Source organism: Sinorhizobium sp. 22678, assembly GCF_052044265.1.
GTDB lineage: Bacteria > Pseudomonadota > Alphaproteobacteria > Rhizobiales > Rhizobiaceae > Sinorhizobium > Sinorhizobium meliloti_A.
Window position 1 is genome coordinate 1 of the sequence record NZ_JBQEMS010000022.1, and the last position, 57671, is coordinate 57671.

Sequence of the window (57671 nt, forward strand, 5' to 3'; positions counted from 1 at the left end):
TTGTACCTTATCTGAGAATGCAGCCCCTTCGGGCGCAGATCAGCAGCTAGTGCTGGTTACCCATCAGTTTCATCCTCTTTTCGGCCGGCAGCTGCCCTGCGTTGGGAAGCGAGGTAACTTGCAGGGCGACCGTCTGCTTTTGCAGACCGAGGATGGCGCCATATGGCCGCTTCCCCCTCAATGGACTGATCTTGTGAGCATTGATCCAGAAGTTGTCGCGAGCAATGGGCGCGCGCTCTTGCTGGTTTCGAACTTGATGGAACTAGCCAGCATGGTGGAACACCTCTGTGGCAGGTTGGCAGCGGAGTGTAAGGATAATTATGCCGCTAGTGTAAACCAGATTATGCCGCAAGAGGCCCCGCAATGAGCCGTAAATCCTATAATATCTGCCAATTTCTGGTGACACAATGTGGGATCGCTCTTGATTTAAACGAGAATGGCGGTATAAATAGATTTACATTAATACTCGATCTTGCACCCGGAACCTACAATGCCTGCGAAGTACGGCGGCAAGCGATCAAAGATGGATACCCTCCTCGACGAGGGCACCTTCAATCCAAATCCCGAGAAGGTGCGCGACCCGAAGTTCCAGGGAAGCGAGTTCTTCGATCCGCACGACGCCGTCCAGGTCAAATACGAGATGCTGCGGCGCGTCTCCATCGACAATGTCTCGGTAACGGACGCTTCCGACGAGTATGGTGTTTCCAGGCCAACCTACTACCAGGCCAAGGCAAACTTCGACACGAGTGGGATTGCCGGACTGGTACCGGCAAAGCCGGGACCCCGCGGTCCCCACAAGGTCGACGACGAAGTCCTGGCATTTCTCCAGGCGAGGTTGGTCCCGGGCGAGCCCGTTCGTGCGCGCGAACTCGCCAAGCTGGTCCGCAACGAACTCGATGTCGCACTTCATCCCAGGACGATCGAGCGGCTGTTAAAAAAAACGATCCGCTAGACGTTGCCACGGCATCGGCATGTTCATTGCCGGCCACCGCGGACCAGTACGAGGTGCTGCGCAGCGCAGCTCTCGGCGAAGTTCTGCCGCTCAAGGCCCGTAGCGGCCTCATGCTTTTTCTGCGCCGCGGCATGTGGGGATGGGCCCGCGCACTGCCTGCAGCGGCATGCCCTGATCAAGGCCAGTTTTACCTGTCATCGGCCATCCGACCGGCGCACGGCGACCTCAGCGCCGTCGTTCATGTCCTGGCGACCATCGCCATGAGCATCCACCAACGGAGAGCACCATGAATCTACACCTCAAAGTCCAGTCTCATCACCGTGAACGCAGCGCCTACCTCTACATCCGCCAATCTTCGATGCGGCAAGTCATCGACAATACCGAGAGCGCCATGCGCCAATATGCGCTTCGCGGCCGTGCTATCGCCCTTGGTTGGCGCGAGGAGCAGATTATCGTCATCGATAATGATCAAGGCGAATCCGGCGCATCGGCGGTCTGGCGTGAGGGATTTCAGCGGCTGGTCAGCGATGTCGGCATGGGGCATGCCGGGATCGTCATGGGCCTGGAGGTCTCTCGTCTGGCGCGCAACAATGCCGATTGGCAGCGGCTGCTCGAGATCTGTGCTCTCGCCGATACCCTGATCCTCGACGAGGACGGCGTCTATGACCCGGGTAGTTTCAACGACCGGCTCCTGCTCGGCCTCAAGGGAACAATGAGTGAGGCCGAACTGCATGTGATCAAGGCACGGCTGCGCGGCGGCATCCTCAATAAGGCCCGGCGTGGCGAGTTCCGTTGCCCCCTCCCGACCGGGCTGGTCTATGACCATTCCGGCAACGTGACGCTTGATCCGGACATGCAAGTCAGAGAGACAATCGCCCATTTCTTCGAGACATTCTCTCGCGTCGGATCCGCCTCCCAGACCGTCAAGGCCTTTCGTCAAGAGGGCATTCTCTTTCCCTCCCGTCTGCACGGCAGCCAGACGGTTTTCCGGCCACTGACGCCTTCGACGGCGATGCGCGTCCTGCACAATCCACGTTACGCCGGAGCCTATGCCTATGGACGCCGTCGCTATAGACGAACCATTGATGGCAAGAAGCTCGTGCGCAAACAAGGTAGTGACGATTGGACAGCATGTATTCCAGATGCCCATCCCGGCTACATCAGTTGGGAGCAGCATCAGGAGAACCTCAGGATTCTAACGTCGAACATCTGCCATAAATGGAACGCGGGGGTCGCATCACCTCCGCGCGAAGGCCCGGCGCTGCTGCAGGGGCGCGCCGTGTGTGGGCAATGCGGCAGGCATTTTCACATGCGCTATGCTGCCCGGCGCGGCCGGCAGGAAGCCTGGTACGTTTGTGATCGCGCCCGTACCAATCGCGGTGAACCCTTATGCCAGGCGATCGCCGCGCCTCCCATCGACGAAGCCATCGGCATGCTGATCGCAGAGCAGATGACGCCGGCCGCCGTCGAACTGGCGCTCGAAGTCCGCAAAGAGATCGAAGCGCGGCATGAAGAGGCGGACCGGCTGCGCTGTCGCGCAATCGAGCGCGCCCAAACGGAGGCCGATCTCGCCCAGCGCCGTTTCATGCTCGTCGATCCCAACAACCGCCTCGTCGCCGACACGCTCGAAGGCGAATGGAACGAGAAGCTCCGCATCTTAGCCAATGCCCGCGAAGAGCGCGAGCGCGGCCAGGAGCACGATCAATTCATCCTTGATAAGGCCGTCCACGAGCGCTTGGTCGCCATGACGGCGGACTTCAAAAAACTCTGGACCAATCCAGAGACCCCGAACCGCGAACGAAAGCGCTTGCTTGCCCACATCATTGAGGACGTTACCCTCCTCAAACTACCGAAGAGAGGCACGACCAAGGCTCATATTCGCTTCAAGGGCGGTAAAACCCAGACACTCGTCACCATCAGCCCAAAATCGCCCAGCCAGCAGGTCAAGACGAACCCCGACGTCATCCAACTGATCGATAAACTCCTCGACGATCATATTTTTTCCGAGATCGCAGAGATTCTCAACAATCAGGGATACCGTCCGGGCTCGGTGACGCGCCGTGACCAGCGCAACGCCCGCTTCACAACCAAACGCGTCACCTACCTCGTTCGCGAATACAAGCTGAGATCGCGCTATAACCGGCTCCGGGATCGTGGAATGTTGACAAAAAAGGAGGCGGCTGCGCACCTCAATATCCATGAACATACCCTCGCCAGATGGGCTGAACATGGCCTCGTCACCAGCCATGCTTACAACGGACACTACCACCTGTACGAGCTTCCGAAGACAGATTTACCGCAAAAGCAATGCAGTCGATGGAACCAGCTCGTCGATCGCGTCGCCGCCCATAAGGAAAATGCCAGACACGCCAAAACCTTCAACTGAACCCGAAAGAGAGATGCAGTATGAATGCAGATCGTTGTAGATCAGCACCATTCCGGTGCCATCCCATACCAGGATCTTCAGGCGATCCCCGCGCTTCGACCGGAAGATAACCGTCACCCCGGAATGCGGGTCGAGCTTCAATTCGGTCTGCACCATCAAAGCCAGCGCCTGATGCCCACAGCGGAAGTCCACCGGACGCGTTGCGATCAGGATTGGCAGTCGATGGCCAGCGACGATCATGTCGTCCCTCGTACTGCCTGCACCAGAGCCGCCACGCGCTCAACCGGCACATCGCCAGGAACCCGCATCACAACGTCCGGGCCGATCTCCAGCGTCAAGACCGGCAAAACCGCCGCCGGCAGCGGCGGCGCCAAAACATTCACAGTCTCGCTCGGCTCCACCGCAATCGCCAAAGGTACAAAGGCAGGCTCGCCATCCCCGATCTCCGACGGGCCCGACATAGCCTCAAAAGGCAGGGCCAGAATGCCCTCGCGCGCTTGCCGGCGCCAGAAGGAAAGCTGGTGTGGAACAACGTCGTGACGGCGCGCGACATCAGCAACACGAACACCAGGCTCAAAGCTTTCCGCGACAATCCGCGCCTTCATATCATCCGGCCAACGTCGGTTTCCACGACGCGGTTCGACAACCTCGTAGCGCCCAACAAATCCATCATCTGCCATGCCAATCTCCAGATAGTCCTGGAAACCTTTTCGCACACGCAGAAAGCCTCAAAATACAGCTAATCCAATGGGGTGGAGACGGCGCTTACTGAATATCCCCCTGGGCTAAGAACTTTGGAATCAAGCCTCCCGGTAAACGAGGAGATTTTGATGCCGGCAAACAGAAGATTGACCATTATAGGACAGATGTTCCGGCTTGACGGAGGCGGGGCCAGCAGTGGCGAGATCGAAATGATCCTCGAGATTGTCGGCGGCACCACGCAGGACAACCTCAAGCGGGGCGCGACGGTGTGGTTAAGTTGGTCCCTCTCGCATAACTTAACGGACGATGCCCTGAAGGGTCGGCTTTTCAATTGCCGGGTCAAGCAGGGCAGGCGGCGGCGGCCGGAGCCAAACTGGGCCTAGGTTTTCTATAGTTTTAAGAAGTTAGGCGTGACGCTGCTCACCCTTCAGGAAGAAAATCACAGCATTCATGCCGATGGCTACGACTATAGCCGTTTCTGCAAAACTGTTTTGCGAATTGTAACGCGTCGTTTACCGGCAATGCGGGAGGCGCATGCCGCCGGCGACAGGCTCTTCGTTGGGCAAGAAGCTGCCAGCCGTCGATAGCAAGACGGGCAAGATCCGCGAGGCGAGCTGTTCCGTCGCGAGCTCGGTGCGTTAACCTAAACCTTCGCCGAGGAGACCTAGACGAGACCCTGTCGCCTTTGAGGTCACACCACTTGATGGCCCTGCATCACACAAACTTATTTGCCGAACGGATAGAGGTGCTGCCATGATATCGAAAGCGAGGAGAAGGTTGCGCTTCAAAGACAGCCAATCTGTCCTTTTCGCGAGTTACGCAGTTTTCCAAACTACGAGATAACGTCACTCGACGCCTTCGCAAACGGTCCCAGAAGTCGCCAATATCCTCCGCAGTAAGCCTTTTGCGAACACAATATCCGCAATCAAAAGGGGAACATTATGGATATTACTAGACGAGTCTATCTTGCCGGCAGTCTTGCGCTCGGATTTACAGCCTATGCTGGACTCGGCCACGCGCAGGATCGTAGGGCGACATTGCGCCATGTGATGGGAGGCGGGGTGAATTCTCTCGATTCAAGCCTTCTAGGGGCTTCGCGCGAGAGCTATTGCGTGACCATGAGCGTATATGACAGGCTGATCAGCTTTGGCCGCAAGATGGTTGATGGTCAATGGACATTCGACCAGAGCGTTATCGTTCCTGAGCTCGCAGAACGCGTGGAGAAGAGCGCCGACGGGTTGAAGCTCACGTTCCATCTGAGGCCCGACGCGACTTGGCACGACGGTTCGCCTGTGACCGCCGAGGATGTCAAATGGTCACTTGATCGCATGGTTTCGGCCAAAACTAATGCGCCAGCCCAGCTCCAAAGCGGCAGTATGACGAAGACGGATCAGTTCGTCATTGCCGGACCTCACATAGTCGAAATCAATCTGCCTGACGCTAACCGTCTGGCGCTTCCGAACCTCGGTCTGCCGTTCTGCGCGATCTTCAATTCCAAGCTGGCGAAGCAGCATGCAACAGCGGAAGACCCGTGGGCGCTGGAATGGTTGAAAAACAACACCGCAGGATCGGGCGCTTATATGATAGAATCATATAAGCCGGGGGAGCAGGTTGTACTACGCCGGAACGACAACTGGAAGGGCGGTCGCGACGGGAATATCGCACATTTTGAGCGGATTGTCGTCCAGACCGTGCCAGAACCCGCGACGCGCGCTAATCTTGTGGAACGGGGCGACGCAGACCTCGCGTTGGATGTCCAGGCCAGTGACATCAACTCGCTCAAGGAGCGGGGCGTAGCCAAGGTGGTGCCAATCTCCCCGACCAATGGGTTCACCCACATTTCTTTCAACACCAAACTAGCGCCCTTCGACAACCCTAAGGTCCGTCAGGCTGTCGCAGCCGCCCTACCTTATGAGGAAATATTTCAAGCCGCCCTATTCGGGCGTGGGAAAAAGCTGTTCGGCGCCCAATGGACGGATGAACCGCCAACCCCTGATTTTCCACAGCCGCTTCCCAATCACACAGATCTCGACCGTGCGAAGGCGCTGATGATTGAGGCGGGTCATCCCGATGGCTTTGATACCACGTTTACATTCGCAATTGGTTATGCGGCCGTCGGCGAACCTATCGCAGCTCTCATCAAGGAGTCCCTCGCCAACATAGGCATTCGTGTTACTATCCAGAAAGTCCCGGACGCACAGCTCTTCACGATGCAGGCGGAAAAGAAAGGCCTGCCATTCTATATCGAAAGCGGTAGCGCTTGGCTGCCCGAAACATTCTACTTCTTCTGGGTATACTTCACGCGCGATCAACGCTGGAATTTAGCTAACTGGACAAATGAGAGGATTGTCGAGTTGGTAAACTTGGCGAGAACTGAAGCTGATCAAGCCAAGTACGACGCGTACTGCAAGGAGATGATTGCCATTCTGGCTGAAGAAAATCCGTCAGTCCTGGCCTATCAGGCAAACATCGATGTAGTCATGGCACCCTCGATTGAAGGTTATACCTATCACTACTATCGCCAGGCCGACTATCGGGATCTGGTTCGAGCATGAATATCTTGGTGTCAATCGGGCGCCGCTTTAGGCGGCGCATCGTGTCCTCGATTCCGGCTATTCTCGGCGTCGTTATCGTCACGTTCATCCTCATGCGCATCCTCCCTGGTGACCCTGCGGTCTTCTTCACATCTTCATCGGTCACAGCCGGTCAGGAAGAGATTACGGAAATGCGTGAGAAAATGGGGCTCGACAAGCCCTTTCCCGTTCAACTGGCAATCTATCTGCGAGATGTCGCGCGGGGAGATCTCGGAAACTCTTTGATGACTGGTCAACCAGTGCTAAAGGATATGCTGCAACGGCTTCCGGCTTCGCTTGAGCTGACATTAGTCGCATTGTTCATCGCGCTTGCCGTCTCGATTCCGCTGGGGGTGCTCTCGTCGCTTAAGCCTGGGTCGCTTATCGACCATGCAATCAGGTTATTCTGCACGGTTGGCGTCTGCATGCCCACCTTCGTATCAGGCTTGATGCTGATTTACCTCTTCTATTACCTGCTTGGCATCGCTCCCGATCCAACGGGGCGGATCGACATCTTCGTTGCAACGCCACCGGACATTACCGGATTTCTTCTCATTGACTTCGCGCTTGTCGGCGATTGGGCGGGATGGCGCTCGGCATTGGCCAACATCATCCTGCCGGCGTGCACCATGGCCCTATTTGTATTGGCGCCACTAGCCAGGATGACCCGGGCGTCGATGCTTGGAGTTCTAGGGAGCGAGTACATTCGAACCGCAAAGTCGGTCGGGTTACGCAATTCACGCGTTGTTGTAACTTATGCACTGCGTAACGCGCTTCTTCCGGTGCTCACCATCGCAGGGGTCGTCTTCTCTACGATGCTGGGGGCAAATGTTTTGGTCGAGAAGGTATTTTCCTGGCCAGGTGTCGCTTCTTACACACTCGATGCATTGGTGTCATCCGATTACGCCCCAGTTCAAGGCTTCGTCCTGCTGATGGCCGGCATCTTCGTGTTGGTGAATCTCGTAATCGACATTCTTTATGGCATTGCCGATCCAAGGGTCAGTATCGAATGAACAGCACATTCTCCCACGTCGTCTGGGTCATGCGCGGCAATCTCATCACATCCATCGCAATGGCTGGAATCGTTTGCCTAGTCGTGATTGCCATGCTCGCTCCGTGGATCACACCCTACGACGCCTTAGCGACGGACGTCGCAAACGCGTTGCAACCGCCCAGCGCGCAACATCTTTTTGGTACCGATCAGCTTGGTCGTGATATCCTTTCGCGGCTTATCGTTGCAACTCGGCTAGATCTCGCGATTGCAGCCTCGGCGGTGGTCGTTTCGTTTATAAGCGGCTCCCTGGTCGGGGCTTTTTGCGGATATATGGGCGGCTGGCTGGACCGTTGGGTTGGACGCCTTGTCGACGTGCTCATGGCGTTCCCGCTTTTCGTTCTGGCGATGGCGCTTGTGGCCGTGCTGGGCAATTCCGTCCAAAACATTATCATCGCTACGGCGGTGATTAATCTGCCCATATATATCCGTTTCGCGCGAGCCGAAGTGAATGTCCGGCGCAATGCGGGTTGGGTGGAGGCGGCCCGTGCCGGGGGCCACAATGATGTCTCGGTCGTGATTAAGTACCTGCTGCCTAACATCATGCCTGCCATGGCCGTGCAGATTTCTCTCAATCTCGGCTGGGCGATTATCAACGCCGCTGGTCTCTCCTTCTTGGGACTGGGCGTGGTCGCGCCGACACCGGAGTGGGGCATCATGGTCGCTGAAGGCGCCCGCTTTATCACCGCGGGACAATGGTGGCTGGTGGCCTTTCCCGGTCTTGCCCTGATGCTCACCGTTCTTTGCTTCAACCTCATGGGGGATGGCCTGCGCGACATTCTCGATCCCAGGATGCGTACATGACCCAGCTATTGAGTATAGAGGATCTACGTGTTGTCTTTTCTACACGCAACGGACCGGTAGAGGCGCTACGCGGCATATCCTTCGGATTGGAAGACGGCGAAACTCTTGGCGTGGTCGGCGAGTCCGGCTCAGGCAAGTCGGTGACAGCCTACGCGATTACCCGGCTGCTAGCAAAGTCGGCAAACATCGTTAATGGCCGCGTCCTTTACAAAGGGATTGACGTCACACGCTTGCCCGAGTCCGAATTACGGACCATGCGCGGCGCCGCAATGTCGATGATCTTTCAAAACCCTCGTTCGGCACTGAATCCAATACGGACTGTTGGGCTGCAGATCGCTGACGCACTGCGGGCACACAATAACATGACTGCCCGGGAGGCGCGCGCCGAGGCACTCGAACTCCTGAAGGCGGTGATGATACGGGATCCGGAACTGAGGCTCGAAGCCTATCCCCACGAGCTCTCCGGAGGCATGTGCCAGCGCGTCATGATTGCTATCGCGATCGCGTGCCGCCCCGATCTGCTCATCGCGGACGAACCCACAACCGGGCTCGACGTGACGACGCAAAAGACCGTCATGGACCTGCTCGCCAGCATCACAGCGGATCGCAACATGTCGACGATACTGATCACGCACGACCTTGGTCTTGCTGCACAGTATTGCGACAATATCGTCGTCATGGAGAGAGGGAACATCGTCGAACGAGGTCCGACGCAATCCATCTTCCTGACGCCGCAGCATCCCTACACGAAAAAACTGGTCAACGCATCGCCAACGCCGACTTCGACGATCGAGGATATGGCGCGCGTGTCGGAGTCTCATGAGCCGGCGGGCGCTGTTCTGCCACCCTCCGTCCCGGATTCTAGTGCGCCACCGCTTCTGCAAGTTCGCAATCTCCTCAAGCGGTTCGGCAATGTCACGGCTGTAGACAATGTCTCATTTGATATTCCCGCCGGCGGCAGCATGGGTTTGGTAGGCGAGTCAGGCAGTGGTAAAAGCACGATTTCTCGCATCATCTGCCGCCTCATCTCCCATTCGGAAGGCACGATCCTCTTCGATGGCAAAGACATTGGCGCGATTTCCACGCGCGTTTTTCACCGCGCACCACAGCGAAGGGACATCCAGATCGTCTTTCAAGACCCGGACGACAGTTTGAACCCGCGTTTTTCAGTGTTCGACAGCATCGCCGACCCCCTTTGCCGCCTTGAGGGATTGCGCAGCGGGCCGGAGCTTCGAGAGAGAGTCCGCGAGACTGCAGCCCGTGCTGGCCTTGCGGAGAACCTCCTTGGTCGCTTTCCGCACCAGCTGTCGGGCGGCCAGAAGGCACGCGTTGGCATAGCGCGCGCAATCGCTGTGAGACCACGCCTTTTAGTTCTCGATGAGCCTACGGCGGCGTTGGATGTTTCGGTGCAGGCAATCATCTTGAGCTTGCTCGACCGCCTGCGGCGCGAAGACGGTATGGCCTTCCTGTTCGTGAGCCACGACCTGAATGTGGTTCGCATGATGTGTGAAAATGTTGTCGTAATGCGGCTGGGCAAGGTCGAGGAGATCGGTGGGAGTTCGCTATTCACGGATCCTCGGTCGCAATATACGCGCGAGTTGCTTCACGCCATTCCCCATTTCAATCCAACAGAGCATGCGTCTCGAAATTGCGCGGTGCCCGAGACGGCTATTGCCTCAGGTGTGTCCAAATGAAGTCGATCATGAATTCCGATCAGATGTTCGAGCAGGAAAAAGGTCCGATGGACGGGTTGACGATTGTTGATCTGACCCAGATCTACAATGGTCCATATGCCACTTTTCTTGCTGCCATGGCTGGCGCACGTGTGATCAAAGTCGAACCGCGCGACGGCGAACACCTACGCAAGCGGAGCGCACAGAGCGGTGCAGCCCTGCCATTTGCCCTGCTTAATGCCAATAAGGATTCCATCACACTCGACTTGAAGACGCAAGACGGACACCGCATACTTCTGGAACTGATCGACCGGGCCGATGTGCTTGTCGAGAACTTTGCTCCCGGCGTCATGGACCGACTGCGTCTGGGCGTGGACACTGTGCGAAAGCGAAATCCGCGCATTATCTACGCCTCGGGCTCAGGTTATGGAAAATCTGGGCCGTACACTTCCTATCCGGCGATGGATTTGACCGTGCAGGCAATGTCCGGGGTTATGAGCATCACCGGTTATGCGGACGGCCCCCCAATGAAAGTCGGCCCCGCGATCTGCGACTTTTTCGGCGGCATCCACCTTTACGGCGCAATCGCAACGGCCCTTCTCGGGCGCGAGCGTACGGGCGTGGGCCGTGTAGTTGAGGTATCGATGCTCGAGGCTGTGTATCACTCCCTCAGTTCATCGCTGGGATTGTTATATGGCGGGGCGCGGCAAACACTACGCACCGGCAACCGGCACGGCGGAATGTCGCTAGCTCCCTATAATGTATACCCGACCTCGGACGGCCACATCGCGATCATTTGCAATAATGATGGTCACTGGATGGCGCTGGTTGAGACAATGGGCGCATCGGCGTTAGCTCAGGATGTGCGCTTTGCCACAATGCCCGACCGTGTGCGTAACATGGACGAGTTGGATGATTTGGTTGGCGCTTGGTCGTGCCAACATCCGAAGGCCGTGCTGTTCGACCGCCTAATTGCCGCCCGCGTGCCGTGTGCGCCAATCCGCACGCTTGACGAAGTTACGCATGATCCGCATCTCTTCGAGCGAGGCATGCTGACAGGTATGCAGCACCCGGAATTTGGCGCTATCACCATGGCACACAGTCCGCTGCGTTATCCCGATACGCCGATGACACCACTGCGGCCTAGCCCGCAGCTGGGCGCTCATACGGATTACATTCTTGGTGCCGACCTTGGCTATGACGAGCACGAGATCGAGGCCTTCCGAGCAAACGGGGTAACCTGAGGAAACTCTATGCGCAAACCTTTAGTCCAGGGCACATCGAAACACTATACCGCCGCGCATTGGGGCATCTACGAGGTCGAGACGGATGGAGACGGCACACCCGTTTTAAAATCTTGGCATAAGGACGATTGGCCACCGGAAATAGGCTTTAATCGCATCGATGCCGACCTCAATCGTATGCGGGTCGAACGACCGGCGGTTCGACGCGGATGGCTTGATAATGGGCCCGGCCCGGCTCTGGGCCATCGCGGATCGGATAGTTTCGTTGAGGTTGACTGGAATACTGCGCTGGATCTTGTCGCGCGAGAAGTGGAGCGTGTGCGCTCAAAACACGGTAATAATGCAATCTTCGGCGGTTCGTACGGGTGGGCTAGCGCTGGCCGGTTCCATCATTCGCAAAGCCAGGTTCACCGGTTTCTGAACCTGGCCGGTGGTTATGTGGCGCATTCCGACACCTACAGCCTTGGAGCGGGACGGGTTTTGATGCCACATGTTGTTGCTCCCATGGACGCGCTGATGGCCGAGCACACCTCGTGGCAGAACCTTACGGAGAACACAGAACTTTTCGTCGCATTCGGTGGCGTTCCTTCTAAAAACGCGCAGATCTCGTCGGGCGGAGCCAGCGAGCATCGGACCGATGCGGGACTGAGGGCTATGGGCGCTCTAGGAACTAGGTTTGTCAACATCGGGCCGGTGAATGACAATCTCGATGTCGGCGCTGAACATCGTTGGATAAAGCTACGTCCTAACACGGACACCGCGTTCATGCTCGCGCTTGCGCATGTGCTCTTTACTGAAGACCTCTGGAACGAAGACTTTGTCTTGCGCTACTGCACGGGGTTCGATCGGTTCGTTCCTTATCTTCTAGGCAAGACTGACGGCGCGCCAAAAACGCCGGACTGGGCCGCGCCAATCACCGGCGTCCCTCAAGATGAAATTGTCCGACTGGCACGTGACATGGCCACGCACCGTACGATGCTAAACGCCGCGTGGGCGCTGCAACGGGCCGCGCATGGCGAGCAGCCTTTCTGGATGTTGGTAACCTTGGCCGCGATGCTGGGCCAGATTGGTTTGCCTGGCGGTGGATTCGCTGTGGGTTATGGAACTACCAACGCCATCGGGAGCCCCCACCCACTTCTGCCTGGCCCGACCTTTCCCCAGGGTAGCAATCCGGTAGCGGAGTTTATACCCTGCGCTCGCATCACGGATATGCTGCTCAATCCGGGAGGCTCGTTTGTATACAATGGGCAGACGCACACTTATCCCGATATTCGTCTTATCTTGTGGGCAGGTGGTAACCCCTTCCATCACCATCAGGATCTGGCCCGGCTTTCATCGGCCTGGCAACTCCCGGACACGATTATTGCGAATGAACAGTTCTGGACCGCGAACGCGAAGATGGCGGACATAGTTCTGCCTGCGACCCTCTCTGTAGAGCGAAACGATATCGGTCACGCCAAACGCGAAGGCGTGCTGGTCGCAATGAAACAGATCACAACACCTTTTGGCGAGGCGCGCAGTGACTTTGACATTTTCCGCGGCATCGCACAGCGGCTCGGTCTCGAGCAAGTGTTTGCCGAAGGCCGCGATGAAATGGGCTGGCTGAAAAACATCTACGACGTATACCGCAGCCATCCGACCGTTGACTCCGCTCTGCCTACCTTCGAGGATTTCTGGGATAAGGGGTTGCTGGATTTCAGAGACACAGCGCAGCCTTCGGTGCTGTTGTCGCAGTTTAGGGCGGATCCAGACCGTCATCCGCTCGGCACGCCCTCAGGTCGCATCGAAATCTTTTCGGAAACGATTGACAGCTTCGGCTATTCTGATTGCCCGGGTCATCCAGTCTGGCTTGAACCGTTCGAATGGCTCGGGGGAGATATGGCGGCGAGGTGGCCCTTGCACCTGCTGTCGGATCAACCGAAATTTCGACTACATAGCCAATTGGACCATGGCACCAGCAGTCAGAAGGGCAAGCGCAACGGGCGCGAACAGGTGTATATGAGCGCCACCGATGCGGCACTACGGGGCATCCGCGACGGCGATCTGGTGGAAATCTACAACGATCGCGGACGCTGTCTTGCCACGGGAACTATCATCCCTGGCATCATGCCCGGCGTGATCCGTTTAGCAACTGGTGCATGGTATGATCCGGGCACAGATGCCGATGGCGCAATTGAACTCCACGGTAACCCAAACGCGCTGACACTCGACCGCGGTGCATCAAGCCTATCACAGGGCTGCTCCGCCCAGTCCTGTCTCGCCGACATTCGCCGATATTCAGGCAGTCCCCCGCCCATTACGGCCTTCGATCGGCCAATTCTAAAACGCGAGACCGACCTCTGAATCAATGGAACAGTTCGTGAGTCGGCTGACCGCTAGCGTGAGACTTAATGCTCTTTCTGCCGTAGAGAGACGCGGCTTCAATGCAACCCAGAAAATGCTTGGGGTCGAGTTGCTCCGCTTCGAGGTCTGCGGCGGATACCGTCATTCGCTCGCTGCGGGTAAGCCTTTCACGACAGGCGCATTTGTGTCGGGAACAGTGCAATACGCATTCGCCGTTAGAAGCTTGCGCACTACGTCGCCAAACAACGTCGCGGCCATGGACAACGGACGACCGCGAGACCATACGAGCCAGCGATCGCGTTCGATTGCAGGTTCGCATATCGGCGTCACCGCAAACTCGCCGTCCGGCATCCCACAGAAAGCACTGGCGGGAAGGATCGAAAACCAGCCCGGTTGGCGCAACATTCCAAAGATGCTGTTCGCCGCATCAACCTCGACCGCGGCCGTTAGTTCGATTCCGGCACGAGCGAAGTCATTCTCGAACCGCCGGCGCAGAACCGGACTCAGCACCATGCGATATTTGGCGATGGACGCAGCGGAAATGCTTTTCATCCGCTCCAGTCCACTTCCCGGCGCGCCCACGAACAAGAGCCGCTCTGACCCTAGATAATCATGTGGAAGCCGCTCATGCTTCTTGATCTCGCTTACGATGGCAATGTCCAATAGTCCCTGCGACACACGGTCGAGAAGCTCTTCGTTGAAGCTGTGGCGACTGGTAATCTTGCAGCCAGGAAATGCCTCCGCGACCGCGCTAAGTGCAACCGGAAGCAGGCTGTACTCCCCCGACGGTAACGACCCAACGGTAAGCGTAGTAGGGGTCTCGATGTCGCCGCACCGCAACACATCCGCTGCCGCAGCTACCTGATCCAAAATATGGACGCAGATCTCGTACAGTCCGCGTGCCTTTTGGCTAACGACAACACCACGCGCGGTCCGGTCGAATAGGACGACTCCGAATTCATCCTCGAACTTGCGCAGGGACATGCTGACGGCAGGCTGCACAACATTCAGGCGCCTTGCTGCGCCCGTCACGCTGCCTTCCTCAACGAGCGCCACGAAACATTTGATCTGTCTTAGGTCCAAGGGTGTTCCTTTCGTTCGTCGAAACGACATCGACACACCGCTACAGTGCATAGTCAACAGTAGCAGGATATCGGAACAATAACCAGAAACGTTACGACGTGCCCGGTGCACGTCTAGACTCAAGAACTTCGTTTGGAAGCTCCAACCGCACTACTCCAAGGGCTCCGGTAAAACTGTGCGGGAAGCCAGCGCTCCCTCGAAAAAACAGCTTAGGTGGAAAGCGGACTGCATTGCCGGCTTTTCGGTACCGCTCGCGTGCATTCTGAGGCGATAAACGAATTGCCCTTCCTCCGGCTCAATAGCCCCGCTCCACATCAACCTGAAAGTCTGGCTTGTCGCCATTGGCGTAGGCGGTGAGCCCCCGTAAGACGCGCGCCGTAAAGGCGGCATTTGAGTCTCCTCCGGTCCACGCATTGTGGGGAGTGATCAAGATATTCGGATGGTTAAGCATTGGATGCCCGATGGGCAGCGGTTCGGGATCGGTGACATCCAGCGTCGCACACCGAATACATCCGGCATCGACTGCGGCGATCAGACCCTCTTGATCCAGCAAATCACCGCGAGAGATATTGATCAAATGTAGCCCGGTCCGAGCCGAAAGAAGCCGTGACCGGTTCAGCAAGTTGCGGCTTTCGGACGTTGATGGCAGGGCAAGTACGAGATGATCGGCCCAGCCGATAAGCTCCTCGATATCGGAGCAATAACGCGCGCCTGCGGGTGCCTCGGCGGGCGGCTCGCGCCGTAAGATGGAGACATCCATCTCGAAGGCTCTGGCTCGTTGGAGAATTTCCACGCCAATGGCCCCAAAACCTGCAATACCAAGCCGCTGTCCTGCCACTGCCCCCAGAGGCGCGCTAGTCCATATATTTCCGCGCACGGCCGTTAGTTCGAGGGGTTTCTGCGTCCGCAGAATTGCCGCCATTACATATTCTGCAACTAAGGAGGATGTCAGTCCGCGCCCCGTCGAGACAAGCCGCCCGGACAGGAGCCACCTCGGAAAAATATCCACCCCAGCAGATATTGTCTGGATCCAACCGAGGTCCGACAGCTCTGACGGCGCCTGTTCAGGCGCGTCACGCCAGCCCGGAAGCGTTCCAGTGATCAGAATATTCGCATCTTCACGTATAGCCCACGGTCGGTTGAGCGTTGAAACCGTTTCGACGATAGGCTTGCATGGATGCGCGGACAGGGCATTGCCCAGCGCTTCACCAAGGTGATTGACGACAACAAGGGGGGCAGACTGAACCACAATTCTTCCTTTCTCAGGACGACAAGCGACGGTCTAAATGCGGTCACCCGGCACTGCCGTCTGAGGCCAAATCCTCGGCACGAGCTCGAAGCACGAATTTCTGTATCTTGCCGGTTGAGGTCTTCGGCAGGTCCTGGAAGATAATCCTAGATGGGCATTTGAAACGGGCAAGTGTGCTTCGACAGTAGTCAAGCAGTTCCTCTTCGCTTGCTTCCACACCCCGACGCAGTTCGACAAATGCTGCGGGCCGCTCGCCCCATTTAGGATCAGGCATCGCGACAACGGCGCAATGCGATACTTTTGGATGACGGTACAGCACATCCTCGATCTCGATCGAAGAGATGTTTTCTCCTCCGGAAATTATGATGTCCTTCGAGCGGTCCTTGAGTTGAATGTAACCGTCGGCATGCAACACTCCGAGGTCGCCGGTGTGGAACCAGCCACCGGCAAACGCTTCCTCAGTCGCCTTCCTGTTCTTCAGATAGCCCTTCATTACGACGCTGCCCCGCATCATCACTTCACCAAGCGTCTCCCCGTCGGCGGGAACCGGCTCCATAGTCCTGGGGTCCAGGACCGCAACGTCCGACATCGAGAGGTAGCGAACACCTTGGCGTGCTTTGCGTGCGGCCTGATCAGCAGGCGGAAGTTCATCCCATTCGGCTTTCCATTCATTGACCACGGCCGGACCGTAGGTTTCCGTCAATCCGTAGAGATGCAGGACGCGAAACCCCGCTTCCTTCATCGCAGCCAGAACGGCCGCCGGGGGCGGCGCAGCGGCGGTAATGAAGAGGACTTCATGAGAAAAGCGGCGTTTGTGTTCGTCTAGAGAGTCTAGCAATGTCGACATGACGATAGGCGCGCCGCAAAGGTGGGTTACCCGATGTTCTACTATAAGATCGTAGATCGACTTAGACCGAACCCAGCGTAGGCAGACATGAGTACCTGCCTGGACGGACACAGTCCAAGAAAAGCTCCATCCGTTGCAGTGGAAGAGAGGCAATGTCCAAAGATAAACGGGATGCCCGCTCATTTCCCCATGGATTGTCTTGTTCAGCGCCATGAGGGCTGCCCCACGGTGATGGCAGACCACGCCCTTGGGGTTGCCGGTCGTGCCGGAGGTGTAGTTTAGCGAGATTGCGTCCCACTCGTCTTGGGGCGGTTGAGCAACGAATTCCGGATCACCCGCTTCAAGAAACTCGGCATAATCCAGTGACCCGATGCGCGGACCTTTCGGTTGAGGAGCATCTACGGGGAACTCGGGGTCGTCGTAGTCGATAACGATCGGAGGATTATCGAGCGTCGAGAGTGCTGCCGCGGCGAGCGCTGAAAATTCGCGATCCACAATCAGCACTTTGCTATCGGCATGATCAAGCTGAAACGCGATAGCCGGTCCGTCCAACCGATAGTTCAGCGAGTGCAGCACTGCGCCATTAGCCATGGCTACGCCATAGTGCGCTTCTATCATTGGCGGCGTGTTGGACAAAAGCACCGAGACGGTGTCGCCCCTTCCAATTCCAAGCTTGATGAGTGCCGACGCCAGCCGCCGGCAGTTCAGCCATAGTTCTTGGTAGCTGGTTCTGGTTGCTCCGTGAACCACCGCCAATTGATCGGGGTAGGTCAACGCGGCCCTCTCAAGATATGAGATAGGCGTCAACGGCTGGTGATTGGCCGGGCACCGGCCCAAACCATCCTCGTATTTTTCCATTCGCATATTCCTTCCCGCAGGTCATTCCGGCTGATTTTAGCCGCGCGCAGCTTTTTCGCCGACGGGTTGCGCCTGCTTTTTCCATTCTCCAAAACCCCCGCGTAGGCTGCGGGCATCAAGGCCCATCTGCATGGCAAGACGGGCAGCAAGCAGCGAGCGCCAGCCGGACGCGCAGTAGAATACGTAGGTTTTGCGTTGCGCGAACGCCAGTTTGTGGTAAGGGCTCTCTGGATCGATCCAGAATTCGAGCATCCCTCGGGGAGCGTGGAATGCACCTGGGATCATGCCATCGCGTTCTAATTCTCGCGGGTCGCGGATATCGACCATGACGATATCGTCAGAGCTAAAACGCCCCGCCATTTCTTCGACAGTTACCGACGCAACTTCGGCGTCAGCTTCGGCGAGCATCTGCTTGTAACCAATTGCCATACGTCCTCTCCGTTCATTTTGAACCAATTTGATGTGCCGCGGGGTCAATCCAATCGCTGCGATATACTGAATAGCGAGGCGGGCTCGAGCGAGTTGGCCCGACGTCGACGCCAAGGCCAGCCAATCGCAAGCGAGCATAGACGTTGTCGAATTGTCTGTCTTTCGATAAACAGACCACTGGCATCAACAATCAGACATTTTCTATCAGGGGGTATTCTCATGAAACGCGTTTGGCACACCGTCGATGTCCCGAAAATCCTTGCGTTGCCCCGCCCGGTCTTCTTGCGATCTCAGGCGCTTGCAGCCCGGCATGCCTTTCCCATGCATGTGCACTCGTGGAACCAGTTCGTTTATGCCACCGCAGGAACACTCTTAGTGACGCTTGATGACGCGCGCTATGTCATCACACCGGAGCAGGGGATTTGGATTCCGGCCGGCGTGCGCCACACTACAGCCGCTCTTGACGACGTAGAGTTCCGAAACCTCTATATTGGGGAGGCGCCCGACCTCGGCATGCCTGAGAAGTGCAGCGTTCTTTCCGTCTCCCCGCTTCTTCGCTTGCTGATCGTGGAAATCGCGGCAATCGCGCAGGATGCCGACGAGGCGCTTTACCGTGACAGACTCGATGCTGTCGTACTTTCTCAGATAACACGGCTTAGGCAGCTTGATTTCCACCTTCCTTGGCCTCGAAGCAGTCATTTACGTGACATCTGCGAAGTGCTCTATTTTTGCCCTGACAATCCGCGCCATATAGATGATTGGGCAGCCGATGCCGGACTGTCCTCGCGAACTCTCGCCCGCCATTTCAATGCCGAGGTTGGGATGAGTTTACATCTCTGGCGTCATCGAATGCGTCTGTTCCGAGCTGTAGAATGGTTAAGCGCGAAACGGCGGGTAACGGACATTGCGCTCGACCTAGGTTTCAGCTCCACCTCTGCATTTACCTACGCGTTTCGCAGGGAAATGGGATGCTCGCCCACGGGATGGCTTACCCAACACGGTGGGCGCACCGATAGCTTGTTCCTTTGTCGTGAGCTGTTGATTTCCACTAAGAGCTGATGGAGTGGATGCCCCTCCCGACGGCATCGCAATGTGCCAGAGTGATGTTCGTCAGAACGTCAATTGGAGGAGAGAGCATCCATGAAGGAAGTCGGCGTGTGCCCGTAGTGACGAAAGAGCATTATGACACCGAAGGAGCTCGCGCCGCTGTCAACGTGAACGTGCGCCGCGGTTTGGGCCCACTGCCCGAGCAGCCAACGATTGAGATCGGCCTGCCGAACGGCCGACGGCTGATGATCTCGGCGTCGCTTGATCCGACCATCCTTGCCCGGCTGTGGCCGGTCCTGGATGCGTCATGATCGCCTTTCCGGCTGGGGTGAAGGTATCGATCGCGGATGGTGTAACGGACATGCTCTGTGGTATGAACAGCCTGGCGCTGAAAGTGCAACACGATCTTGGCCGCGATCGTCATAGCGGCGAAATCTTCTGCTTTCGGGTCGCAAGGGTCATCTGATCAACGTTCTATGGCACGACGGGATCGGCATGTCACTTTACCTGAAGCGGCTTGAAGCCGGAAAGTTAATTGGCGTTGCCCTGTTCATTCGCGGGCATGGCGGCGTCAGCCTTACGGGTGCGGGCGACCGATTCATCGGCAGGGTGCACAAGGCGCTTAACCAGCTCATCGACACTTGCTTTCGAAAAAGCAAGCTTGACTGCTAGCCTAGATCCCAACGTCAGCTCAGGCTGGCATGGTGAGGAGCGCTCAGGACGACATGGCGCTTTGCTGCGTTCAGCCCGACTGCCAGGTCTGCGGCCCTGCCTAATCCTGCCGCATGAGTGGAAAGAATTTTCAAAGCCGTGGAAGTATCCTCGTCGGTAAGGAGGCTCTGCGGACGGAGAGGGCGGCTGCCGCGTCTAAATTCCGCCGGGCTACTACCAAATCGGGCCCGAAACTTGTTGTAGAAGACGGCGGGATTGCCGAAGCCGTTGCGCTCCATGATCGTTCTGATCGTATCGTCGGTGGTGCGCAGATCGCCCGCGCAGCTATCGAGCCGCAGGTTTTGCGAATAATCGCGATAACCGATGCCCAGATGCCGTTTGAACAGCCGTGAAAGATGGCTGACGGTCAAGCCTTCCGCCTCCGCGATCTCGTTGAGGTGCTGGCCCTCGTCCTGGCCGCCGAGCGAATCCATAATGCGCAAGATGCGATTGCGGCTGTCGGCGCGCATTTGGGCATTCGCGGTCTCGGCATCCTCAAAGGGTATCCAGCGGTAGACATAGCAAGCCAAGAGATTGGCGACGGTCTGGTGCGCCATTTCTTCCTCGGGCCGACCGGCCTGGTCGACAATAATGCGAGCGATCAGCGATTTGATCGGGGCGACCTTGTTCATGAAAGAGCGGCAATGCAGGAACGTGCGGCAGAGATACTGCCGGCTGGAAAACCCTGACAGTCCCATGCGCTCGAAATGGCTGCTGTCGAGATGCACGCCGCAGATCAATGCATCGCGGGAAATCGACGTGGAATTGTGGGGGACATCGCCGTTGATGATGATGAGGTCGTCCTTGTGCATCTCGCAGACCTGCCCGTTGACGATCAGACGGAAGCTCCCGCGCAGAACGAAAACTATCTCCATTTCCCGGTGCCAGTGGTATGGTACGTCGGCGTAGCCATGTACAAAGGCTCGGCAGTAGGATTGGCCGAATGGACCGTGATCTTCGAATCCACAACCGCTCCGCTCGCACCAGTGGTCCTGACTAAGATAGGCGACGTTCATGTGCTCCTCCCTACTTTCAAAAGCACTAAATATCAAAAACTGATCTATATCCAGAACAAGTTTCGCGGCTAGATGCATCGCGTTTCCTGTGACATCGTTAAGACATTCTTTGGCGCGGCGTGGGAGCCGCAAAGGCGAGGAGGCCTGCCGGAGTAGGCTGGCCTGTGCCCGCAAAATTAGGATAGACGACCGATGAAATGGAACATTTCCGACAAGCAGTTGGCCGGATTGCTGGACCAGATGACGCCTGAAGAAAAGGTGGCGCTGGTAAGCGGCCAGGGGTTGTGGCGCACAGCAACCAACTACCGTCTAAACATCCCGGAAATCCTCATGACTGACGGCACCTACGGTGTGCGCTATTCGATCGACCAGATCGAGGGTCCGCAGGATAGCGACAGCCAGCTTGCCTCGTTCCTCAGCGTCGTCAATGCGGACCCGTCGCGTGGCGTCGAGGGCGCCTTCGGCGCCACCCGTCCGGCCACTTGCTTTCCGAACGGCTCCTCCTTCGGTTGTTCCTGGGATGTTGATCTGGCCTACGAACTGGGCGAAGCGCTGGCGGTCGAATGTCAGGCGTTCGGCGTCCACATCCTGCTCGGCCCCGGCATTAATATCCGCCGCACGGCCCTGGCCGGTCGCTCCTACGAATATTATGGCGAAGACCCGGTCGTTTCCGGCGATATTGCCGCCGCCGTCATCAACGGCATGCAGGACAACGGCGTAGGCGCATCGCTGAAGCACTTTGCTTGCAACAATTCTGAGGTGCAGCGCACCACGATGAGTTCGGATGTCGAGGAACGAGCGCTACGCGAAATCTACCTCAAAGGCTTCGAGCGGGCGATCCGCAAGAGCAATCCCTGGACGGTGATGAGTTCCTACAATCGCCTCAACGGCGTTCAGGCTGCCGAAAACCGTTGGCTGCTTACCGAGGTTTTGCGCGACGAATGGGGGTATGACGGCCTCGTCATGTCCGATTGGCACGGCATCAAGGACCGCCCCGCCTCGCTGAACGCCGGCAACGATCTTGACATGCCCGAAAGCGGCGCGCGCAAGCAGGAACTGCTGGATGCCGTAAAGGATGGCCGCGTGTCGATGGAAGCGCTCGACGAGGCTTGCCAGCGCGTCCTTAAGCTGGTGCGCACGGCCCACAATGGCGCCCGCGACGATGTGACGGTGGATTACAGAAAGCATCATGCACTGGCGCGGCGCATGGCCGCGGAATCGACCGTCCTGCTGAAGAACGAGGGCGGGCTGCTACCGCTGGACGGGGCAAAGCTGAAGCGCATCGTCGTGGTCGGCGCTGCTGCGAAGGAGCCGGTCATCCAAGGATCCGGCTGCGCCACCACCCGGCCGACCGATGTCGATGTTCCGCTTGACGAAATCCGCCGGCTGGCCCCCACCGCGGCTATCAGCTTCCATGGGGTAACCGATTTCGATGCCGGCTGCGCCACGGAACAGGCCGCGCTCGCCGATATCGACGCTGCCGATATCGTGCTCTTCTTCGGCAATACCGAAGTGGGCTATGACGGCGAAGGTTCGGACCGTGCCCATCTCAACCTGCATGACGGCCAGGACGAGTTGATAGACCGGCTGTCGCGTCGCAACGCCAAGATGGCCATCATTCTGGCAATCCCGGATGCGGTGGTCATGCCGTGGATCGGCCAGACGCCTGCGGTGATTTCCGCCTTCTTCGGCGGTCAGGGAGCGGGCCGCGCAGTGGCCGATATTTTGTTCGGCGTCCAAAATCCCTGCGGCAAGCTCACCGTCACTTTCCCGGTTCAACTTGAGGATACGCCCGGGTTCCTCAGCTATCCCGGCGAAAACAACCGTCATGTCTATAGCGAGGGAATCCATGTCGGTTACCGCTCCTATGACAAGCGCAAGCTCCAGCCGCTTTTCCCCTTCGGGTTCGGCCTCAGCTATACCAGCTTCGACTATGCCAATGTCGTGGCCGATCGTGAGCGAATCGATGCCGAAAGCACACTGACCGTTTCCGTCGACGTGACCAATACCGGCCCGGTCGCTGGCAAGGAGATCGTGCAGGTCTATGCCCGTCCTCATGCGCCGCGTCTTATTCGCCCGCTGCGGGAACTGAAGGGCTTCGCCAAGGTTGAGCTTCAACCCGGCGAAACGAAGCGCGTGTCCATTACCGTCGAGGCTCGCGATTTGCGCTACTACGACCCGGATTATCGCCGCTGGCTGCTAGATGTCGGCAAGTTCAGCATCGAGGTCGCCGCCTCCTCCCGCGACATTCGCGGCGAATGCGTGGTTGATGTCGATGCGGCAGCGCTGCCGCTCACCATCCTAAATGTCGAAAGCCAGCCCTCCATGGTGCTGGAGCAGGAATTCGTCCGCAAGCGCTTCGGCGCCTTCCTACAGGTCCAGCTCGACCTCGACGACGAGGAGACCGAGAAGATGCTGGAATATTGCGGCGGCTCCTTCCTCGGGATCTACAACACCGTGGCCTGGGTCGCGGGCGACAAGATCACCAAGAGCGACATGGCCACTCTTCTCGACAGCATCAACCGCGATCTGGGTGCTGCTCCCGGCAAGGCCGCCTGACATTTCCGGGGCGCAGAAAGCGGCGCCTCTCCATCCTGTCGAACCGGAACCGACAGCACGTTGCAGAAAAGGGGAATGAAAATGAACGTGACACGCCTCTCTTCCACACTGACCCTATTCGGCTTGCTCGCGGTAGCCGGCGCAGCACATGCCCAGACGGTCGATGTCCAGCAGTACTGGACCAGCTCCAGTGAATCCAAGGCGATGAACGCCATCGCCGATGCTTACAAAGCGCGGGGCGGCAAATGGATCGACAGCCCGTCGGCCGATTTCGACTCTGCCATAGCTGCCGCCACCAGCCGTATCGCCGGCGGGGAGCCGCCCTCCGCCGTCCTGATGACGCCGAACGCGGCACTGCGCGACCTTGCCGCAGCGGGCCACCTTCGCGATTTCAACGATCTGGCAGAAACCGGCGGCTGGCAGAAGCTGATGGCACCCCTGATCTGGGACAAGCTCAATGTAGACGGCAAGCTGGTCGCCTTGCCAGTGGGTATCCACGCAGATAACTGGATCTGGTATTCCAAGTCGCTGTTCAATGAATTAAAGCTTGAAGAACCGAAGAGCATTGACGATATGTTTGCGGCTGCAGACAAGCTCAAAGCCGCCGGCTACATCGCTTTTGCTGTCGGCGGCGAGCCGTGGCAAGAGGTCTCGATCCTCACCGATTTTATCCTTGCGCTGGGCGGACCGGACTATTGGAACGAACTGTTCGTCAAACGCGATCCGCAGGCGTTGAAATCTCCGATCCTGCCCAAGGCGTTCGAGCTATACCGCAAGGTTTCGACCTATGCTGATCCGGCAAGTCCCGGCCGTTCGTGGAATGACACGACCAATCTTGTCATCACCGGCAAGGCTGGCATGCAGTTCATGGGTGACTGGGCGCGCGGCGAATTTCTCGCGGGCGGGCTGACGGCCGGGAAGGAGTTCGGCTGCTTCCTGACGCCGAGCGAAAAGCCCGCTTATGCCGTGATCGTTGATATTTTCGCCTTCCCGGTTAACAGCGATGAGGACCGCATCAACGGCCAGACGCTGCTGGCAGAAACCGTGATGGACCCGGTCGTCCAAACGAAGATCGCCGCGGTCAAGGGTTCTGTTCCGTCCCGCCTCGACGTCGATACCAGTTCGCTTGACGCTTGTGCGGCCAAGGGGATCTCCATGCTCGCCAGGCCGGGGGAGGCGGTCAACTCCGCCTATGTCGCCCTTGCGGGAGACCTGAACGGCCAGTTGACCGATCTCGCCACGCAATTCTGGACCGACCCGACGATGCCGACTGAGGCGGCGATCGAGACCCTGAGTGGCATCCTCCAAAGCCAATAATATTTGAGAAGGGCGGCGCCTCGCCGCCCATGAGGGTTTCGGGAGACCTCGGAATGACAAGCTGGCTCAACCGGCAGGCCTTCAGGCCAGATATCACCGTGGCGGTGTTCTTCGCCGCTATCGCGATATTTTTTTACGGCTCGATTTTCTGGACGTTTTACATGTCGATGACGCGGTCGACACTGGTGCCGAGCTACGAGATCATTGGTTTTGGCCAATACGTAAAGCTATTCGCCAACCAGCGTTGGCTCGTTTCCTGCGTCAACATGGTGATTTTTGGTGTACTCTACATCGTTGGTACGCTAGCCTTCGGCATGCTGCTGGCGGTTCTGGCGGATCGCCGCATCAGCGCTGAATCGTTGTTCCGCACCATTTTCCTCTATCCGCTGGCTGTGTCGCTGATCGTCACCGGCCTGTCCTGGCGCTGGCTGCTCGATCCCTCCAACGGGTTGCAGGCGCTGATGCACTCCATCGGCTGGCAAAGCTTCACCTTCGACTGGCTGGTGCGCCCCGACCGCGCCCTCTACACGCTGGTGATCGCCAGCATCTGGCATTCCGCCGGTCTCATCATGGTCATCGTTCTCGCCGGCCTGCGCGGCATCGACACCGATCTGTGGAAGGCGATCCGAATGGAGGGCATTCCGCTGTGGCGGGCCTATCTCCAGGTAATCTTTCCCGGCATGCGTCCGGTCATCGCCTCCTGCGTCGTGCTTCTGATGTCGGAAGTCATCCGCGGATACGATCTCGTTATCGCCATGACCAAGGGCGGTCCCGGCATTTCGACTGAAATGCCCGCGAAATTCGCCGTCGATTTCTATTTCGCCCGCGTCAATCTAGGGCTCGCGTCGGCAGCGTCGATTATGATGTTGTTGCTCTCGCTGCTGCTGCTTGCGCCGTATTTCTACAGCGAATTCCGGAGGCGTACATGATCGCGCTGGCCCAGTCCAAACCGTTCGCGCCACGCGCCGCGCGCATCGGCCTTTATACCTTCCTCGTCGTCTCTGCGATCTTCTTCCTCATGCCGCTGCTGCTCGTGTTGATGAATTCGCTGAAGCCGATCGAGGAGATCCGCCAGGGCAACCTCCTGACCCTTCCGTTCGCACCGAGCTTCGATGCCTGGGTGACCGCATGGAAGAGCGCCTGCACCGGCCTCGATTGCGAAGGCGTGCGCCCCGGTGTGTGGAACTCGATCAAGATCACCATCCCCGCCGTCATCATTTCGACGCTGGCGGGAGCGCTGAACGGTTACGCGCTGGCGCAATGGAAATCGCGCCATGCGAATATCACAATGCTGCTGGTGACAGTAGGCTTGTTCATTCCCTACCAGGCCATGCTCTATCCGACGGTGAAGATCCTCAGCAATATCGGGCTGTTTCGCACCTATGCCGGCATCGTCTTCGTGCATGTCATCTATGGCCTGCCCTATACGACGCTGCTGTTTCGCAATTTCTATGTCGGCGTGCCGGATGAAATCAGCCGGGCGGCCCGCATGGAAGGCGCCAGCTTCCTGCGCACCTTCTGGTCGATCATCCTGCCGATTTCGACCAATATTCTCGTTGTGGTGGCGATCCTGCAGTTCACCGGCATCTGGAACGACTATCTGCTCGGCCTGATCTTCGCCGGCAACGACAATCTGCCGATGACGGTGCAACTGACCAACATCGTCAATAATGCCCGTGGCGCGGCCAATCCCAATGTCAACATGGCCGCCGCCCTCATCACCGCCATACCGACGCTCGTCGTCTATTTCCTCTCCGGCCGTTATTTCGTCCGCGGCATCGCCGCCGGCGCCGTCAAGGGTTGATCCATGTCCAGCATTTCCCTCCGCCAAATCAAGAAATCCTATGCCGGCCTCGACATCCTCAAATCCGTCGACATGGACATCGAGAAGGGCGAGTTCGTCGTCATCCTCGGCCCTTCTGGCTGCGGCAAGTCCACGCTGCTCAACGTGATCGCCGGCCTGGACGATTGCGACGCCGGACAGATCGTCATTGACGGCAGGGACGTCGTCGGCCTGGAGCCTAGCGAGCGGGGCCTCGCAATGGTGTTCCAATCCTATGCTCTCTTCCCGGCCATGACGGTGCGGCGCAACCTCTCCTTCGGCATGCAGATCTCCGGCACCCCCAAGGTTGAGATCGCGCAAAAGGTTGACTGGGTGGCGAAGCTCTTGCAGATCGAACCGCTGCTGGAGCGCAAGCCTGGCCAGCTGTCGGGCGGACAGCGCCAGCGTGTGGCGATCGGCCGGGCCCTGGTGCGTTCCTCATCGATCTGCCTGTTCGATGAACCGCTTTCAAACCTAGACGCCAAGCTGCGCGCCGAAACCCGCGTCGAACTCAAGCAACTCCACGAAAAGCTAAAGTCCACTATGATCTATGTCACCCATGACCAGATCGAGGCCATGACCATGGCTGACCGTGTGGCCGTCATGTACAAGGGGCAGGTCGAGCAATTCGCCCATCCGCAGGCCATTTATGAGAAACCGGCCAGCCTGTTCGTCGCCGGCTTCGTCGGGTCACCTTCCATGAACTTCCTGAATGGCCGGCTGGATAGCGAGGCGAGCTTCGTTACGGACAATACCCAAATCGATGTCTCCGAGTACAAATTTGAAAATGCTACGAATCTGGCCGAAACGGTGTTAGGCGTGCGCTGCGAGGATATAAGCGTCGTTGATCGCGGCGCGCCGGGCAGCCTGCCGGCGACCTTGTCCTTCATCGAATTGCTCGGCGCGGATGCCCTTGGCTGGTTCGATTGCTTTGGCAAGCGCTTCAGCGTGCGTCTCGCCGTAGCATCGGCGCGCGCAACGCCGAAGGAGGTTGGATTGAAGCTCGATATCGCCAAAGCGTCACTTTTCTCCGTCGCGAACCAACGACGTCTTTGAGCGCGCCGATGCGTCGCCAAGATAACTCATAGCAAGTTTGCAAAACGCATTGCAGGTCGACGCTTGCGGGCCTGCGTCCCTTTGGCACCCAGGCGGCTGCCGAAAGCCCGGCTCCAGTGTGGGCCGACGATTGGGTCAACTCCGACGCTGACGCGTGCTGGAGTTCCTAACGTGATTGGGATGGGTATCTACCGAGGCAAACAATTTTCCACAGCCTCGACAGTTCGTATTCCAAGCTCCGGCGAAGAAGGTTTACTGGAAGAGCTCATTTATATGGGAAAGCGTGGTGGCGTCTCTCGACTTTGAAGTCAGTGATTGCATCCGTTCGCATTGAAAAAGAGCCGCTATTCGTTATTTACGCAAAACGCCACCTGCCGCTTCAACGGCATGTGGGGTATCAACATCGATAAGCGCGCCGTCACCGATCTCAACATCGATGACGGGCAGGGTGGAAGCGCGAATAAGCTCTCTCGCGCCCTTGTCACCGTTCAGGCTTTTCAGTTCCTGGTAAAGCATGCCGGGGAAAACCACTGGATTGCCCGATTTCCCGCCGGCCACCGCGCGGATGATGCACGCAGCTTCGTGATCCCGAAACGCCGATATGAGAGAGTCAAGATCTGCCCCGGTCAGCGTGGGCATATCGGCGAGCATGATCATTATTCCGCTCGGCTGATTGGCCTCGGCAGCCGCGACACCGACAGCGATTGAGCTTGCCATGCCGGACGGAAAGCCGGGGTTGTGCACGAGCGCGACTGGGAGGTCTGAGATCGAACCCCCGATGTCGTGATGCCGATAGCCGGTCACTACGACGACCGAATGGCTCTCACACTTGCTTGCAATTATCGCGGATCGGCGAATGAGCGGCACGCCTTGAAATTCGGCGAGCAGCTTATGAGCACCGCTTTCACCCATCCGGCTCGATAGTCCCGCCGCGAGTAGGACAATGGAAACGGAGATCGGTTGCTCACGCTTGCCCGAGCTCCTTGTCACCGTTTTCTGCCGCTCAATCATCCGTAGATCGCCAGTCGAGAAGCCGCAACATCGGAATGTCTTGAGGCGGTCGATGCGGCCTTCGACCAAACTTGTGCTGCGAGGATGGGAAACGGTGCGTTTCGATTGCTCGTCAGCGCTGCGCCTGTTCCCCTTCGTCAGAGTGTCTAATATTAAACATATCCCATTCTGGGCGATCAAAGGCTACTCTGCAACAGTCGGAAGCCCACCGATACCGACTCCGCGACGCTCACCTACGCGCAATTGCACGAGAGAGCACTTCGCCTAGCCGGCGCGTTGCGATCTATGGGCCTCCAGACCCATGTTTTTGTCTCCCGGCGAAACGGCTTGATCGGTTGCGCCGCATTCCCGGGCAGGTGAGGCATGATCCCTGCGACAAAATGGCTAAGAGTGGAAGTTCGTCCGGCCGCAAATGGTTCGATGCACAGTTCTTGCTTCTGCTGTCCGGCATCGACTGGACAAGATCAAGCAAAACCCGGTAACAGGGCAATGAAAATGGCGCAATTCGATCGTTGCGCAATATCGCAGATGCCTGGCGGAAGGAATTCTTTGCCTTCACTTTCCTCGACGGAAAGAATGTGTTCACGGGTTTTAACGCCGCCCGTTTCGCTCACGACATTAATTCAACAGGAGAATTTCGTTGGATACCGTCACCATCGACCAGGTCGGCACTCAGATTGATCCCACAGCGCCGATGATCGACCCGTTCGGACGCGCCGTCACCTATCTCAGGGTGTCGGTGACGGATCGCTGCGACTTCCGCTGCACCTATTGCATGGCGGAAAACATGACCTTTCTGCCGAAGAAGGATCTTCTGACGCTGGAGGAATTGAACCGGCTCTGTTCCGCCTTCATCGCCAAGGGTGTGCGCAAGCTGCGCCTGACTGGCGGCGAACCGCTGGTGCGCAAGAATGTCATGTTGCTGGTTCGCGAGCTTGGCAAGCACGTCCATTCGGGCACTCTCGATGAACTGACCCTGACCACCAACGGATCGCAGCTGTCGCGCTTTGCCTCTGAACTCGCCGATTGCGGCGTTTGGCGCATCAATGTCTCGCTCGACACGCTCAATCCCGACAAGTTCAGGCAGATCACCCGCTGGGGCGAATTGTCGAAGGTGATGGAAGGCATCGACGCGGCGCAGACGGCCGGCATCAGGGTCAAGATCAACGCCGTCGCGCTGAAGGGCTTCAACGATACCGAGATCCCCGACATGCTGCGCTGGGCGCATGGGCGCGGAATGGACCTGACGCTGATCGAAACCATGCCGATGGGAGAGATCGACGAGAATCGCACCGACCACTACCTGCCACTGTCGGAAATGCGTGATCGCCTCGCCCGCGAGTTCACCCTTTCGGACCTCACCTACAAGACCGGCGGCCCCGCCCGTTATCTGAGTGTCTCTGAGACCGGCGGGCGGCTTGGGTTGATCACGCCGATGACCCATAATTTTTGCGAGAGCTGCAACCGCGTCCGCCTCACGTGTACCGGCACGCTTTACATGTGCCTCGGTCAGAATGACGACGCCGACCTGCGGACGGCGCTCAGGGCTTCCGACGACGACGCATATCTATCGCGCGTCATCGAAGAGGCGATCACCCGCAAGCCCAAGGGCCACGACTTCATCATCGACCGCACCCGCAACATACCCGCCGTTGCCCGCCACATGAGCGTCACTGGCGGCTGAGCTTAGCACAGCCAGGAAACCAGCGTTGAACCGCCCTCGCCGCAATTTGACCGGCGCTGGAAACGCCGGACTATAAACAGGCAGGCGAAAATCTACCACACATGCTCTCCCGGTCACGTAGGCCGCTCTTCGCGCTCACGATAAACGTGTTGCCGGATTCGGGGAGAGATTTCTGCAGGGCAAAGGCAGGCAGTGTTGTCGCGCCAAACGCCATGCTTGGGCAGGTAGCCTTGCATCTGTTACCGGGTAAGAGGTGCAGCTGCCAACAGCGGGCGCTCCGGCACTTTCCCCGCCGTCGCTGTCAGCATCAAACGAGTTTGAAATTTGACCCATACCCTGCGAAACCATTGCCAATTACAAATGGAGGCTTGTCGAGCAGAAGAATTATTCCGAAGATGAATGACCACGATCATCGATGATTTCACGTTGGCAGATAGAATTGGCGCCAGGGAAAAACATATCGAATAAATCGTTATAAATCGTACGTTTAGTTGAATTGTTGCTCTCTGTGCTCTTTTGTATTGAGTTCAGCTAGCTTGCGCAAAAAATAAAACTACGAATAAATATGTTGCAAGCTATCGCAACGTTGCTAGGCTGGTGGCGCAGCTGCTTCGACAACAGCGAAGGCTCCACCTCGATTGAGTGTCCTACCATCGAGTGGTGATCTCCATCAGCCGGGGCGTCCTCTTCACCTTAGAGGATGCGTGTAGTTGGCGTCAGCCGTGATGGCGCCAACTACACGGGGCAGGGTGCGTCAAGCGGTGGGGCATTCAAATACCTGTCTCGTCTGGGACGGGCTTCATTTGCAGACAGATCCTATTAATGCACGCGGCAACGGTGGGGTTTTATGCAGCTGATTTGAGCGGCAAACCGTGGGAGGTTGCATGGCACGTGATCCGCGATACGACGTACTCTTTGAGCCCGTAAAAATTGGACCTAAGACGACAAAAAATCGTTTCTACCAAGTTCCGCACTGTACAGCGCTTGGTACTTTTTCTCCGCACGCGACAGCAAAGTTCAGAGAAATCAAAGCAGAGGGCGGTTGGGGTGTCGTAAACACTGAATTGTGTATGATCCATCCTTCCTCGGATTCATCCCCGAGCGGTGGTGAGCGGCTTTGGTCGGATGATGATAAGCCCGGACTTCGGCTTATGGTAGAGGCGGTTCAAAAGCACGGGGCGCTTGCAGGGTGCGAGTTGACCCATCAGGGTGCGCTTGCCGGAAACCGAATGTCCCGAGAGCGCCCGATGTCTGCCTCACCCAGGCCTGCAATGGATGTACCGGCTGTCGTCCGGCAGATGGATAAGCAGGATATTAGCGACGTTAGAAGATGGCATCGCGCTGCTGCCCGGCGCGCACGCGAAATCGGATTCGACATCGTGTACGTCTACGCGAGCCACATGATGGGATTGCCCGGCGATTTTATCACGGAACGTGTCAATCGGCGAACCGATGAATACGGTGGAGTTATTGCCAATCGCGCCCGACTGTTGCGTGAGTTGATTGAGGATACCAAAGAAGAAATTGGATCCGACTGTGCAGTTGCGGTCCGCTTTGGTGTTGATGAGGGCCTTGGCGATGCGGGCTACACCTGCAGTGGAGACGGTCGACGGGTCGTCGAAATGCTGGCCGAACTGCCTGACCTTTGGGACGTTAACATTCAGAACATCAATCTCGATGTAATGACCGCGCGATTCGCCGATGAGGGATGGCAGGAACCGTTTACCGCCTTTGTGAAACAAGTAACATCTAAGCCCGTGGTTGCCGTCGGGCGTTATACGTCACCAGATCGGATGGTGTCGCTCATCAAGAAGGGTTTGGTCGATCTGATCGGAGCGGCACGCCCGTCGATTGCAGATCCCTTTCTCCCGAAAAAGATTGAAGAAGGTCGTATCGACGATATTCGTGAATGCATAGGCTGCAATACGTGCCTGTCCATGCAATACATGGGTGGTGGGATCCGTTGCACGCAAAATCCAACAACGGGGGAAGAATGGCGGCGAGGTTGGCATCCCGAACGCGTTCCGGGAAAGGGGTCTGATGCACGCGTGCTTGTTGTTGGCGGGGGTCCAGCAGGACTTGAGGCGGCTCTAACACTTGGACGGCGCGGCTATTCTGTTGCGCTCTCTGAGAGAAACACTTTCCTTGGAGGTCGATCGGTGCTCGAATCGACACTACCAGGTTTATCAACGTATCGGCGCGTAGCAGATTATCGAATCGGTCAGATCAACAAGTTTCCAAATATCGATGTCTACCTCGGAAGTGAAATACAATGTTCCGATGTAGGCGATTTTGACTTTTCAACAATACTCATCGCAACTGGAGCAAGGTGGGACCGGGACGGAATCGGCAAGGCAAACCGTTTTCCGGTCAAGGGTTGGGACCAGGGACACGTCATCACTCCCGATGACGTCCTTGCGGGCCAGACGATTACAGGGCCGGTTGTTATCTATGATGATGAAGGCTACTATCTAGGAGGAGTTATCGCTGAAAAGCTCTCCAAGCAAGGTCTGGAGGTTACGATCCTTACCCCCGATCCAGAACCCTCTCCGTTACTTAAATATACGTCCGAGCGCGAGGTCGTCCACCAAGCTTTGCTCAGCTTGGGTGTGAAGCTCGTCACGGCTAGACGTCTAGTCGAGGTCGGCACCGACGAGGTAGAAGCCCATTGCATCTACACCGGGAAAGAAATCCGGTTGCCTGCCACGACGGTGGTAATGATCTGTCTACGCTCACCGAACGACGGTCTACTTCGTGATTTGCGAAAGACAGTTGCAGACAACCGGCTGAACTTCACCGTCCATGCGGTCGGCGACTGCTATGCGCCAGGCACAATCGCAGATGCGGTTCATTCAGGACATCGGTTCGGTCGAGAAATTGACCAAAGGCCAATCGGCGACATTAATTATTTGATCGAGCGACCTTTGGTACGAGAAGCGAATAACTGGGACCAATTCGGTGGTACGCGCTGACCCTTGACCTGAGCCCCCACTGCCGTTGTCCACCCTGATCGTCTTCGGATAGCCGGTCTTCCGGCAGATGCCCTCCAGGGTCTGGACCACATGCTCGCCTCTGTAGGTGAAGCGGACGTCGGCTGCGGGGCAATAGCGCGAGTGCGTGTCGACCACGGCGAGGATGCGTAGCTTCTTGCCGGTCGCGAGCGGGTCGTGGACGAAGTCCATCGCCCAGACGTCGTTCGGGCCGGCGGCTTCCTGACGATTTTCCCGGAGCTTTGCCTTCCTGGCGCTTGGGGTGCTTGTTACGCAGCTGAAGGCCTAACTCACTGTAATCCTGCGTGTGTTCTTCATGTTGATCTTCCCACCATCGCGGCGCAAGTGAACATGGACCCGCCGGTAGCCATACCGCACGCGTGTCTCGCAAATCTCCTTGATGCGTCTTTCGAGTGGGCCTGTCCGGAGCGGCGGGACTTGTAGTGGTAGGTCGACGTGTCGAACCTCAGGACCTTGCAGGCCCGTCGGATCGATATGCCCCAGTCCAACAGCATCCCGTCGATCAGCTTGCGCTTCCGGACAGGCCTCAGAGTCGCGGCCACATCACGTCCTGCTCCATCGCCGGCGCGTCAGCTCTCAGCCAAACTGTATGCCTCGTTCCAAGGCAACGCTGCTCTTTCGTCTGATTGGGAGGAGTTTTGATGCGCATAAGCAAGGCCTTGGGTCGTTTCATCCATGGCTACTTGTCGCACAATTTGAACGGAGGCGGTGGATGCCCCACCCAGCGGTCATGACGGTTCAGAACCAATCGGAGGGTACATTCATGACTGAGATGTGCATGCCGACAATCGACCCGGTGAAGGGTAACTTCCAAGTTTGCACGGCCGGGTTTCAATTGCGCCTTGTCAAAGTCGCCGTTGATCGTATTGCTGACTGATTAGCAGGCTTGCGTGGTTGCTATGGACGCGTGCACGACGTCGCATCATTGGGGTCGAGTGACGCAGCACACGGGCACGAGTCCGGTTGGTTCCGGCCGTCTAGGTGAAACCCTTGGTCAAGCGTCAGAGAACGACCGCTAAGACGCCGAAGCGATCGTGAAGGCGGCGCCACGGCCATCCATGCGGTTCTTCAGGAAAAGCGCCGCCACGAAGGGTTGTGCCGTCGCTTTCCGCGCCCACCAATGTCTGGTCCGGCAGAGTGCGCATTCAGATGAAGTCGGCCATTGGTTCCAAACGAGCCGGCCTATCGCGATTTCATTCTGGCCACCGTTCCGATCTGAAGCCGGCAAGCGTGAGAGTGCTGGAGGAAGCCTTAGCCGACGAGGCCAGGGTCCTACCCGCCGTTGTGCGAGAGATGGTCGCGATCTATTTGGACCAGATCGCGAGTTCACGAAAATTATCAATCAGCTGGCAGATGAACTTGAGATAACTCAGAAGACCGACATAGAGCTTTGCAGGCTCTGCGCCATCTTGGGAATCGGAGGGGGACCGCAGGTGCCGTCCCGGCTTTCACACCTGACCTCCACACGTTCGAAGGTGCCCGGGATCTGCCGATCGAGGTCGGGCAGCCTGCTCCACGTGTTCCAGGTCTTGCGTCAACTCCGTGGCAGCGCGACAACGCTGGTTCTGTCATGGTTCATATCCAGAAATGGCTTTCGAGCGACTGTGCCATTTCTGACCCGACCGCCAAGCCGCCGTGACCTGCGCTCTCCCGCGCCGGGCCAGCCATTGTTGGCGCCGTCGCATCCGGTGGTCCCTGCGCCTGATCCCCAGGTTCCGGCACCATGGCTTTGGTGATTGCCTCGTGGATGACGCTTTGACGATTGGTGCGGCAAAATAGCGCGGGTTTGCTTGACATCTCGCGGCAACCGTTCATATTCCCACTGCGAAACTAAGTTGCCTGGGGGGCAATTTCTTCTGGGGAGGAGAGCGCATGGTGTCGCATAGCGAAGGTATGGATATACACCTTTCCCGCCGCATCGACAAAATGCACGCGCGGGATCGTGCCGGCCTTATTTCTTTTATCGTCGTGCTCTGGTGTACGATGTTGTTTGCCCTTTTCACGGTATGGCCCTTCATTTCGATCCCGGCCATCCGCATCATCCTTTCGATCTTCTGCGCGCTGGTTCTGCTTTTCAATTCCGCGGCCATTATCGCCATGCTTCGCCACTATGTCGAAGATAGGGAATTCATCTACGGGCTGGACCTAAAGCACCTCGATGAAATGCGCGCCCGCCGCCGGGAAGGAGCTAATCATGGCCTATAAACCGCCGCAACAGGGTCTCGCCGGGCAGATCTTCGACGTTCTGACGCTTCTCGTCCTGACCATCGGTGCCCTTTACGTTCCCCTCTATCTCGGCCTCGCGGGTGCGGCGAAGACGCCGGCGCCCATCGAGAACCCGACATGGGAAGCGCTCGGCCAGAATGCCGGCGAGCAGGCCCAATGGGCGGCCCTCGGCTACACCGATCCGGCCAGCGTGAACGAGATGATCACGGCCCGCTTCGACTATTCGTTCAGCTGGTCGGCGCTCATCGTGATGGCGGTGCTCGTCATCGGCTACTTCCTCCTCGTCGTGAGGCTTTCCGACAAGGAGTATCGCGAGGTGATCGACGAGCGCTTCGGCCCGAACGGAAAAAGGTGAGCACATGGATCTCTGGAACATCCTGGAATATGCCGCCTGGGCGCTCTCGGCCGTGTTCGCGATCGCCATGCTCTACGATATGGCGCGCGTCGACACTACCTACGACAACGACCTGCTGACATCCTCCCGCGAGGGTGAAATCGAGGCCACCGCAGAGCGGCACGTCATCTAAAAGGGACAAGCGCATGTCGAAATCTCCAGCGACGGCCGGGCAACCGGAAAGACTGCAGCTGCTCCGCGTTCTCGGCCCTGCCCATATCTGGGCGCTCGGCGTGGGCATCGTTCTCGTTGGTGAATATATGGGCTGGAACTTTTCGGTGGGCAAAGGCGGCATGATTGCCGGCCTGGTCGCCTGCTGGGTCGCCGGCCTTCTCTATACCTGCGTCGCCATGATCGATTCGGAGGTGACGTCGACGGTTGCCGCGGCAGGCGGCCAGTATGCGCAGGCCAAGCATATCGTCGGGCCGCTCATGGCCTTCAATGTCGGCCTCTTTCTCGTCATGGCCTATACGATGCTCGAGGCCGGCAATGCCATTACGATCGGCTTCCTTCTCGATACGGTTGCCGGCCTGCAGGGGCATAGCGGGCTCAGCCAGCAGCCCTTCATCGTGCTGTCCATCATGTTCCTTGCCTGGTTGAACTACCGGGGCGTTCTGGCGACCTTGACGTTCAATCTCGTTATCACCGCCATCGCCTTCCTTGCGATCGTCGCTCTGTTCCTGGTCGTCCAGTTCGGCGGCTCGCAGGTGCCGCTCGATTTCTCGGCCGTGACGACGGATCCCCTGCCTTACGGCTGGGTGGGCATCGTTGCCGCCCTGCATTTCGGCCTCTGGTTCTATCTCGGTATCGAAGGCACCTGCCAGGCGGCCGAGGAAGTGCGCTCGCCGGCGCGTTCGCTGCCCTATGGCACCATGGCCGGGATCATGACGCTGCTGATCGCCGCGACCATGACCTGGTATGTCTGCTCCGGCCTCATTCCCTGGGAATATCTCGGCCAGGCCGGTACGCCGCTGTTCGACGCGGCACGCGTCACGGGCAATAGCGGCCTCATGGTGCTGCTCTTCATCGGCACGATGTTCTCGACGCTTGCGTCGGCGAACGGCTGCATCAATGATGCGTCCCGCGCCTGGTTCTCGATGGGACGCGACCGCTACCTGCCGATCTGGTTCGGCGCCGTCCATCCGCGCTATCGCACGCCCTACCGCTCGATCGTCTTCCTCGTCCCGATCGCGCTGATCTTCGCGCTTGGCGCGCCGCTCGACCAGGTCGTGACGTTCTCGATCCTGTCCGGTCTGCTGGGATACACGTTCATGACGTTCAACATGGTCATGTTCCGCAAGAAATGGCCGCTGGGCAGCATCAAGCGTGGTTATGTCCATCCGCTGCATCCGCTGCCGACGATCGTGCTGTTCCTGCTCTGCTCGACGGCCTATTTCGCGGTGTTCCTCGGCTACGGTACGCAGCTTATCGCGATGATCGGCTTCTACATCGTCGCCTCCCTCTGGTTCCATTTCCGCCGATACCGCTTCGTGCGCAGAGGGGATCAGTTCACCATGCCGTGGCCGCGCCCGAACGGCTACTGAGGCTGAGCAGGAGGCGGCTTCCATGGTCTGGCAGACAATCGTGATCCTGTGCATCGGATGCTTTTGCGTGCTCTGGGTGGCAAGCCGGGAGCAACGCAAGAGCATGACGCAAAGACGGGGCCTGCTCGACCAGGTGGGCGATCTTCTGGACGACGCGCGCTTCACCCATGCGGCCGACGGGCACCCGATCGTGCTCGGCCGCATGGCAGACGGCACGCCGGTCAAGCTGGAGGTGATCACGGACACGCTGATCACGCGCCGGCTTCCTCAATTGTGGCTGCGCGTGACGCTCTTCCAGGATCTGCCCGCGCTGCCGTCGCTTGGCCTTCTTGCACGGCCGACGGGCGCCGAGTTCTACTCCGTCGTGCATGATTTCACGGACTGGATCGCCCCGCCGCCATCGGACGTGCCAGCCCTCATGCGCGGCAATGCCGGGTCGGAGGATGCCTGCTGGGAGGGATTGCGCCGCGGTATCGTCGGCTTCACCGCCGACAAGACGGTCAAGGAACTGGTCGTCGGCGCCGATTTTGTCAGGATCGTTGTTCAGGCCGCGCAGGGCGAGCCGGCATCGCATCTCCTGTTGCGGCAGGCGCGGTTCTCGATCCAGGCGATTGCGGTGTCCGGCCTGCAAAAGGCGCTTGGCGTCGCCGTCGATCTGCGTGAGCTTGCCTCAGGCAGCACAATTCGCCAGGCAGGCTGAAGGAATGAACATGCGCAAGGCCATCAACCCGTATTCCGTACTCGCGGCCGCCGTGCTCTTGCCCGGCGGCGGTCACGTGCTCCTGGGCGAAACCCGCCGCGGCCTCTGTTTTGCGCTTTTCGTGCTGATGTTCGCGATCCTGTCCTATCTCACGACGACGCCGGAACATTCCTTCATAGGCCGCCATGCCGGCGGCCTGTTCGTGTGGGCCTTGTCCATACCGGAGGCCTACAGGCGCGCGCGCTTGCGCATGGCCTGACAGTCAGCCCATGCGCTCGGACGCGAAACTTCCTGGACTCGGCGGGAAGACGACGGTGCGGCTGCCGTTCAAGAGCACGCGGTGATGGATGTGGGCATGGACGGCGCGGGCAAGGACCTGTGCCTCCACGTCGCGTCCGAGCGATACATAGTCCTCCGCGGACTGGGCGTGGGTGACGCGCACGGTGTCCTGTTCGATGATCGGACCTTCGTCGAGATCCGCCGTCACATAATGCGCGGTTGCACCGATCAGCTTCACGCCGCGCTGATAGGCCTGCTTGTAGGGATTGGCGCCCTTGAAGCTCGGCAGGAACGAGTGGTGGATGTTGATGATCCGGCCCGACATGCGCTGGCACATCGTATCGGAGAGCACCTGCATGTAGCGCGCCAGCACGACGAGCTCGGTGCCGGTCGTCTCGACGATCTCCATGATCTTGGCTTCCGCCTGCGGCTTGTTTTCCTTCGTCACAGGGATGTGGTGGAAGGGGATGTCGTGGTTGACGATGACCTTCTGGTAGTCGAAGTGGTTGGAGACGACGCCGACGATCTCGATCGGCAGGGCGCCGATCTTCCAGCGGTAGAGCAGGTCGTTCAGGCAATGGCCGAAACGGGAAACCATCAGGAGCACTTTCATGCGCCTTTCCTGATCGTAAAGCTCCGTCTCCATCGAAAACCGCTCGGCAATCGGCTTCAGTCCTCCGCGCAGGTCCTTTTCCGTTTTTCCCTCCTCCGAAATGAAGGAGATGCGCATGAAGAAGCGGCCCGAACCGAGATCGTCGAACTGCGAACTGTCGACGATATTGCACGCCATATCCGCGAGAAAACCGGAAATCGCGGCGACGATGCCGCGGGTGGACGGGCAGGTGACGGTCAGGACGAAGGTCGTCAAATCGGATCTCCTCGCGATAAGTGAAAAATCCCCGCGCCTGTCGACGCGGGGAAAACGGCCACAGGGGTGGCTCGGGGACTAGATGTCAAGCGTGGTGGCGTGTTCCCAGGCCGTGAACTGGGCGCAGTAGGTGTTCCATTCGCTCTTCTTCAGCTTGATGTAGGCGGCGGAAAACTCCGTGCCCAGCGCCGCCTGCAGTGCTTCGTCCTTCTCGTATTCGCGCAGCGCATCGAGCAGGTTGAGCGGCAGTTTCGGCGCATTCGTGACCGTGTGGCCTTCCCGATACATGTCGATATCATGGTGCGGCCCCGGATCGGCGTTGGAGCACAGGCCGGAAAGGCCGGCCGCGATGATGATCGCCTGCAGGAGATAGGGGTTCACCGCGCCGTCGGGCAGCCGCAGTTCAAAGCGGCCGGGACCGGGCACGCGCACCATGTGCGTGCGGTTGTTGCCGGTCCAGGTGACGGTGTTCGGCGCCCAGGTCGCACCGGAAATCGTGCGCGGTGCGTTGATGCGCTTGTAGGAGTTGACGGTCGGGTTGGTGATCGCCGCAAGGGCGGAGGCATGTTTCATGATGCCGCCGAGGAAGGTCTTGCCCTTTGCGGACAGGCCGAACGGCATGGCCTTGTCGGCAAAGGCGTTGACCTTGCCGTCGAGGTCCCAGACGGAAATATGCGCATGGCAACCATTGCCCGTCAGGCCTTTGAAGGGCTTGGGCATGAAGGTCGCGCGAAGGCCGTGCTTTTCGGCGACGGACTTCACCATGAACTTGAAGAAGGAATGTTTGTCGGCGGTCTGGAGGACGTCGTCATATTCCCAGTTCATCTCGAACTGGCCGTTCGCGTCCTCGTGGTCGTTCTGATAGGGCTTCCAGCCGAGTTCCAGCATATAGCCGCAGATCTCGGCGATGACGTCGTAGCGGCGCATCACCGCCTGCTGGTCGTAGCAGGGCTTTTCGGCGGTATCGAAGTCGTCGGAAATCTTCGAGCCGTCGGGAGAGATGAGGAAGAATTCCGGTTCGACGCCGGTCTTGACCCGCAGGCCCTCCTTGGCGGCTTCCGCGACAAGCTTCTTGAGCACGACGCGTGGCGCCTGGTCGACGGGCTGTCCTTCCATCGCGCAATCCGCGGCGACCCAGGCGACATCCTTCTTCCAGGGCAGCTGGATGACAGAGGAGGCATCCGGCACGGCGAAAAGGTCGGGATGGGCGGGCGTCAGGTCGAGCCAGGTCGCAAAACCGGCAAAGCCGGCACCATCCTGCTGCATGTCGGCAATGGCTTCGGCCGGAACGAGCTTGGCCCGCTGGCTGCCGAAGAGGTCAGTATAACTAATCATAAAAAATTTGACGCCGTTCTCCCTGGCGTAGCTTGCAAGATCGAGTGTCACCGTGTTCCCCTTTTGGATTATCCAGACACTTTCATGAGATGCCGCCGCCTGCCTTGGGAGGATCAGGCGACGACGGGTATCGAGCGATGGTCAGAACCCTCCCTTGCCGGGGATCCAGCTGGTGCCGGCAAGCGGCACCTGTGCCATGGCGGAGGCCTCGATTGTGAGCGCGACGAGGTCTTCCGGTTCGAGATTGTGCAGGTGGTTCTTGCCGCAGGCGCGCGCGATCGTCTGCGCTTCCAGCGTCATGACCTTCAGGTAGTTGGCCAGGCGGCGGCCGGCGATGATCGGATCGAGCCGCTTCATCAGCTCGGGATCCTGTGTGGTGATGCCGGCCGGATCCTTGCCCTCATGCCAGTCGTCGTAAGCGCCGGCGGTGGTGCCCAGCTTCTGGTATTCCTCTTCCCAGTGCGGGTCGTTGTCACCGATGGCGACGAGTGCGGCCGTGCCGATGGCGACGGCATCGGCGCCGAGCGCCAGCGCCTTGGCGACGTCGGCACCCGAGCGAACGCCGCCCGAGATGATCAGCTGCACCTTGCGGTGCATGCCGAGATCCTGCAGTGCCTGGACGGCCGGGCGGATGCAGGCGAGCGTCGGCATGCCGACATTCTCGATGAAGACGTCCTGGGTCGCCGCGGTGCCACCCTGCATGCCGTCGAGCACGACGACGTCAGCCCCGGCCTTGACGGCGAGCGCGGTATCGTAGTAGGGGCGCGCGCCGCCGACCTTGACGTAGATCGGCTTTTCCCAGTCGGTGATTTCGCGCAGTTCGAGGATCTTGATTTCCAGGTCGTCCGGGCCGGTCCAGTCGGGATGGCGGCAGGCCGAGCGCTGGTCGATGCCCTTGGGCAGGTTGCGCATGTTGGCGACACGATCGGAAATCTTCTGGCCGAGCAGCATGCCGCCGCCGCCGGGCTTGGCACCCTGGCCGACAACCACCTCGATGGCATCTGCGCGGCGCAGGTCCTTGGGGTTCATGCCGTAGCGCGATGGCAGGTACTGGTAGACGAGCGTCTGCGAATGGCCGCGCTCCTCGTCCGTCATGCCGCCATCGCCCGTCGTCGTGGATGTGCCGGCAATGGTCGCGCCGCGGCCAAGCGCCTCCTTGGCATTGCCCGACAGCGCGCCGAAGGACATGCCGGCAATGGTGATGGGTGTCTTCAGCGTGATCGGCTTCTTGGCGAAGCGCGAGCCGAGCACCACCGACGTGTCGCACTTCTCGCGATAGCCTTCCAGCGGATAGCGCGAGATGGACGCGCCGAGAAACAGCAGGTCGTCGAAATGCGGCACCTTGCGCTTGGTGCCGGCGCCGCGAATATCGTAGATGCCGGTCGCCGCCGCACGGCGGATTTCAGCGAGCGTATAGTCGTCAAAGGTCGCTGACTTGCGCGGCGGGGTATAGGGGTTGTGATAGCTCATCGGTCTGTCCCTGCCTTAGTACGCGTCAGCGTTGTCGATGTTGAAATTGTAGAGCGTGCGGGCCGAGCCGTAGCGCTTGAACTCCTCCGGCTTGACGCCGGTGACGCCGGCCTTTTCGAGAAGCTCGGCGAGCTTCTCCAGATGTTCCGGCCGCAGTTCCTTCTCGATGCAGTCCGCGCCAAGGCTCTTGACCGTGCCGCGCACGAAAAGTTTCGCCTCGTAGAGAGAGTCCCCGAGCGCATCACCGGCATCGCCGAGCACAATGAGATGGCCGGACTGCCCCATGAAGGCGGACATGTGGCCGATATTGCCATGCACGACGATATCGATGCCCTTCATCGAGATGCCGCAACGCGAGGCGGCATTGCCCTTGATGACGAGCAGGCCGCCGCGGCCGGTGGCGCCGGCATACTGGCTGGCGTCGCCTTCGATGACGACGGTGCCCGACATCATGTTCTCGGCGACGCCGGGACCGGCGGAACCCTTGACGGTTACGGTGCCGCCGTCGTTCATGCCGGCGCAGTAATAGCCGACCGAACCGCGGACCTCGACGCTGACGGGACTGTCGATGCCGACCGCAACCGCATGGCTGCCGCGCGGATTGACGACCTCGAACGCGGTGTCGTTGGCGCCCTTGGAAAGGGCATGGAGGGCGCTGTTGAGTTCGCGCAAGGGCGTTTTGGAAAGGTCAAATACAGGCATTGCAGGGCTTTCTCGTTTGGCCGGTCACGCAGCTTTTTCGTGGTCCCAGAAGTAGACGGTCGACGGCTCGGGCTCCCAGACGCGTGCATCCTCGATGCCCGGCAGGTTGACGAGCGCGCGATACTCCGAGCCGAAGGCGACATACTGGTCCGTCTCGGCCATCACGGCGGGCTTGCAGGCGATCGGGTCGCGCACGACGCCGAAGCCGGATTTCGTGCCGACGACGAAGGTGAAGAAGCCGTCGAGATCATCAAGCGCGCCTTCCAGCGCCTGACCGAGATCCTTGCCCTTGGCCATCTCCGCCGTGAGATAGGCGGCCGCCACTTCGGTGTCGTTCTGCGTCTCGAAGGTCATGCCTTCGCGGATGAGCTCGCGACGCAGGTTGTTGTGGTTGGACAGGGATCCGTTGTGGACGAGGCACTGGTCGGCGCCCGTCGAGAACGGATGCGCGCCCAGCGTCGTCACGGCGCTTTCTGTGGCCATGCGGGTATGGCCGATGCCGTGCGTGCCGCCCATCGAGCGCACGTCAAAGCGCGCCACGACATCCTTGGGAAGGCCGGTTTCCTTGTAGATCTCGACGCTGTCGCCCGAGCCCATGACCCGGATATCCGGCCGGATCGAGGCGATGGCCGCGCGGGTTGCCGCGATGGCGCCGGCGGCGATCTCGACGACGGCGTGGGTACTCTTGACGGTCACGCTGGCGTCGATGCCGGCGGCGGCGAGATCCTTGTCGAGCCCGCGGAAATCGACCTCGGGCTTTGCCGACTGCAGGGTGACCTTCGCTTTTCCGTCAGCCGGTGATCCGTAAATCGCAATGCCGGCCGAATCCGGGCCGCGATCGGTCATCGTGATCAACATGTCGGACAGCAGCGTTCCGAGCTGCGGTTCGAGGCTCTTGTCTTTGAGGAACAATCCAACAATGCCACACATAGGTGCCTCCATTTGTCGCTGTGACAAATGGCTACCATGGGGCTTTCGATCAATCAACTGATAGGAATAAAAATTTCGTGTGAGGCAACTTTAGCCGGGACTGCTGCCCTGTTTCGGATAGCTGATGATGGAGAGATAGCGCGCCGGAAGCTTCACCAGTTCCTGGGGGCCGTGCGGTGCATCCGCGTCGAAGAACAGGCTGTCGCCCGCCTCCATCTTGAACAGTTGGTCGCCATGGCGGTAAACCACGACGCCGTCGAGCATGTAGAGGAATTCCATGCCCTCGTGCTGGAAGGTCGGAAAGATGTCCGACTCGGTCGTGAGCGTGATGAGATAAGGTTCCACCGTCACGCCGCTCGAATTGTTGTCGATATGACCGAGCAGGCTGTACTGGTGGCCGGCGCGCGTGCCGCGGCGCTCGATCTTCACGCCCTCACCCGCCTTGACGAAGGTCGCGTTGCGCGGTTCCTCGAAGCGCCGGAAGAACGCCGTGAGCGGGACGCCAAGGGCCTTGGAGAGGGACTGCAGGGTTGTCAGCGATGGCGAGACGTTGCCGTTCTCTATCTTCGAGAGCGCGCCGACCGACATGCCGGTCGCGGCGGCGAGATCGGCGCCGGTAATGCCGAGCTTCTTGCGATAGGCCCGGACCTCGTGCCCGATCGCCATTTCAAGGTTCTTCTCGCGCGGCTCGCGCACCGCGTGCGGGTTCTGGGACAGGGCGTTCTGCGCCTTCTTGGAGATCTGCTTGCCGCTGGCCATGGCCCACCCGCTCTTCATGGTAAAAAAATTCCCTACAGGAAAATATCGCTCACTCGTAGGAAAATCTCGTGCGCAGCGCCGTCGGTGTCTGGCCAAATCGCGCCTTAAAGGCGGTCGACAGATGCGCGGCCCCCGAAAAACCCGTGGCGAAGGCGATTTCCGCCACGGAAAGCGGGCTTTGCTCCAGCAGGCGCCGGGCATGGTCGAGACGGATGTTGCGGTAGGTTTCCAGGAAGCCGCCCGCCATATGCTCGGCAAACAGGCGGTCGAGATGACGGACACTGACGCCGGCAAGCTTTGCCATGGCTGCACGATCGAGCGGCATTTCGATCGTCGCTTCCATTTTCTCCAGGACGGCCAGAAGCGCAGGATGGTGCGTGCCGAACCGTTCGGGCAGGGACCCGCGCTGCGGAGCGCCGGGTTCGGCCACCGCCGTATGCAGATACCAGTCGCTGACGCGCCGGGAAAAATGCGCGCCCATACGTTCGCTGATCATGGCGTGCATGAGATCGAGCGGCGCGACGCCGCCGGCGCAGGTGACACGGTCGCCGTCGATCACGTATCGGGCCTGGCGTGGTGCGAGGGCGGGAAAGGCCTCCTTCAACAGGCCGGCATGTTCCCAGTGGATGGTGAAGTCGCGGTTGTCGAGCAGGCCCGCAGCCGCAAGAACATAGGCGCCGCTCGATATGCCGCCGATGCGAACGCCTTTTCGCGCAAGGCGCCGCAGGACCGGATGGGCATCCTCGACGGTGCTCCAGTCCTTGGGATTACCGCCTGCGCAGACGAAGACCGTGTGGCAGGTTTCGCCGAGCGCGGTCAGTTCCGTGCATTCGACGGTCAGGCCTGAAGAACTCGCAACCGGTCTGCCATGAAGAGACAGGGGTAGCGCGCTGTAGAGATCGAGGCCGGCAATGAGATTTGCCGCCCGCAGGGGCTCCACGGCGGAGGCATAGGACATCAGGGCGAAATTCTGCACGAGCAGAAATCCGATCCTCTGGGTTTTTCTCGTGTCAAACGCAGTCATGGCCCAAATCTATATCATGGCGTCCTATTTTTGAAAGTCTGCCGTCTAAACGGCGACTAGGCTCGGGCCTGTGATCGTCGAGGCCTGACCATGCGCTATTCTGCTTTATCCATTCTCCTGAACGGACTGACGGGCAATCGTTCCTGGCGCCCCGCCTGGCGCGACCCGCAACCCAAAGCCCGCTATGACGTCATCATCGTGGGCGGTGGTGGTCACGGTCTGGCAACGGCCTATTATCTTGCCAAGGAGTTCGGCATCACCAATGTCGCCGTGCTTGAAAAGGGCTATATCGGGTCCGGCAATGTCGGCCGCAACACGACGATCATCCGTTCGAACTACCTGCTCGAAGGCAACAATCCCTTCTATGAATTTTCGATGAAGCTCTGGGAGGGGCTGGAGCAGGATTTCAATTTCAACGCCATGGTGTCCCAGCGCGGTGTCGTCAATCTCTACCATTCCGACGCCCAGCGCGACGCCTATACACGGCGCGGCAACGCGATGCGCCTGCACGGGGTGGATGCCGAACTGCTCGACCGTGCGGCGATCAAGGCGATGCTGCCCTTCCTCGATTTCGACAATGCCCGCTTCCCGATCCAGGGCGGCCTGATCCAGCGCCGCGGCGGCACGGTGCGCCACGACGGCGTTGCCTGGGGCTATGCGCGCGGAGCCGATAGCCGCGGCGTCGATATCATCCAGAACTGCGAGGTGACGGGCATTCGCCGTGAGAACGGCCGCGTCACCGGCGTCGAGACGACGCGCGGCTTCATCGGTTGCGGCAAGCTCGGCCTTGCGGCGGCCGGCAATTCCTCGCGCGTCGCCCAGATGGCGGACATGAAGCTGCCGATCGAAAGCCATGTCCTGCAAGCATTCGTTTCTGAGGGGCTGAAGCCGTTCATCGATTGCGTCGTGACCTTCGGTGCCGGCCATTTCTACGTTTCCCAGTCAGACAAGGGCGGGCTGGTCTTCGGCGGCGACATCGACGGCTACAATTCCTATGCCCAGCGCGGCAATCTCGCGACCGTCGAGCATGTCGCGGAAGCCGGAAAGGCGATGATCCCCGCGCTGTCGCGCATTCGCGTGCTGCGCTCCTGGGGCGGCATCATGGACATGTCGATGGACGGCACGCCGATCATCGACAAGACGCCGACCGACAATCTCTATCTGAATGCCGGCTGGTGCTACGGCGGCTTCAAGGCGACGCCTGCCTCCGGCTTCTGCTTTGCCCATCTCATCGCGAAAGACGTTTCGCACGCCACGACCCGGCAGATGCGTCTCGACCGGTTCGAGCGCGGCTATCTCATCGATGAGAAGGGCCAGGGCGCCCAGCCGAACCTTCACTAGTTTGCCCGACCAAGGACACCGAAATGGCCAGCCTCGTCACCTGCCCGCATTGCGGACCACGCCCGAAGGAAGAGTTCACCGTCAAGGGCGCCGCGTTGCCGCGCCCCGCCGCGGATGCGTCCCAGGAGGTCTGGTTCGATTTCGTCTATCTGCGTGACAACCCGCGCGGCGCCTACCGCGAATACTGGCATCACACATCCGGCTGCCGCCGGTGGCTGGTGGTCGAGCGCGACACCGCAACCCATGACATCCACGCGACCCGTGATGCCGCCGATCGTCGCGGCGAGGTGACCCCATGACGCCCTTTCGCCTCTCCTCCGGCGGCCTGATCGACCGGTCGCGGCCGCTTTCCTTCTCCTTCGACGGCAAGACGCTCGGCGGCTTTGCCGGTGACAGCCTTGCCTCGGCGCTGCTGGCAAACGGCCGCCTGCTGGTCGGCCGCAGTTTCAAGTATCACCGCCCGCGCGGTGTCCTGACGGCGGGCAGCGCGGAGCCGAATGCGCTGATGACGATCGGCCGGGGTGGCCGCACGGAGCCGAACACCCGCGCCACCATGCAGGAACTCTACGATGGGCTCGAAGCGGTGAGCCAGAACCGCTGGCCGTCGCTCGATCTCGACATCGGCGCCCTCAACAGCCTGCTGTCGCCCTTTCTCAGCGCCGGCTTCTACTACAAGACCTTCATGTGGCCGGCCGCCCTTTGGGAAAAGCTCTACGAGCCCTTCATCCGCCGCGCCGCCGGTCTCGGCCGGGCAAGCTACGAGGCGGATCCGGACGGCTATGAGAAGGCCTGGATCCACTGTGACCTGCTCGTGGTGGGTGCCGGTGCAACCGGCCTTGCAGCCGCCCTTGCCGCCGGTCGTGCCGGCGCCAGGGTCATTCTGGTCGATGAGCATTCGCGCTGCGGCGGCGGCCTGCTTTCGGAGACGGCCCGTATCGGCGACGAGCGTGCGACGGACTTCGTTGCAGCCGCGCTTGCCGAACTCGCATCCCTTTCGAACGTCACCGTGATGCCGCGCACCACGGTCTTCGGCTGGTATGACGGAAATGTCTTCGGTGCCGTCGAGCGTGTGCAGAAGCATGTGCAGGCGCCGCTGGAGCGGCTTCCCGTCGAGCGGCTCTGGCGCATCGTCGCCAGGGAGGCGCTGCTGGCGACCGGTGCGGAGGAACGGCCTCTCGTCTTCGGCGGCAATGATATTCCCGGCGTGATGATGGCGGGCGCCATGCGCAGCTATCTCAACCGCTATGCTGTCGCGCCCGGAAGGAAGGTGGCGATCTTCACGACCAATGACAGCGGCTATGCGCTGGCGCGTGATCTCGAAGCCGTCGGCGCGAGCGATGTCGTCATCATCGACAGCAGGGCCGAAGGCGCTGGCTTCCGATATGCCGGCACGGCGAAGATCATCAAGGGCGCCGTGGTGTCGGATGCGCATGGCGGCAAGAGCCTGTCGTCGATTTCGGTCACGATCGCCGGACGCACGCAAAAGCTTGCCGTCGATGCCCTGGCGATGTCGGGCGGCTTCAACCCTGTCATCAGCCTTGCCTGCCATCGCGGCGGCAGGCCGGAATGGAACGCCTCATCGAGCGTTTTTCTGGCTCCGTCCAACCTCAAGGGCCTGACACTTGCCGGCGCTGCCGCCAATATCGACGGGCTCGGCGCCTGCCTGCAGCATGGTTTCGCCAAGGGCGCCGAGCGCGCCGAGGCTCTTGGCTACAGCGCGAAGCGCGCGACCGTTCCGGCCGTGGCCGACGATCCGAGCGCAGTCGCCAAGCCGCTCTGGTCAATTCCCGGCGTGCGCGGCAAGGCCTTCGTCGATTATCAGAACGACGTGCATCGCAAGGATCTCGGGCTTGCCGTTCGCGAAGGTTACGGTCACGTGGAACTTGCCAAGCGCTACACGACGAACGGCATGGCGACGGACCAGGGCAAGCTGTCGAATGTCAATGCGATCGCGCTTCTGGCCCAAGCGCGCGGCGTATCACCCGCAGAAGTAGGGACGACGACCTTCCGCCCCTTCTACACGCCTGTCTCGTTCGGCGCGCTGACCGGGCCTTCGCACGGCAAGCATTTCCAGCCGGTGCGCAAGTCGCCGCTGCATGGCTGGGCAAGCCGGAACGGCGCGACATTCGTCGAGACCGGCCTGTGGTATCGCTCGTCGTGGTTCCCGCGCGATGGCGAGACGACCTGGCGCGAAAGCGTCGACCGGGAAGTCCTGAACGTCCGCAAGAATGCCGGCATCTGCGACGTCTCGATGCTCGGCAAGATCGAGATCACCGGCAAGGATGCCGCTGAATTCCTCAACCGCGTCTATTGCAATGCCTTCCTCAAGCTGCCCGTCGGCAAGGCGCGTTATGGCCTCATGCTGCGCGAAGATGGCATGATCTATGACGACGGCACGACCAGCCGCCTGGAGGAAAACCGATACTTCATGACGACGACGACGGCCTATGCCGCCGGCGTGATGAACCATCTGGAGTTCTGTGCGCAGGCTCTCTGGCCCGATCTCGACGTGCGCCTCGCCTCCGTCACCGACCAGTGGGCGCAGATGGCCGTTGCCGGCCCGAAGTCGCGGCAGATCCTGCAGGCGATCGTCGATACGGATATTTCCAACGAGGCCTTCCCGTTCTTGGGCGCGGCCGAGGTTTCGCTTTTCGGCGGGCAGCTACGCGGACGGCTGTTCCGCATCTCCTTTTCCGGCGAGCTCGCCTATGAGCTGGCGGTGCCGGCGGGCTACGGCGACAGCGTTGCCGACGCCATTATGCAGGCAGGCGCCGCACACGGCATCCAGCCTTACGGCGTCGAGTCGCTCTCGGTGCTGCGCATCGAGAAGGGTCATGTCACCCACAACGAGATCAACGGCACGGTGGTGCCGAAGGACCTCGGCTTCGCGCGCATGGTCTCGGCCGCCAAGGCCGACTTCATCGGCAAGCGGATGCTGGAGCGGGAGGGCCTGCATGCGCCGGACCGGCCGCAGCTCGTCGGTATCGTGCCGCTCGATCCCGCGGCGGGCTTCCGCACTGGTTCCCACATCCTTGCCAAGAATGCCGCGCCCACGCTGGAAAACGACCAAGGCTATGTCACCTCGACCTGCTATTCACCGCATGTCGGTTCTACCATCGGCCTTGCGCTGGTGCGCCGCGGGCCGGAACGGCATGGCGAGGAAATTATGATCTGGAACGGCCTGCGCGGCGAGTTCACGCCCGGCCGGATCTGCGATCCGGTGTCCTTCGATGCCGCCAATGAAAAGCTTCACGCCTGATTGAGGGAGGATTTGGATGTCAGCCTATCGTGTCACGCAGCGCGCCGCCCTGGCCGATTGCAAGCCCGTTCTGCGCACCGGTGTCAGTCTGGAAGCCCTTCCCGAGGGCACGGTCCTGCATCTCCTCGCGCGTCCCGATACCGGCTCGCCGGAGATTATCGGCGATGCTTCACTCTCCGGCCTGTCGCTTCGCTCCGTCTCGGTCGGCCAATGGTTCGCCGTGGGTGCGACGGCTCTGCCTTATGCGGATCTCGATGCAATCGCGGAAAAGCTGAGGCCGGTGGCGGATGTCATCGACCAGAGCCATGGGCGCGTGCGCATCCTCGTGCGCGGGCCCCAGGCCGCCCATGTCCTCGCCAAGGGTACGGCCATCGATCTGTCGAACGCCGCGTTCCCCGTCGGGCAGTCGGCCACGGCGCTCATTGGCCATATCGCTGCCCATGTCACGCGAATGGAGGATGATGGTTTCGAGCTTCTCGTTCTGCGTGGTTTTGCAGAAAGTCTATGGGACGATCTCGTGCGCATGAGCCTCGAATTCAGCTAAGCGAGATGTCAGCGAAGGATATACATCGGATGCCAGTTATCGATGGGAAGCAGGTTGCCGCTTCCGTGATTGACGCTGTGAAGGCCGCGACGGTGACCCTGGAGAACGAGGCCGGCGTCAAGCCCGGTCTCGCCGTCGTCATCGTCGGCGATGATCCGGCAAGCCACGCCTATGTCGGCGCCAAGAGCCGCATGTCGAAGGAATGCGGTTTCAACTCCATCCAGCATACGCTGCCGGAACATACGACGCAGGAAGAGTTGGCCGCGCTCGTGGAGACGCTGAACACCGACGAGACCATCCACGGCATCCTCGTCCAACTGCCGCTGCCCAGGCATTTGAATTCGGATCCGATCATTCAGTCGATCAAGCCGGAAAAGGATGTCGACGGCCTGCATGTCGTCAATGCCGGCAAGGTCGCGACCGGCGATCTCGATGGCGGTCTCGTCTCCTGCACGCCGGCCGGCGCGATGATCCTCGTGCGCCGCACCCATGGCGAGGACCTGTCCGGTCTCAATGCGGTGGTGATCGGCCGCTCCAACCTGTTCGGCAAGCCGATGTCGGCTCTGCTGCTTGCCGCCAATGCGACTGTCACGACCGCTCATTCGCGCACCAAGGACCTCGCCGGCGTCTGCCGCAATGCCGATATCCTGGTTGCCGCCGTCGGTCGCCCGGAAATGGTCAAGGCGGATTGGGTAAAGCCAGCAGCCACCGTCATCGATGTCGGCATCAACCGCATCCCGGCTTCGGAAAAGGGCGAGGGGAAGTCGCGCCTCGTCGGCGACGTCGCCTATGACGAGGTTGCCAAAGTTGCCGGCGTCATCACGCCGGTTCCGGGCGGCGTCGGACCGATGACCATTGCCATGCTGATGGCCAATACGGTCATCGCGGCCTGTCGCAAAGCCGGCCAGACGCCGCCGAAGTTCTGATTGCGTCTCACAGTGGACATGTCTCGTCGCGCAGCGACGATTGTCCTCGGTTCGGGTACGGGAACTGTCGGCAGCGGCAGCGTTTTCCCGGATTAGTCAAGGAGGCCACAGAAAAATCATGGAACGAGTGCTCGCAGCCGAATCGACTTGTGATTGCGGCGTTGCGTGGACTTTTCTCTGACGGCTCCGGGTTTGCGATCAATACCCTCCGGCATCCGTCAAACTTTGCGCGAAGCTTCTCCTGAACGAATGTCGATCGTCTCCTGTTTAGCTTGCAGCTCGACGATGCGGAGGCCCCGAGGTTCTGATCGAGCTTGGAAGGCGTGAGCTCGATCCGCGTTTCCTTCGCTTAACAGCGTCGGCATCCCGAATTGATCATTTCGCGGCTCAATGGCCGGCCTGCCGGTTTCCACTGTCAACGCTTCGACGCACACCTCGCGATGTGCCCCGCATGACTCGGGGTCAGAGTGATTCGCCACTTCTTCTCCGTATTGAACCTTCATCAACTATCTTTCATCGGCTTTGCAGCCGCACTAAGCGCTCATTTCCATGCGCCTTTTCTCGTTGATGCCTCTGCCGCATGAAGTGTCCATTAAAAATAGGTGGACACCAAATATGAGTGACGAAGAGCAGAAACTGCGTGTGCGGCATGTGGGGCGCGATGGTCGACGCCGCTACGATCCAGGATCAAAGGCGCGGCTTGTTGCGGCCTGCCTTGAACCTGGTGTGTCGATATCCGGCCTTGCGCTTACGCATGGGATCAATGCCAACCTACTGCGCAAGTGTGTCAAGGAGGCCAGGGAGTCTGGCTCCCTGGCGGTATCTCCACGCTCGGCGTTTATCCCGGTCGTGGCAGTAGACGGCAGCCTGCCTGTCGGGACCTGCTCGCTGGATATGTCGGTCACGTGTGATGAAGAACAACGAGCATCACTGGAGAAGACGGGCCATCCGTCAGGTTTATCCGAAATCAGCGCATTGCTGCCAAACGGCGTGAAGCTTTCGCTGGAATGCAGAGATGTGGATGGGTTGACGGCTGTCATTGGAGCATTGGGCCATGTTCAGACTGGGCGCTGATCTCAAGGTCTACCTGCACCGCGAACCGATCGACTTCCGCGCCGGCATCAACAGCCTTGCGGTCCTAGTGCAGGAGACGATGGAGCTCGACCCGTTTGCGCCTGCGGTCTTTGCCTTTTGCAATCGCCGCCGTGACCGGCTGAAGCTCCTGTTCTTCGATCGGTCCGGGCTTGTGATGGTCCTGAAGCGATTGACCGAAGATCGGTTCAGATGGCCATGCCGGGAGACGGCGGTGGTGACGCTTTCGACTGAGCAGCTTCACTGAATTCTCGACGGCATCGATATCGACGCCATGGTGCGCAACCCTGTGCGGCAATATCAGATCGCCGGCTGACGACTCTGAACTTCTGCGGTTGACGCGGTGGTGCGGTTCAGATTCAAGAATCCGATGAATCGAACCGGCGAACCAAGCGTTGCAGAACTGATGGCGCAGTTGGCGGCAAATGCTGCCGAAATCGCCGCGCTGAAAGCTGAGGAAGAAGCGCTCAGCGCCCGCGTGGTCAAGCTCGAGGAAGAGTTGGAGCTGGCGCGGCTGCATCGTTTTGCGCCGAAGAGCGAAAAGCATGTTCTTCGATGAAGCCGAGCAGGTTGCCGATGAAGACGACGCCAGCGGAGAAGATGGCGAGGTCTCGACCTGCCGGAAACCGGTTTTGCGACGATCGAGAAACCGGAGGGCAAGAAGCGTGGCCGCAAGCCCCTGCCGGAACACCTGCCGCGCGAGCGTGTCGAGTATGACCTTGCCGACGACCAGAAGGCCTGCCCTTGCTGCCGTCATCAGATGCATCGCATGGGTGAGGCCGTCACCGAGCAGCTCCATATCGAGGTGAAGGCCAAGGTCCTGCAAAATGTGCGGTTCAAGTACGCCTGCCGCCATTGCGACCGGACCGGCATCAACACGCCTGTCGTTCTCGCGCCAATGCCCGCGCAGCCCTTGCCGGGCAGCATCGCCACGGCCTCGACGCTGGCATTTGCACTGGTCCACAAATATGTCGATGGCACACCGCCCTACCGTCTGGCGCAGGCCTTCGAGCGCGCCGGCGTTCCTGTCAGCCGTGGTGCTCTGGGTCACTGGGTGATCGGCTCGAGCGAGAGGCATCTCTCTCGCATCTATGACGCGCTGAAACGGCGGCTCAGATCGCAACCGCTGATCCATGGTGACGAGACGACGGTCCAGGTGCTGAAGGAAAAGGACAGGGAGGCCACCAGCACATCCTTCATGTGTTGGGGTGGACGGCCCCGAACGGCATCGAAATGTGCCAGAGTGAGGTTGTTAAGATCTCAAACGAAGGGAGCCGCCCATGGACAAGACTAAACGCAACTATTTTAGAAGTTGTAGCGGTTCGGCTCGGCGGCCAATCCCCTCTATCCGTCGGCACCTTCGCGTTTTCAGCCTTCGACCACTTGGCATTGAGGCGCATCTGCTCCTTCCTTACTCTTCAGAACGATCGTAGTGTCCCAGGGATCGCGCAGCGAAAGAGTGCTCTCGTTCCATTCGACGTAGATTCCTGAGGCTTCTGCCCGCTCGGCGATCCGTGGGAGTTCTTGTTTGTGCCGCACAATGATCTCGAAGGTTTCCAGACCTGTCATTTTCTGACGATGCCCTGCAAAGGATTGCCCGCCCCAGTTGTTGCAGGCAACTTGATGGTGGTAGCCACCCCGCGCGAAGAAGGATGCTCCCTGGAGTTGCAATGACACTTCAAAGCCAAGAACCTTGCCGAAAAAATGCTCGGCTTTGCCTGTTTGATCCACCCGAAGATGGACATGGCCGATAACGCTGCCCGAAGGCAGCCCCTGCCAGGAAGTCAGATTGGCTGCAGCCAATAGATCATTGATGTCGAGAGGAGTACTGGTCGTCAGGATCGTGCCATCCTGCGCCTGCCAATGCGCCATCGGGCGGTCAGCATAAATTTCAATGCCATTGCCCTCCGGGTCGGCAAGATAGATCGCCTCGTGCGTGTGGTGGTCCGAGGTGCCCTGCAGCGGCACCCGCTTTTCAATCGCATGAAGAAGCCATCGTGCAAGATCCCTGCTGCTCGGCAGAGCGAAAGCGACATGGTAAAGACGGGCGTTTCGTTGATCATGGGGAGCAAGGCTAGGGTCACCGGAAAGCCTGAGGAGTGCGAAGCCGTCCACGCCTAGGAGGGCTTGGCCCGGTCCGGTCGACAACACTTCAAGCCCGAGTGCCTCCTGATAGAAGGTTGAGACGAGTGGTAGATTTCGCACTTTAAGTGTAACCAGACCTATTTGAATGGGAGCAGTGTTGTGATCGAAGTAGTCGGTGCTGGCCATAGTTGCTACTGTCTCCTTTTTCCCGGGGCCGCCTGCATGGCCCCGCGCTTACGATCGTATTGGCGAGACTTCTGGCGCGGCGCGTGCAGCTTTGGGAAACGACATATAACTGTGAATACCCTTCAAAAAAATGAGTTAAATTTCGAGCATCTAGTTCAAAAAATTGGAATGACATGCACAAAAATAGCTTCACCACTCGGCGAGAGGGATAGTCACCATGGACGCCCTGACGATCGATCAATTCACGGTCTTCGTGACAGTTGTCGAGAAAGGCAGTTTCGCCGCCGCCGCACGACAGTTGTCCCGGGCGCAATCGGCGATCACCTACGCTATACAGAAGCTTGAGGAGCAAAGCGGGCTTGCACTCTTTGACCGGTCAACATACCGCCCAACGTTGACTGAGGCCGGAATTGCTTTGCTCCCCAGAGCTAGGCGCATCCTGCACGACATTGCGGACTGGCGCCAGCATGCCCACGGTATCGCTCAGGGGTTGGAGGCAGAAATCTCGCTCGTCATGTTACCTTACGCGACGGAGGTTCCTGTCGGCCGGATCCTTGGTGCGTTCAACACGCGCTTCCCGCGCGTTTGCGTCCATCTATCGACGGTCTCCTTTTCCGTTGCCATCGAAGCTCTATGCCAAGGTAGCGCCGATATCGGACTACTGACTGAGCATGAACCACTATCGAAGGAGTTGCAGCGGCATCAATGCGGATGGGTCGACCTTATTGCGGTTGCAGCACCCGGCCATCCACTAGGCAAGATCAGAGGAAAGTTGAATGCGGCGATGTTGCTTGACTGCACACAACTGGTATTGGGCACCGCGCTTGGAACGGATAAGGGGCGCGACTACGGGGTTCACGCGGTCAATCACTGGCGCGTTAGCGATATTCAAACGAAGCACAGACTGATCTTGGAAGGGGTCGGATGGGGATCTATGCCGAAGTCTGTTGTCGTAGACGATATTGCCGCAGGTCGACTAGTGGAATTGGAACTTGACCGTTGGGAGGGATCCGCCAGAATGCCTGGCTTTCCCCTCGTCATTGCACATCAGAATGGCCGTGCACTCGGACCGGCGGGTCGGTGGCTCATTGAGCAGTTCTCCGCCCAATAGTGCAGCAAACCACTGTTGCGGCCCTGCGCGTTGCCGCGTTTGCACACTTCTCGCTAAGATGAAGCGGTTCAGTGATTCATTCCGTGAGCTCGTTTATAGGTTTCTGAGGGTAGTTCGCCATATCGGCTGCGATATTCGGCTGCCATGCGTCCCATGTGGAGGAACCCCCACCTTAAGCCAACCTCCTTCAGTTCCATGCCGGGTTGACCACCTTTGAGATCCTGATGCATGGCCTCAAGCCTCAGATATCGCAGATAGGCCATCGGCGTCGTCATTTTAAATTGCCGAAAGCCCATCTGAAGGGCCCTCTCACTCACTCCGCTTACGGCGGCAATTTTATCAAGCGTCAAAGGCTCCGCAATGTTGGCGATCATGAACTCGATCGCTCTCTTCACGTGCCGTGGCATGGCCGGTGTGATACGTCCAAGCCACGGTGAAAAGCGATGCGGCAGCGCTTCAAGCATTAGACTGACAAGCGCCTCAGTGAGGTTTTTTCTAGCCACTGGCGCACTCTTAAGGGTACCGCTATCGCAAAGGCCATCCCGCAATGCGATGGCGATGAGCCCCACGTCTCGGCCGGGTCCATCCACAAGATCAATCTGCTGGCGAAAGTCGAGATTTCCGGAAACTGGGATAGACAGCAAGCTGCTTAACCGGCTTCTCAAAAAGGCCTCTTCAATGGTCAAAAAGATATGTCCGCGCGGGCCGGCAAAGTCAGCGCCCTGATTGACCGTACCGTCGAGGATCGCACCTTGGGTTGACGATGTCAGGATTTCGCGGCCACTGGCAATGAAGCGGGTGTGGCCGTAAGTTGGCAGAAAAATCTGATACCGGTTGCTCAAGCCTTCGCGCTTGATCTGGCATGTACCATCGTAGCGGCAGCAGCCGATCACGATTCCATCGGCCTTAACATACTCAAGCCGAAACGAAAAAGAGTCGCTGTCGTTAACTTGTGCCGTTATCCTGACATCATTGGTCGAAAGAGCAGCCGACAGCTTTTCCGGATCGCGTCCTTCAGCAACGATGCAATCGGTTGGGTATGTTCGGATCATCTTCGTGCCTTCATGCTGATCAGGAGGAATAGCCCTCAAGCCGCAGGCATCGATATGCCTGCGTTGGGATTAGCGATACAAGCTTCGCATGGTCAATTTCAACTGCAATAGGCTGCGACGATCGCGCAGCCCCTTCCACCAGAAAGGACCTAAATCGACCGCTTCGCGACCATTGCGAAGCTGAAATCCGCTTTGCGAAACAAAGTATAGGTCCGTCTTGTTGTGAAACGCCTCATTAACCGTCTTCAGCAAATGTCGTCCATGTGATCGAACCAAGACAAAAGACGTCACAAGCTCGCCCAAATGACTTGCCGCGGTTATTGAGAAAGATTTCTAACAGGACACAACTGATACTCGAGATGACTTGATGAGTTCTTGGTTGCGTTGGGCAGTGAAAACAACGCGTTGAATCCGGA

At 59.1% G+C, this 57671-nt stretch carries 54 protein-coding genes and 2 pseudogenes; 37 read left to right on the forward strand and 19 right to left on the reverse strand.

The window, feature by feature from the left end; all coding sequences use genetic code 11:
• From ACTJKL_RS25165 to ACTJKL_RS25175, 3 genes are all read left to right on the forward strand, one after another.
• Window positions 1-367 (forward strand): DUF5372 family protein (locus ACTJKL_RS25165; protein WP_440854088.1); only part of this gene is annotated, 367 nt, incomplete at its 5' end.
• A 123-nt stretch (window positions 368-490) separates the two neighbouring features.
• On the forward strand, window positions 491-952 hold the full coding sequence (locus ACTJKL_RS25170) for a helix-turn-helix domain-containing protein (RefSeq protein ID WP_130521527.1): 462 nt from the start codon (window positions 491-493) through the stop codon (window positions 950-952).
• Between the two features lie 286 nt (window positions 953-1238).
• The gene (locus tag ACTJKL_RS25175; protein WP_440854089.1) at window positions 1239-3338 is read left to right on the forward strand and encodes a recombinase family protein; all 2100 of its coding nucleotides are present in this window, start codon (window positions 1239-1241) and stop codon (window positions 3336-3338) included.
• Here ACTJKL_RS25175 and tnpB (ACTJKL_RS25180) read toward each other — a convergent pair.
• Complete coding sequence (gene tnpB, locus ACTJKL_RS25180) at window positions 3246-3578, reverse strand: IS66 family insertion sequence element accessory protein TnpB (protein ID WP_440854090.1); 333 nt, start codon at window positions 3576-3578, stop codon at window positions 3246-3248. The two genes, ACTJKL_RS25175 and tnpB (ACTJKL_RS25180), sit on opposite strands and share 93 nt — an antisense overlap.
• On the reverse strand, window positions 3575-4018 hold the full coding sequence (gene tnpA / locus ACTJKL_RS25185) for an IS66-like element accessory protein TnpA (protein WP_010891468.1): 444 nt from the start codon (window positions 4016-4018) through the stop codon (window positions 3575-3577). The genes tnpB (ACTJKL_RS25180) and tnpA (ACTJKL_RS25185) overlap by 4 nt, the downstream gene beginning before the upstream one ends.
• Window positions 4019-4168: 150 nt before the next feature.
• On the opposite strand from tnpA (ACTJKL_RS25185), the gene ACTJKL_RS25190 reads away from it, so the two are divergent.
• The 8 genes from ACTJKL_RS25190 (at window position 4169) to ACTJKL_RS25225 (ending at window position 13728) form a co-directional block, all read left to right on the forward strand.
• Window positions 4169-4423: a hypothetical protein gene (locus tag ACTJKL_RS25190; protein WP_440637050.1), complete on the forward strand. Its 255-nt coding sequence runs from the start codon at window positions 4169-4171 to the stop codon at window positions 4421-4423.
• Between the two features lie 27 nt (window positions 4424-4450).
• Window positions 4451-4627, forward strand: a complete 177-nt coding sequence (locus ACTJKL_RS25195) for a hypothetical protein (RefSeq protein WP_440637048.1) — start codon at window positions 4451-4453, stop codon at window positions 4625-4627.
• Between the two features lie 354 nt (window positions 4628-4981).
• The gene (locus ACTJKL_RS25200) at window positions 4982-6595 is read left to right on the forward strand and encodes an ABC transporter substrate-binding protein (protein WP_440637046.1); all 1614 of its coding nucleotides are present in this window, start codon (window positions 4982-4984) and stop codon (window positions 6593-6595) included.
• Window positions 6592-7626, forward strand: a complete 1035-nt coding sequence (locus tag ACTJKL_RS25205) for an ABC transporter permease (protein WP_440637044.1) — start codon at window positions 6592-6594, stop codon at window positions 7624-7626. The genes ACTJKL_RS25200 and ACTJKL_RS25205 overlap by 4 nt, the downstream gene beginning before the upstream one ends.
• The gene (locus tag ACTJKL_RS25210; RefSeq protein WP_440637042.1) at window positions 7623-8468 is read left to right on the forward strand and encodes an ABC transporter permease; all 846 of its coding nucleotides are present in this window, start codon (window positions 7623-7625) and stop codon (window positions 8466-8468) included. The genes ACTJKL_RS25205 and ACTJKL_RS25210 overlap by 4 nt, the downstream gene beginning before the upstream one ends.
• Window positions 8465-10162 (forward strand): dipeptide ABC transporter ATP-binding protein, encoded by a 1698-nt coding sequence (locus ACTJKL_RS25215; protein ID WP_440637040.1) that lies wholly within the window; start codon window positions 8465-8467, stop codon window positions 10160-10162. Before ACTJKL_RS25210 ends, ACTJKL_RS25215 begins: the two co-directional genes overlap by 4 nt.
• Entirely contained in the window at window positions 10159-11385 is a 1227-nt protein-coding gene (locus ACTJKL_RS25220; protein WP_440637038.1) for a CaiB/BaiF CoA transferase family protein, read from the forward strand. Before ACTJKL_RS25215 ends, ACTJKL_RS25220 begins: the two co-directional genes overlap by 4 nt.
• Window positions 11386-11394: 9 nt before the next feature.
• Window positions 11395-13728, forward strand: coding sequence for a molybdopterin-dependent oxidoreductase (locus tag ACTJKL_RS25225; RefSeq protein ID WP_440637036.1), 2334 nt, complete (start codon window positions 11395-11397; stop codon window positions 13726-13728).
• A 141-nt stretch (window positions 13729-13869) separates the two neighbouring features.
• On the opposite strand, the gene ACTJKL_RS25230 is transcribed toward ACTJKL_RS25225, so the two are convergent.
• The 4 genes from ACTJKL_RS25230 to ACTJKL_RS25245 form a co-directional block, all read right to left on the reverse strand.
• Complete coding sequence (locus ACTJKL_RS25230) at window positions 13870-14811, reverse strand: LysR family transcriptional regulator (protein ID WP_440637034.1); 942 nt, start codon at window positions 14809-14811, stop codon at window positions 13870-13872.
• Between the two features lie 295 nt (window positions 14812-15106).
• Complete coding sequence (locus tag ACTJKL_RS25235) at window positions 15107-16060, reverse strand: NAD(P)-dependent oxidoreductase (protein WP_440637032.1); 954 nt, start codon at window positions 16058-16060, stop codon at window positions 15107-15109.
• A 43-nt stretch (window positions 16061-16103) separates the two neighbouring features.
• On the reverse strand, window positions 16104-17765 hold the full coding sequence (locus tag ACTJKL_RS25240; RefSeq protein ID WP_440637030.1) for an acyl-CoA synthetase: 1662 nt from the start codon (window positions 17763-17765) through the stop codon (window positions 16104-16106).
• A gap of 36 nt (window positions 17766-17801) precedes the next feature.
• Window positions 17802-18194 (reverse strand): rhodanese-like domain-containing protein, encoded by a 393-nt coding sequence (locus tag ACTJKL_RS25245; RefSeq protein WP_440637028.1) that lies wholly within the window; start codon window positions 18192-18194, stop codon window positions 17802-17804.
• A gap of 219 nt (window positions 18195-18413) precedes the next feature.
• Here ACTJKL_RS25245 and ACTJKL_RS25250 point away from each other — a divergent pair, with 219 nt between their 5' ends.
• From ACTJKL_RS25250 to ACTJKL_RS25265, 4 genes are all read left to right on the forward strand, one after another.
• Entirely contained in the window at window positions 18414-19253 is an 840-nt protein-coding gene (locus tag ACTJKL_RS25250; RefSeq protein ID WP_440637026.1) for an AraC family transcriptional regulator, read from the forward strand.
• A 98-nt stretch (window positions 19254-19351) separates the two neighbouring features.
• Window positions 19352-19552, forward strand: coding sequence for a hypothetical protein (locus ACTJKL_RS25255; protein ID WP_440637024.1), 201 nt, complete (start codon window positions 19352-19354; stop codon window positions 19550-19552).
• On the forward strand, window positions 19549-19707 hold the full coding sequence (gene tnpB, locus ACTJKL_RS25260; protein ID WP_440637022.1) for an IS66 family insertion sequence element accessory protein TnpB: 159 nt from the start codon (window positions 19549-19551) through the stop codon (window positions 19705-19707). The genes ACTJKL_RS25255 and tnpB (ACTJKL_RS25260) overlap by 4 nt, the downstream gene beginning before the upstream one ends.
• 29 nt (window positions 19708-19736) lie before the next feature.
• Window positions 19737-19913: a hypothetical protein gene (locus ACTJKL_RS25265; RefSeq protein ID WP_440637019.1), complete on the forward strand. Its 177-nt coding sequence runs from the start codon at window positions 19737-19739 to the stop codon at window positions 19911-19913.
• Between the two features lie 14 nt (window positions 19914-19927).
• On the opposite strand, the gene ACTJKL_RS25270 is transcribed toward ACTJKL_RS25265, so the two are convergent.
• A complete protein-coding gene (locus ACTJKL_RS25270; RefSeq protein WP_440854091.1) occupies window positions 19928-21046 on the reverse strand; it encodes a helix-turn-helix transcriptional regulator in 1119 nt (372 codons plus the stop codon).
• Between the two features lie 114 nt (window positions 21047-21160).
• On the opposite strand from ACTJKL_RS25270, the gene ACTJKL_RS25275 reads away from it, so the two are divergent.
• From ACTJKL_RS25275 to ACTJKL_RS25295, 5 genes are all read left to right on the forward strand, one after another.
• Window positions 21161-23527 carry a beta-glucosidase family protein gene (locus ACTJKL_RS25275; protein ID WP_440854092.1) on the forward strand — a complete coding sequence of 789 codons (2367 nt, stop codon included), beginning with the start codon at window positions 21161-21163 and terminating at the stop codon, window positions 23525-23527.
• A gap of 75 nt (window positions 23528-23602) precedes the next feature.
• Window positions 23603-24844 (forward strand): ABC transporter substrate-binding protein, encoded by a 1242-nt coding sequence (locus tag ACTJKL_RS25280; protein WP_440854093.1) that lies wholly within the window; start codon window positions 23603-23605, stop codon window positions 24842-24844.
• 53 nt (window positions 24845-24897) lie between these two features.
• Window positions 24898-25773: a carbohydrate ABC transporter permease gene (locus tag ACTJKL_RS25285; RefSeq protein ID WP_243016910.1), complete on the forward strand. Its 876-nt coding sequence runs from the start codon at window positions 24898-24900 to the stop codon at window positions 25771-25773.
• A gap of 5 nt (window positions 25774-25778) precedes the next feature.
• The gene (locus ACTJKL_RS25290; RefSeq protein ID WP_024899969.1) at window positions 25779-26648 is read left to right on the forward strand and encodes a carbohydrate ABC transporter permease; all 870 of its coding nucleotides are present in this window, start codon (window positions 25779-25781) and stop codon (window positions 26646-26648) included.
• A 3-nt stretch (window positions 26649-26651) separates the two neighbouring features.
• Window positions 26652-27722 (forward strand): ABC transporter ATP-binding protein, encoded by a 1071-nt coding sequence (locus ACTJKL_RS25295; RefSeq protein WP_243016909.1) that lies wholly within the window; start codon window positions 26652-26654, stop codon window positions 27720-27722.
• 351 nt (window positions 27723-28073) lie between these two features.
• Here the strand turns inward: ACTJKL_RS25295 and ACTJKL_RS25300 are convergent, their stop codons facing one another.
• Window positions 28074-28733 (reverse strand): nucleotidyltransferase family protein, encoded by a 660-nt coding sequence (locus ACTJKL_RS25300; RefSeq protein ID WP_243016908.1) that lies wholly within the window; start codon window positions 28731-28733, stop codon window positions 28074-28076.
• 464 nt (window positions 28734-29197) lie between these two features.
• Window positions 29198-29347 (reverse strand): hypothetical protein, encoded by a 150-nt coding sequence (locus tag ACTJKL_RS25305; protein WP_161662585.1) that lies wholly within the window; start codon window positions 29345-29347, stop codon window positions 29198-29200.
• Between the two features lie 26 nt (window positions 29348-29373).
• On the opposite strand from ACTJKL_RS25305, the gene moaA reads away from it, so the two are divergent.
• Both moaA and ACTJKL_RS25315 read left to right on the forward strand, forming a co-directional pair.
• Window positions 29374-30417, forward strand: a complete 1044-nt coding sequence (gene moaA, locus ACTJKL_RS25310; RefSeq protein WP_024899966.1) for a GTP 3',8-cyclase MoaA — start codon at window positions 29374-29376, stop codon at window positions 30415-30417.
• Window positions 30418-31301: 884 nt separating this feature from the next.
• The gene (locus ACTJKL_RS25315; RefSeq protein ID WP_024899965.1) at window positions 31302-33389 is read left to right on the forward strand and encodes an oxidoreductase; all 2088 of its coding nucleotides are present in this window, start codon (window positions 31302-31304) and stop codon (window positions 33387-33389) included.
• 18 nt (window positions 33390-33407) lie between these two features.
• On the opposite strand, the pseudogene ACTJKL_RS25320 reads toward ACTJKL_RS25315, so the two are convergent.
• Window positions 33408-33958, reverse strand: a pseudogene (locus ACTJKL_RS25320) (DDE-type integrase/transposase/recombinase); the annotation flags it as partial.
• A gap of 1342 nt (window positions 33959-35300) precedes the next feature.
• Here ACTJKL_RS25320 and ACTJKL_RS25325 point away from each other — a divergent pair.
• From ACTJKL_RS25325 to ACTJKL_RS25350, 6 genes are read left to right on the forward strand one after another with little or no spacing between them, the layout of a single operon-like run.
• Window positions 35301-35633 carry a hypothetical protein gene (locus ACTJKL_RS25325; RefSeq protein ID WP_440609540.1) on the forward strand — a complete coding sequence of 111 codons (333 nt, stop codon included), beginning with the start codon at window positions 35301-35303 and terminating at the stop codon, window positions 35631-35633.
• Window positions 35623-36009, forward strand: a complete 387-nt coding sequence (locus ACTJKL_RS25330) for a hypothetical protein (protein ID WP_430764937.1) — start codon at window positions 35623-35625, stop codon at window positions 36007-36009. Before ACTJKL_RS25325 ends, ACTJKL_RS25330 begins: the two co-directional genes overlap by 11 nt.
• 4 nt (window positions 36010-36013) lie before the next feature.
• A complete protein-coding gene (locus ACTJKL_RS25335) occupies window positions 36014-36181 on the forward strand; it encodes a hypothetical protein (RefSeq protein WP_024899960.1) in 168 nt (55 codons plus the stop codon).
• A 13-nt stretch (window positions 36182-36194) separates the two neighbouring features.
• Window positions 36195-37592 carry an APC family permease gene (locus ACTJKL_RS25340; protein ID WP_024899959.1) on the forward strand — a complete coding sequence of 466 codons (1398 nt, stop codon included), beginning with the start codon at window positions 36195-36197 and terminating at the stop codon, window positions 37590-37592.
• A 22-nt stretch (window positions 37593-37614) separates the two neighbouring features.
• A complete protein-coding gene (locus ACTJKL_RS25345; protein ID WP_440854094.1) occupies window positions 37615-38292 on the forward strand; it encodes a hypothetical protein in 678 nt (225 codons plus the stop codon).
• 10 nt (window positions 38293-38302) lie between these two features.
• On the forward strand, window positions 38303-38551 hold the full coding sequence (locus ACTJKL_RS25350) for a hypothetical protein (protein WP_243016902.1): 249 nt from the start codon (window positions 38303-38305) through the stop codon (window positions 38549-38551).
• A 3-nt stretch (window positions 38552-38554) separates the two neighbouring features.
• Here ACTJKL_RS25350 and purU read toward each other — a convergent pair whose 3' ends face one another.
• From purU to ACTJKL_RS25385, 7 genes are all read right to left on the reverse strand, one after another.
• Window positions 38555-39439: a formyltetrahydrofolate deformylase gene (purU, locus tag ACTJKL_RS25355; protein ID WP_440854095.1), complete on the reverse strand. Its 885-nt coding sequence runs from the start codon at window positions 39437-39439 to the stop codon at window positions 38555-38557.
• 78 nt (window positions 39440-39517) lie between these two features.
• Window positions 39518-40825: a type III glutamate--ammonia ligase gene (gene glnT, locus ACTJKL_RS25360; RefSeq protein ID WP_440854096.1), complete on the reverse strand. Its 1308-nt coding sequence runs from the start codon at window positions 40823-40825 to the stop codon at window positions 39518-39520.
• A gap of 90 nt (window positions 40826-40915) precedes the next feature.
• Window positions 40916-42244 carry an FMN-binding glutamate synthase family protein gene (locus ACTJKL_RS25365; RefSeq protein ID WP_440854097.1) on the reverse strand — a complete coding sequence of 443 codons (1329 nt, stop codon included), beginning with the start codon at window positions 42242-42244 and terminating at the stop codon, window positions 40916-40918.
• Window positions 42245-42259: 15 nt separating this feature from the next.
• Window positions 42260-42946 (reverse strand): GltB/FmdC/FwdC-like GXGXG domain-containing protein, encoded by a 687-nt coding sequence (locus tag ACTJKL_RS25370; RefSeq protein ID WP_024900024.1) that lies wholly within the window; start codon window positions 42944-42946, stop codon window positions 42260-42262.
• A 24-nt stretch (window positions 42947-42970) separates the two neighbouring features.
• Complete coding sequence (locus ACTJKL_RS25375; protein WP_024900023.1) at window positions 42971-43876, reverse strand: class II glutamine amidotransferase; 906 nt, start codon at window positions 43874-43876, stop codon at window positions 42971-42973.
• Between the two features lie 90 nt (window positions 43877-43966).
• Complete coding sequence (relB, locus tag ACTJKL_RS25380) at window positions 43967-44635, reverse strand: type II toxin-antitoxin system RelB family anti-toxin (RefSeq protein WP_440854111.1); 669 nt, start codon at window positions 44633-44635, stop codon at window positions 43967-43969.
• 49 nt (window positions 44636-44684) lie between these two features.
• Window positions 44685-45659, reverse strand: coding sequence for a GlxA family transcriptional regulator (locus ACTJKL_RS25385; protein ID WP_440854098.1), 975 nt, complete (start codon window positions 45657-45659; stop codon window positions 44685-44687).
• Window positions 45660-45749: 90 nt separating this feature from the next.
• Here ACTJKL_RS25385 and ACTJKL_RS25390 point away from each other — a divergent pair, with 90 nt between their 5' ends.
• The 8 genes and pseudogenes from ACTJKL_RS25390 to ACTJKL_RS25425 form a co-directional block, all read left to right on the forward strand.
• On the forward strand, window positions 45750-47000 hold the full coding sequence (locus tag ACTJKL_RS25390; RefSeq protein WP_440595081.1) for a sarcosine oxidase subunit beta family protein: 1251 nt from the start codon (window positions 45750-45752) through the stop codon (window positions 46998-47000).
• Window positions 47001-47023: 23 nt separating this feature from the next.
• Window positions 47024-47299, forward strand: coding sequence for a sarcosine oxidase subunit delta (locus tag ACTJKL_RS25395; protein WP_024900018.1), 276 nt, complete (start codon window positions 47024-47026; stop codon window positions 47297-47299).
• Entirely contained in the window at window positions 47296-50259 is a 2964-nt protein-coding gene (locus ACTJKL_RS25400) for a sarcosine oxidase subunit alpha family protein (protein ID WP_440854099.1), read from the forward strand. The genes ACTJKL_RS25395 and ACTJKL_RS25400 overlap by 4 nt, the downstream gene beginning before the upstream one ends.
• A gap of 16 nt (window positions 50260-50275) precedes the next feature.
• On the forward strand, window positions 50276-50803 hold the full coding sequence (locus ACTJKL_RS25405; RefSeq protein WP_243016894.1) for a sarcosine oxidase subunit gamma family protein: 528 nt from the start codon (window positions 50276-50278) through the stop codon (window positions 50801-50803).
• Window positions 50804-50832: 29 nt separating this feature from the next.
• Complete coding sequence (gene folD / locus ACTJKL_RS25410; RefSeq protein WP_243016893.1) at window positions 50833-51729, forward strand: bifunctional methylenetetrahydrofolate dehydrogenase/methenyltetrahydrofolate cyclohydrolase FolD; 897 nt, start codon at window positions 50833-50835, stop codon at window positions 51727-51729.
• A gap of 615 nt (window positions 51730-52344) precedes the next feature.
• Window positions 52345-52803, forward strand: a complete 459-nt coding sequence (gene tnpA, locus ACTJKL_RS25415) for an IS66-like element accessory protein TnpA (protein ID WP_243016892.1) — start codon at window positions 52345-52347, stop codon at window positions 52801-52803.
• Window positions 52784-53068, forward strand: a complete 285-nt coding sequence (gene tnpB, locus ACTJKL_RS25420) for an IS66 family insertion sequence element accessory protein TnpB (protein WP_440854100.1) — start codon at window positions 52784-52786, stop codon at window positions 53066-53068. Before tnpA (ACTJKL_RS25415) ends, tnpB (ACTJKL_RS25420) begins: the two co-directional genes overlap by 20 nt.
• A gap of 123 nt (window positions 53069-53191) precedes the next feature.
• Window positions 53192-54037, forward strand: a pseudogene (locus tag ACTJKL_RS25425) (transposase); the annotation flags it as partial.
• A gap of 152 nt (window positions 54038-54189) precedes the next feature.
• Here the strand turns inward: ACTJKL_RS25425 and ACTJKL_RS25430 are convergent.
• A complete protein-coding gene (locus ACTJKL_RS25430) occupies window positions 54190-55092 on the reverse strand; it encodes a VOC family protein (RefSeq protein WP_427142560.1) in 903 nt (300 codons plus the stop codon).
• 217 nt (window positions 55093-55309) lie between these two features.
• Here ACTJKL_RS25430 and ACTJKL_RS25435 point away from each other — a divergent pair, with 217 nt between their 5' ends.
• On the forward strand, window positions 55310-56203 hold the full coding sequence (locus ACTJKL_RS25435; protein ID WP_440854101.1) for a LysR family transcriptional regulator: 894 nt from the start codon (window positions 55310-55312) through the stop codon (window positions 56201-56203).
• Window positions 56204-56271: 68 nt separating this feature from the next.
• Here the strand turns inward: ACTJKL_RS25435 and ACTJKL_RS25440 are convergent, their stop codons facing one another.
• A complete protein-coding gene (locus tag ACTJKL_RS25440; RefSeq protein ID WP_243016888.1) occupies window positions 56272-57255 on the reverse strand; it encodes an AraC family transcriptional regulator in 984 nt (327 codons plus the stop codon).
• Between the last annotated feature and the right edge of the window lie 416 nt (window positions 57256-57671).

Coding starts and splice junctions, on each gene's coding strand:
- ACTJKL_RS25170 (WP_130521527.1), top strand. CDS start 491: ATGCCTGCGAAGTACGGCGGCAAGCGATCAAAGATGGATACCCTCCTC.
- ACTJKL_RS25175 (WP_440854089.1), top strand. CDS start 1,239: ATGAATCTACACCTCAAAGTCCAGTCTCATCACCGTGAACGCAGCGCC.
- tnpB (WP_440854090.1), bottom strand. CDS start 3,578: ATGATCGTCGCTGGCCATCGACTGCCAATCCTGATCGCAACGCGTCCG.
- tnpA (WP_010891468.1), bottom strand. CDS start 4,018: ATGGCAGATGATGGATTTGTTGGGCGCTACGAGGTTGTCGAACCGCGT.
- ACTJKL_RS25190 (WP_440637050.1), top strand. CDS start 4,169: ATGCCGGCAAACAGAAGATTGACCATTATAGGACAGATGTTCCGGCTT.
- ACTJKL_RS25200 (WP_440637046.1), top strand. CDS start 4,982: ATGGATATTACTAGACGAGTCTATCTTGCCGGCAGTCTTGCGCTCGGA.
- ACTJKL_RS25205 (WP_440637044.1), top strand. CDS start 6,592: ATGAATATCTTGGTGTCAATCGGGCGCCGCTTTAGGCGGCGCATCGTG.
- ACTJKL_RS25210 (WP_440637042.1), top strand. CDS start 7,623: ATGAACAGCACATTCTCCCACGTCGTCTGGGTCATGCGCGGCAATCTC.
- ACTJKL_RS25215 (WP_440637040.1), top strand. CDS start 8,465: ATGACCCAGCTATTGAGTATAGAGGATCTACGTGTTGTCTTTTCTACA.
- ACTJKL_RS25220 (WP_440637038.1), top strand. CDS start 10,159: ATGAAGTCGATCATGAATTCCGATCAGATGTTCGAGCAGGAAAAAGGT.
- ACTJKL_RS25225 (WP_440637036.1), top strand. CDS start 11,395: ATGCGCAAACCTTTAGTCCAGGGCACATCGAAACACTATACCGCCGCG.
- ACTJKL_RS25240 (WP_440637030.1), bottom strand. CDS start 17,765: ATGGAAAAATACGAGGATGGTTTGGGCCGGTGCCCGGCCAATCACCAG.
- ACTJKL_RS25245 (WP_440637028.1), bottom strand. CDS start 18,194: ATGGCAATTGGTTACAAGCAGATGCTCGCCGAAGCTGACGCCGAAGTT.
- ACTJKL_RS25250 (WP_440637026.1), top strand. CDS start 18,414: ATGAAACGCGTTTGGCACACCGTCGATGTCCCGAAAATCCTTGCGTTG.
- tnpB (WP_440637022.1), top strand. CDS start 19,549: ATGATCGCCTTTCCGGCTGGGGTGAAGGTATCGATCGCGGATGGTGTA.
- ACTJKL_RS25265 (WP_440637019.1), top strand. CDS start 19,737: ATGTCACTTTACCTGAAGCGGCTTGAAGCCGGAAAGTTAATTGGCGTT.
- ACTJKL_RS25270 (WP_440854091.1), bottom strand. CDS start 21,046: ATGCATCTAGCCGCGAAACTTGTTCTGGATATAGATCAGTTTTTGATA.
- ACTJKL_RS25275 (WP_440854092.1), top strand. CDS start 21,161: ATGAAATGGAACATTTCCGACAAGCAGTTGGCCGGATTGCTGGACCAG.
- ACTJKL_RS25280 (WP_440854093.1), top strand. CDS start 23,603: ATGAAAATGAACGTGACACGCCTCTCTTCCACACTGACCCTATTCGGC.
- ACTJKL_RS25285 (WP_243016910.1), top strand. CDS start 24,898: ATGACAAGCTGGCTCAACCGGCAGGCCTTCAGGCCAGATATCACCGTG.
- ACTJKL_RS25295 (WP_243016909.1), top strand. CDS start 26,652: ATGTCCAGCATTTCCCTCCGCCAAATCAAGAAATCCTATGCCGGCCTC.
- ACTJKL_RS25300 (WP_243016908.1), bottom strand. CDS start 28,733: ATGATTGAGCGGCAGAAAACGGTGACAAGGAGCTCGGGCAAGCGTGAG.
- ACTJKL_RS25315 (WP_024899965.1), top strand. CDS start 31,302: ATGGCACGTGATCCGCGATACGACGTACTCTTTGAGCCCGTAAAAATT.
- ACTJKL_RS25325 (WP_440609540.1), top strand. CDS start 35,301: ATGGTGTCGCATAGCGAAGGTATGGATATACACCTTTCCCGCCGCATC.
- ACTJKL_RS25330 (WP_430764937.1), top strand. CDS start 35,623: ATGGCCTATAAACCGCCGCAACAGGGTCTCGCCGGGCAGATCTTCGAC.
- ACTJKL_RS25335 (WP_024899960.1), top strand. CDS start 36,014: ATGGATCTCTGGAACATCCTGGAATATGCCGCCTGGGCGCTCTCGGCC.
- ACTJKL_RS25340 (WP_024899959.1), top strand. CDS start 36,195: ATGTCGAAATCTCCAGCGACGGCCGGGCAACCGGAAAGACTGCAGCTG.
- ACTJKL_RS25345 (WP_440854094.1), top strand. CDS start 37,615: ATGGTCTGGCAGACAATCGTGATCCTGTGCATCGGATGCTTTTGCGTG.
- ACTJKL_RS25350 (WP_243016902.1), top strand. CDS start 38,303: ATGCGCAAGGCCATCAACCCGTATTCCGTACTCGCGGCCGCCGTGCTC.
- ACTJKL_RS25365 (WP_440854097.1), bottom strand. CDS start 42,244: ATGAGCTATCACAACCCCTATACCCCGCCGCGCAAGTCAGCGACCTTT.
- ACTJKL_RS25370 (WP_024900024.1), bottom strand. CDS start 42,946: ATGCCTGTATTTGACCTTTCCAAAACGCCCTTGCGCGAACTCAACAGC.
- ACTJKL_RS25375 (WP_024900023.1), bottom strand. CDS start 43,876: ATGTGTGGCATTGTTGGATTGTTCCTCAAAGACAAGAGCCTCGAACCG.
- relB (WP_440854111.1), bottom strand. CDS start 44,635: ATGGCCAGCGGCAAGCAGATCTCCAAGAAGGCGCAGAACGCCCTGTCC.
- ACTJKL_RS25385 (WP_440854098.1), bottom strand. CDS start 45,659: ATGACTGCGTTTGACACGAGAAAAACCCAGAGGATCGGATTTCTGCTC.
- ACTJKL_RS25390 (WP_440595081.1), top strand. CDS start 45,750: ATGCGCTATTCTGCTTTATCCATTCTCCTGAACGGACTGACGGGCAAT.
- ACTJKL_RS25395 (WP_024900018.1), top strand. CDS start 47,024: ATGGCCAGCCTCGTCACCTGCCCGCATTGCGGACCACGCCCGAAGGAA.
- ACTJKL_RS25400 (WP_440854099.1), top strand. CDS start 47,296: ATGACGCCCTTTCGCCTCTCCTCCGGCGGCCTGATCGACCGGTCGCGG.
- ACTJKL_RS25405 (WP_243016894.1), top strand. CDS start 50,276: ATGTCAGCCTATCGTGTCACGCAGCGCGCCGCCCTGGCCGATTGCAAG.
- folD (WP_243016893.1), top strand. CDS start 50,833: ATGCCAGTTATCGATGGGAAGCAGGTTGCCGCTTCCGTGATTGACGCT.
- tnpA (WP_243016892.1), top strand. CDS start 52,345: ATGAGTGACGAAGAGCAGAAACTGCGTGTGCGGCATGTGGGGCGCGAT.
- tnpB (WP_440854100.1), top strand. CDS start 52,784: ATGTTCAGACTGGGCGCTGATCTCAAGGTCTACCTGCACCGCGAACCG.
- ACTJKL_RS25430 (WP_427142560.1), bottom strand. CDS start 55,092: ATGGCCAGCACCGACTACTTCGATCACAACACTGCTCCCATTCAAATA.
- ACTJKL_RS25435 (WP_440854101.1), top strand. CDS start 55,310: ATGGACGCCCTGACGATCGATCAATTCACGGTCTTCGTGACAGTTGTC.
- ACTJKL_RS25440 (WP_243016888.1), bottom strand. CDS start 57,255: ATGATCCGAACATACCCAACCGATTGCATCGTTGCTGAAGGACGCGAT.